The organism is Sinomonas cellulolyticus (assembly GCF_014656475.1).
GTDB classification, from domain to species: Bacteria; Actinomycetota; Actinomycetes; order Actinomycetales; family Micrococcaceae; genus Sinomonas; species Sinomonas cellulolyticus.
This window is the reverse complement of sequence record NZ_BNCM01000005.1, coordinates 1-55,658: the sequence shown is the minus strand read 5'-3', so window position 1 is coordinate 55,658 and position 55,658 is coordinate 1. Positions and strand designations below refer to the sequence as shown.

Annotated in this window: 57 protein-coding genes, 3 tRNA genes and 1 riboswitch; of the genes, 46 read left to right on the top strand and 14 right to left on the bottom strand. The window is 70.4% G+C overall.

Annotated elements, in window-relative coordinates; genetic code table 11:
• Positions 1-77: 77 nt before the first annotated feature.
• Positions 78-1,814: an HNH endonuclease signature motif containing protein gene (locus tag IE231_RS07735; protein WP_189693371.1), complete on the bottom strand. Its 1,737-nt coding sequence runs from the start codon at positions 1,812-1,814 to the stop codon at positions 78-80.
• Between the two features lie 193 nt (positions 1,815-2,007).
• On the opposite strand from IE231_RS07735, the gene ligA reads away from it, so the two are divergent.
• The 9 genes from ligA to IE231_RS07690 all read left to right on the top strand — a co-directional run bounded on the left by ligA (position 2,008) and on the right by IE231_RS07690 (position 10,942).
• On the top strand, positions 2,008-4,500 hold the full coding sequence (ligA, locus tag IE231_RS07730; protein ID WP_189693370.1) for an NAD-dependent DNA ligase LigA: 2,493 nt from the start codon (positions 2,008-2,010) through the stop codon (positions 4,498-4,500).
• Positions 4,497-5,387 (top strand): inositol monophosphatase family protein, encoded by an 891-nt coding sequence (locus IE231_RS07725; protein WP_189693369.1) that lies wholly within the window; start codon positions 4,497-4,499, stop codon positions 5,385-5,387. Before ligA ends, IE231_RS07725 begins: the two co-directional genes overlap by 4 nt.
• Positions 5,384-5,881, top strand: coding sequence for a GNAT family N-acetyltransferase (locus IE231_RS07720; RefSeq protein WP_189693368.1), 498 nt, complete (start codon positions 5,384-5,386; stop codon positions 5,879-5,881). Before IE231_RS07725 ends, IE231_RS07720 begins: the two co-directional genes overlap by 4 nt.
• A gap of 66 nt (positions 5,882-5,947) precedes the next feature.
• Positions 5,948-6,244 (top strand): Asp-tRNA(Asn)/Glu-tRNA(Gln) amidotransferase subunit GatC, encoded by a 297-nt coding sequence (gatC, locus tag IE231_RS07715; RefSeq protein ID WP_189693367.1) that lies wholly within the window; start codon positions 5,948-5,950, stop codon positions 6,242-6,244.
• Positions 6,245-6,247: 3 nt separating this feature from the next.
• A complete protein-coding gene (gene gatA, locus IE231_RS07710) occupies positions 6,248-7,822 on the top strand; it encodes an Asp-tRNA(Asn)/Glu-tRNA(Gln) amidotransferase subunit GatA (RefSeq protein ID WP_189693366.1) in 1,575 nt (524 codons plus the stop codon).
• A gap of 2 nt (positions 7,823-7,824) precedes the next feature.
• On the top strand, positions 7,825-9,333 hold the full coding sequence (gene gatB / locus IE231_RS07705; RefSeq protein WP_189693365.1) for an Asp-tRNA(Asn)/Glu-tRNA(Gln) amidotransferase subunit GatB: 1,509 nt from the start codon (positions 7,825-7,827) through the stop codon (positions 9,331-9,333).
• Between the two features lie 113 nt (positions 9,334-9,446).
• Positions 9,447-9,791, top strand: coding sequence for a VOC family protein (locus IE231_RS07700; protein ID WP_189693364.1), 345 nt, complete (start codon positions 9,447-9,449; stop codon positions 9,789-9,791).
• Between the two features lie 183 nt (positions 9,792-9,974).
• Positions 9,975-10,346: a VOC family protein gene (locus IE231_RS07695; RefSeq protein ID WP_189693363.1), complete on the top strand. Its 372-nt coding sequence runs from the start codon at positions 9,975-9,977 to the stop codon at positions 10,344-10,346.
• 77 nt (positions 10,347-10,423) lie between these two features.
• Entirely contained in the window at positions 10,424-10,942 is a 519-nt protein-coding gene (locus IE231_RS07690) for a hypothetical protein (protein WP_189693362.1), read from the top strand.
• Here the strand turns inward: IE231_RS07690 and IE231_RS07685 are convergent.
• Positions 10,881-11,864, bottom strand: a complete 984-nt coding sequence (locus IE231_RS07685) for a LysR family transcriptional regulator (RefSeq protein WP_189693361.1) — start codon at positions 11,862-11,864, stop codon at positions 10,881-10,883. The two genes, IE231_RS07690 and IE231_RS07685, sit on opposite strands and share 62 nt — an antisense overlap.
• Before the next feature lie 71 nt (positions 11,865-11,935).
• On the opposite strand from IE231_RS07685, the gene tdh reads away from it, so the two are divergent.
• The 6 genes from tdh to IE231_RS07655 all read left to right on the top strand — a co-directional run bounded on the left by tdh (position 11,936) and on the right by IE231_RS07655 (position 18,794).
• Positions 11,936-12,982, top strand: a complete 1,047-nt coding sequence (gene tdh / locus IE231_RS07680; protein WP_189693360.1) for an L-threonine 3-dehydrogenase — start codon at positions 11,936-11,938, stop codon at positions 12,980-12,982.
• A gap of 43 nt (positions 12,983-13,025) precedes the next feature.
• Positions 13,026-14,246: a glycine C-acetyltransferase gene (locus IE231_RS07675; protein ID WP_189693359.1), complete on the top strand. Its 1,221-nt coding sequence runs from the start codon at positions 13,026-13,028 to the stop codon at positions 14,244-14,246.
• 162 nt (positions 14,247-14,408) lie between these two features.
• On the top strand, positions 14,409-15,347 hold the full coding sequence (locus IE231_RS07670) for an MIP/aquaporin family protein (RefSeq protein WP_189693358.1): 939 nt from the start codon (positions 14,409-14,411) through the stop codon (positions 15,345-15,347).
• Between the two features lie 103 nt (positions 15,348-15,450).
• Complete coding sequence (locus IE231_RS07665) at positions 15,451-16,599, top strand: NAD(P)/FAD-dependent oxidoreductase (protein WP_189693357.1); 1,149 nt, start codon at positions 15,451-15,453, stop codon at positions 16,597-16,599.
• 11 nt (positions 16,600-16,610) lie between these two features.
• A complete protein-coding gene (locus tag IE231_RS07660) occupies positions 16,611-17,957 on the top strand; it encodes an amidohydrolase family protein (protein WP_189693356.1) in 1,347 nt (448 codons plus the stop codon).
• Positions 17,958-17,993: 36 nt separating this feature from the next.
• Positions 17,994-18,794, top strand: coding sequence for a CPBP family intramembrane glutamic endopeptidase (locus IE231_RS07655; RefSeq protein ID WP_189693355.1), 801 nt, complete (start codon positions 17,994-17,996; stop codon positions 18,792-18,794).
• Positions 18,795-18,996: 202 nt separating this feature from the next.
• Here IE231_RS07655 and IE231_RS07650 read toward each other — a convergent pair whose 3' ends face one another.
• From IE231_RS07650 to IE231_RS07630, 5 genes are all read right to left on the bottom strand, one after another.
• Positions 18,997-19,635 carry a VOC family protein gene (locus IE231_RS07650; protein WP_189693584.1) on the bottom strand — a complete coding sequence of 213 codons (639 nt, stop codon included), beginning with the start codon at positions 19,633-19,635 and terminating at the stop codon, positions 18,997-18,999.
• 86 nt (positions 19,636-19,721) lie between these two features.
• Positions 19,722-20,750: a sensor histidine kinase gene (locus IE231_RS07645; protein WP_189693354.1), complete on the bottom strand. Its 1,029-nt coding sequence runs from the start codon at positions 20,748-20,750 to the stop codon at positions 19,722-19,724.
• Positions 20,747-21,424 (bottom strand): response regulator transcription factor, encoded by a 678-nt coding sequence (locus tag IE231_RS07640; protein ID WP_189693353.1) that lies wholly within the window; start codon positions 21,422-21,424, stop codon positions 20,747-20,749. The genes IE231_RS07645 and IE231_RS07640 overlap by 4 nt, the downstream gene beginning before the upstream one ends.
• Positions 21,425-21,553: 129 nt before the next feature.
• Positions 21,554-22,213 carry a VTT domain-containing protein gene (locus tag IE231_RS07635; protein ID WP_189693352.1) on the bottom strand — a complete coding sequence of 220 codons (660 nt, stop codon included), beginning with the start codon at positions 22,211-22,213 and terminating at the stop codon, positions 21,554-21,556.
• 3 nt (positions 22,214-22,216) lie between these two features.
• Entirely contained in the window at positions 22,217-22,960 is a 744-nt protein-coding gene (locus IE231_RS07630; RefSeq protein WP_189693351.1) for a phosphatase PAP2 family protein, read from the bottom strand.
• Between the two features lie 205 nt (positions 22,961-23,165).
• Here IE231_RS07630 and IE231_RS18205 point away from each other — a divergent pair, with 205 nt between their 5' ends.
• The 9 genes from IE231_RS18205 (at position 23,166) to IE231_RS07585 (ending at position 30,799) form a co-directional block, all read left to right on the top strand.
• Positions 23,166-23,396 carry a helix-turn-helix transcriptional regulator gene (locus IE231_RS18205; protein WP_229866571.1) on the top strand — a complete coding sequence of 77 codons (231 nt, stop codon included), beginning with the start codon at positions 23,166-23,168 and terminating at the stop codon, positions 23,394-23,396.
• On the top strand, positions 23,393-24,634 hold the full coding sequence (locus IE231_RS07620; protein WP_189693349.1) for a type II toxin-antitoxin system HipA family toxin: 1,242 nt from the start codon (positions 23,393-23,395) through the stop codon (positions 24,632-24,634). The genes IE231_RS18205 and IE231_RS07620 overlap by 4 nt, the downstream gene beginning before the upstream one ends.
• 78 nt (positions 24,635-24,712) lie before the next feature.
• A riboswitch (SAM riboswitch) is annotated at positions 24,713-24,825 on the top strand.
• Between the two features lie 13 nt (positions 24,826-24,838).
• Positions 24,839-26,200: a bifunctional o-acetylhomoserine/o-acetylserine sulfhydrylase gene (locus IE231_RS07615; protein WP_189693348.1), complete on the top strand. Its 1,362-nt coding sequence runs from the start codon at positions 24,839-24,841 to the stop codon at positions 26,198-26,200.
• A 20-nt stretch (positions 26,201-26,220) separates the two neighbouring features.
• Positions 26,221-27,360 carry a homoserine O-acetyltransferase MetX gene (gene metX, locus IE231_RS07610; RefSeq protein ID WP_189693583.1) on the top strand — a complete coding sequence of 380 codons (1,140 nt, stop codon included), beginning with the start codon at positions 26,221-26,223 and terminating at the stop codon, positions 27,358-27,360.
• A 97-nt stretch (positions 27,361-27,457) separates the two neighbouring features.
• Positions 27,458-27,811, top strand: a complete 354-nt coding sequence (locus tag IE231_RS07605) for a hypothetical protein (protein ID WP_189693347.1) — start codon at positions 27,458-27,460, stop codon at positions 27,809-27,811.
• A gap of 39 nt (positions 27,812-27,850) precedes the next feature.
• Positions 27,851-28,405, top strand: a complete 555-nt coding sequence (locus tag IE231_RS07600; RefSeq protein ID WP_229866570.1) for a ferric reductase-like transmembrane domain-containing protein — start codon at positions 27,851-27,853, stop codon at positions 28,403-28,405.
• 5 nt (positions 28,406-28,410) lie between these two features.
• Positions 28,411-29,346 (top strand): FAD:protein FMN transferase, encoded by a 936-nt coding sequence (locus tag IE231_RS07595; RefSeq protein WP_201896873.1) that lies wholly within the window; start codon positions 28,411-28,413, stop codon positions 29,344-29,346.
• Entirely contained in the window at positions 29,334-30,575 is a 1,242-nt protein-coding gene (locus IE231_RS07590; protein WP_201896872.1) for an NADH-ubiquinone oxidoreductase-F iron-sulfur binding region domain-containing protein, read from the top strand. The genes IE231_RS07595 and IE231_RS07590 overlap by 13 nt, the downstream gene beginning before the upstream one ends.
• Positions 30,572-30,799: a ferredoxin gene (locus IE231_RS07585; protein ID WP_189693345.1), complete on the top strand. Its 228-nt coding sequence runs from the start codon at positions 30,572-30,574 to the stop codon at positions 30,797-30,799. Before IE231_RS07590 ends, IE231_RS07585 begins: the two co-directional genes overlap by 4 nt.
• Positions 30,800-30,871: 72 nt before the next feature.
• On the opposite strand, the gene IE231_RS07580 is transcribed toward IE231_RS07585, so the two are convergent.
• Both IE231_RS07580 and IE231_RS07575 read right to left on the bottom strand, forming a co-directional pair.
• A complete protein-coding gene (locus tag IE231_RS07580) occupies positions 30,872-31,432 on the bottom strand; it encodes a hypothetical protein (RefSeq protein WP_189693344.1) in 561 nt (186 codons plus the stop codon).
• A gap of 41 nt (positions 31,433-31,473) precedes the next feature.
• Entirely contained in the window at positions 31,474-32,337 is an 864-nt protein-coding gene (locus IE231_RS07575; protein ID WP_189693343.1) for an SGNH/GDSL hydrolase family protein, read from the bottom strand.
• Positions 32,338-32,444: 107 nt separating this feature from the next.
• On the opposite strand from IE231_RS07575, the gene IE231_RS07570 reads away from it, so the two are divergent.
• Positions 32,445-33,140 carry an alpha/beta hydrolase gene (locus IE231_RS07570; RefSeq protein ID WP_189693342.1) on the top strand — a complete coding sequence of 232 codons (696 nt, stop codon included), beginning with the start codon at positions 32,445-32,447 and terminating at the stop codon, positions 33,138-33,140.
• A 4-nt stretch (positions 33,141-33,144) separates the two neighbouring features.
• Here IE231_RS07570 and IE231_RS07565 read toward each other — a convergent pair whose 3' ends face one another.
• Positions 33,145-33,372: an RNA-binding S4 domain-containing protein gene (locus IE231_RS07565; protein ID WP_189693341.1), complete on the bottom strand. Its 228-nt coding sequence runs from the start codon at positions 33,370-33,372 to the stop codon at positions 33,145-33,147.
• 82 nt (positions 33,373-33,454) lie between these two features.
• Here IE231_RS07565 and IE231_RS07560 point away from each other — a divergent pair, with 82 nt between their 5' ends.
• Positions 33,455-34,837 carry a glycine--tRNA ligase gene (locus tag IE231_RS07560; protein ID WP_189693340.1) on the top strand — a complete coding sequence of 461 codons (1,383 nt, stop codon included), beginning with the start codon at positions 33,455-33,457 and terminating at the stop codon, positions 34,835-34,837.
• Positions 34,838-34,866: 29 nt separating this feature from the next.
• A complete protein-coding gene (locus IE231_RS07555) occupies positions 34,867-35,907 on the top strand; it encodes a GNAT family N-acetyltransferase (protein WP_189693339.1) in 1,041 nt (346 codons plus the stop codon).
• A gap of 12 nt (positions 35,908-35,919) precedes the next feature.
• On the opposite strand, the gene IE231_RS07550 is transcribed toward IE231_RS07555, so the two are convergent.
• Positions 35,920-36,726 (bottom strand): lysophospholipid acyltransferase family protein, encoded by an 807-nt coding sequence (locus tag IE231_RS07550; RefSeq protein WP_189693338.1) that lies wholly within the window; start codon positions 36,724-36,726, stop codon positions 35,920-35,922.
• A 291-nt stretch (positions 36,727-37,017) separates the two neighbouring features.
• On the opposite strand from IE231_RS07550, the gene IE231_RS07545 reads away from it, so the two are divergent.
• From IE231_RS07545 to IE231_RS07490, 12 genes are all read left to right on the top strand, one after another.
• Positions 37,018-37,926, top strand: coding sequence for a hypothetical protein (locus IE231_RS07545; RefSeq protein ID WP_189693337.1), 909 nt, complete (start codon positions 37,018-37,020; stop codon positions 37,924-37,926).
• 67 nt (positions 37,927-37,993) lie between these two features.
• Complete coding sequence (dusB, locus tag IE231_RS07540) at positions 37,994-39,196, top strand: tRNA dihydrouridine synthase DusB (protein WP_189693580.1); 1,203 nt, start codon at positions 37,994-37,996, stop codon at positions 39,194-39,196.
• Positions 39,180-40,472 (top strand): deoxyguanosinetriphosphate triphosphohydrolase, encoded by a 1,293-nt coding sequence (locus tag IE231_RS07535; RefSeq protein ID WP_189693336.1) that lies wholly within the window; start codon positions 39,180-39,182, stop codon positions 40,470-40,472. Before dusB ends, IE231_RS07535 begins: the two co-directional genes overlap by 17 nt.
• A gap of 42 nt (positions 40,473-40,514) precedes the next feature.
• A complete protein-coding gene (dnaG, locus tag IE231_RS07530; protein ID WP_189693335.1) occupies positions 40,515-42,431 on the top strand; it encodes a DNA primase in 1,917 nt (638 codons plus the stop codon).
• A gap of 49 nt (positions 42,432-42,480) precedes the next feature.
• Positions 42,481-42,556, top strand: a tRNA-Asn gene (locus tag IE231_RS07525).
• A gap of 10 nt (positions 42,557-42,566) precedes the next feature.
• Positions 42,567-42,639, top strand: a tRNA-Asn gene (locus IE231_RS07520).
• Positions 42,640-42,658: 19 nt separating this feature from the next.
• Positions 42,659-43,099, top strand: a complete 441-nt coding sequence (locus IE231_RS07515) for a hypothetical protein (RefSeq protein ID WP_189693334.1) — start codon at positions 42,659-42,661, stop codon at positions 43,097-43,099.
• A 207-nt stretch (positions 43,100-43,306) separates the two neighbouring features.
• On the top strand, positions 43,307-44,290 hold the full coding sequence (locus tag IE231_RS07510) for a phage holin family protein (RefSeq protein ID WP_201896871.1): 984 nt from the start codon (positions 43,307-43,309) through the stop codon (positions 44,288-44,290).
• Between the two features lie 89 nt (positions 44,291-44,379).
• Complete coding sequence (locus IE231_RS07505) at positions 44,380-45,021, top strand: CDP-alcohol phosphatidyltransferase family protein (protein WP_189693579.1); 642 nt, start codon at positions 44,380-44,382, stop codon at positions 45,019-45,021.
• On the top strand, positions 45,021-45,956 hold the full coding sequence (locus IE231_RS07500; RefSeq protein ID WP_189693333.1) for a DMT family transporter: 936 nt from the start codon (positions 45,021-45,023) through the stop codon (positions 45,954-45,956). Before IE231_RS07505 ends, IE231_RS07500 begins: the two co-directional genes overlap by 1 nt.
• A 65-nt stretch (positions 45,957-46,021) precedes the next feature.
• Complete coding sequence (locus tag IE231_RS07495) at positions 46,022-47,218, top strand: glycosyltransferase (RefSeq protein ID WP_229866568.1); 1,197 nt, start codon at positions 46,022-46,024, stop codon at positions 47,216-47,218.
• Between the two features lie 45 nt (positions 47,219-47,263).
• Positions 47,264-47,337 (top strand) — tRNA-Ile (locus IE231_RS07490).
• Between the two features lie 98 nt (positions 47,338-47,435).
• On the opposite strand, the gene IE231_RS07485 is transcribed toward IE231_RS07490, so the two are convergent.
• The gene (locus tag IE231_RS07485; RefSeq protein WP_189693332.1) at positions 47,436-47,792 is read right to left on the bottom strand and encodes a protease inhibitor I42 family protein; all 357 of its coding nucleotides are present in this window, start codon (positions 47,790-47,792) and stop codon (positions 47,436-47,438) included.
• Positions 47,793-47,852: 60 nt separating this feature from the next.
• Here IE231_RS07485 and IE231_RS07480 point away from each other — a divergent pair, with 60 nt between their 5' ends.
• Complete coding sequence (locus IE231_RS07480) at positions 47,853-49,043, top strand: acyl-CoA dehydrogenase family protein (RefSeq protein ID WP_189693331.1); 1,191 nt, start codon at positions 47,853-47,855, stop codon at positions 49,041-49,043.
• 22 nt (positions 49,044-49,065) lie between these two features.
• On the opposite strand, the gene IE231_RS07475 is transcribed toward IE231_RS07480, so the two are convergent.
• Positions 49,066-49,695, bottom strand: a complete 630-nt coding sequence (locus tag IE231_RS07475; RefSeq protein ID WP_229866567.1) for a M23 family metallopeptidase — start codon at positions 49,693-49,695, stop codon at positions 49,066-49,068.
• A 386-nt stretch (positions 49,696-50,081) separates the two neighbouring features.
• Between IE231_RS07475 and rpsB the strand changes: the two genes are divergently transcribed.
• The 6 genes from rpsB (at position 50,082) to IE231_RS07445 (ending at position 55,021) form a co-directional block, all read left to right on the top strand.
• Complete coding sequence (rpsB, locus tag IE231_RS07470) at positions 50,082-50,990, top strand: 30S ribosomal protein S2 (RefSeq protein ID WP_189693330.1); 909 nt, start codon at positions 50,082-50,084, stop codon at positions 50,988-50,990.
• 98 nt (positions 50,991-51,088) lie between these two features.
• Positions 51,089-51,925 carry a translation elongation factor Ts gene (gene tsf, locus IE231_RS07465; protein ID WP_189693329.1) on the top strand — a complete coding sequence of 279 codons (837 nt, stop codon included), beginning with the start codon at positions 51,089-51,091 and terminating at the stop codon, positions 51,923-51,925.
• Between the two features lie 144 nt (positions 51,926-52,069).
• Entirely contained in the window at positions 52,070-52,852 is a 783-nt protein-coding gene (gene pyrH, locus IE231_RS07460; RefSeq protein WP_229866566.1) for a UMP kinase, read from the top strand.
• Positions 52,853-52,915: 63 nt separating this feature from the next.
• Entirely contained in the window at positions 52,916-53,473 is a 558-nt protein-coding gene (frr, locus tag IE231_RS07455; protein ID WP_189693328.1) for a ribosome recycling factor, read from the top strand.
• Positions 53,473-54,393: a phosphatidate cytidylyltransferase gene (locus IE231_RS07450; protein WP_189693327.1), complete on the top strand. Its 921-nt coding sequence runs from the start codon at positions 53,473-53,475 to the stop codon at positions 54,391-54,393. Before frr ends, IE231_RS07450 begins: the two co-directional genes overlap by 1 nt.
• A 52-nt stretch (positions 54,394-54,445) precedes the next feature.
• The gene (locus IE231_RS07445) at positions 54,446-55,021 is read left to right on the top strand and encodes a DivIVA domain-containing protein (protein ID WP_189693326.1); all 576 of its coding nucleotides are present in this window, start codon (positions 54,446-54,448) and stop codon (positions 55,019-55,021) included.
• Here the strand turns inward: IE231_RS07445 and IE231_RS07440 are convergent.
• On the bottom strand, positions 55,002-55,658 hold a 657-nt coding region (locus IE231_RS07440; protein WP_445977849.1), incomplete at its 5' end, for a sodium:solute symporter family transporter. The genes IE231_RS07445 and IE231_RS07440 overlap by 20 nt on opposite strands.

Genomic DNA, 55,658 nt, shown 5'->3' with positions numbered 1-55,658 from the left:
CCCCGACATCCGGAGTCCCCGGTGCTCTGGCACGGGCTCTCAGCACCGCGGGCGCTGCGCATGGCACGTCTGCATCGTCAGAAGGGCGGCAGGGACTCCCGGTAGGGGCATGTGAGGTAGCTCCGCCCGGAGGGTGCGGTCCACTCGAGCGTGCCGGGTGGCTTGTCGGCATCACCCGTGCCGCCGGGGTCCGTGCCGGCCTGACTTATCGAGGGGAGGGCGCCGGGGACCACCGAGGCTGCCAAGGCAGGTTTCTCCTGGGGCATCCCGATCTGCCGGACTGTCCAATATCCGAGGGATTTGAGTCGGTGGTGCTCTCGGCACAGGAGCGCGAGGTTGTCCGTGTCCGTCGCGCCCTGCTCCTGCCATTCCTGGGTGTGGTCAGCCTCGTTGCTCGCGGCGGGCTTGTCGCAGCCGGGGAAGCGGCACGTGGCGTCGCGGGCGCCGAGGAAGCGCCGCATGGCGGCCGTCGGTGTGTAGCGTGCGCGTCCGATGGCCAAGGGCGCGCCGCTGGCGGGGTCGACGGCGAGCTGGGACCAGGTGGCGGCGCGGGCTGCCAGCCCTCTGGCAGTCACCGCGTCGAGGGGGCCGTAGCCGAGGAGTTCGGCCGGAGCGTCGCTGGTGCCGTTGGCGGTGCCAACCGGGAGCAGGAGGATCGTCTCGCACCGCACGCCTGAGGCAGGTCCGACGGCGGCCGTCCTGGCGCGAGCAGTGGATCGGCCGCGTGCGCCAGTGCTGGCGATGCCCCGGGGTGCCCCGCCGGGTTCGGCTATGGCGCTCGGTCCTGCACCGGCGCCGGCGTCTGAACCGGTGCTGCATCCCGTCCCGGTGCCGCACTCTGCCCTGAATGGGGCCGTATCGCAGAGCAGATCGGCGAAGGCGTCGGTCCGGAGCTGGGCCAGGCTGCGGTGCTCGTCGGCGCCCTGCAGCGAGCGTGCGATGGAGTCGAGGCGCGTGTCGATCGCTGCACCCGTCTCGAGGGGAAGGTACGCGGTGAGCCAGCACATCCCATCTCCGGCGGGATCGACGTCCACCCGCCGATCGGTGGCGGCCTTGGCGCGCCGGGCAGCAAGCGGTTCCTCGGTGAAGCTTTCGACAAGGCGCTGCAGGCGGCGTGCGAGGGCTGCGGGGCTGGGGGTTCGGTCGGGATCGTCGGGGGCGGCGATGTCTACAGCCGCAGCCAGGAACGCGGGAAGCTTCTCCGAGGGCACGGGGAGGGCAGCATCCAGTGCGGCTTTCGCGCGCCGCACGGACAGGCGCCGGCTGCGCAGTGCGTCCAGGACTGGGGCGGCGGCGGGATCGGTGAGCGAGAGGGCCTCGGCGACGAGGCCCCGGGCCGTGCGGGCCGAGACCTTCAGGCGTGCGGTGATCTCGGAAGCGGCGATGGCAGAGGCGTCGGCAGTCCGGAAGGGATCCCCGGTGGCGCCTGCCGAGGAGTCGACTAGCGCATTGATGACAGCTGCACGCTCTGCCAGACGGGCAGCTTCCTCTCCTTCGAGGTCGGCGAGCCGGTCAAGGAGCGCCTCGGCCGCACGTTCGCGCAGCTCAGCCAGCACGATCTCACGTGGCATCGGCTCGAGATCGTCGGGGGAGGCGTAAGGCCGTCCGTCCGGGGATGCCCACTCCTCGTGGAACACCCTCTCGAGGGCCGCATCCATCTCATCGTCGGCGAGGCCGAGCGCGGTGGCCTGATCGTCGAGCTGCCACTGGAGACGCAGCCACTCCGGAGGCTCGACGGGGGCGCCCACGTGGGACGCGTCCAGCAGCGGGCCGTCATCGGCCCACTGATCGTCGAACTCCGCTGCGCCCTCCATAAGACCCAATGTAGAACATACTTTCGAATTGAGAAAGGTGTATCGAACCTTTGTTTGAGCAAGCAGCGCCGGCGAGACGGAGAGCGGGGGCAAGTGTCCGGCGTCGTGCGCCTCCCCGCTATGCCGGAGGCCCACCGGGTGCGCTCCCTCATGGGCGCCAGGACTGTCGGAGGCATGCGGCAAGATAGACACCGTGAGCGCAGAAGCAGCCAAGACCCAGGCGGCCGGCACCCCCGAACCGAGCACCCCGCAGGCGAATGCGGAGGGGGCGAACCCCGACGCGGAGGGTGCCGAGGCGGTGGTTCCGTCCGAATCGCTCCGCGAGCAGTACGACGCCCTCGCGGACGAGGTGCGCACGCATCGAACGCTCTACTACAACGAGGACGCCCCGGTCATCTCGGACGCCGAGTACGATGCGCTCTTCCGCCGGCTCGAGGAATTCGAGGCGCTCCACCCCGAGCTCGTGTCGAACGACTCGCCCACGCAGGAGGTCGGCGGCGAAGCCACGGCGGCTTTCGCGCCCGTCCAGCACCTCGCGAGGATGTACAGCCTGGAGGACGTCTTCTCCATCGACGAGCTGGAGGCGTGGATCCGCCGCGCCGAGGCGAGCGTCGCCGCCCTGGGAATGCCGCGGGCGAAGTGGCTGACCGAACTCAAGATCGACGGCCTTGCCGTGAACCTCCTGTACCGCAACGGTGAGCTCGTCCGGGCCGCAACCCGTGGCGACGGCCGTACGGGTGAGGACGTCACGCACAACGTCCTCACCATCAAGGACATCCCCTCACGGCTCGCCGGCGAGGGCCACCCGGAAGAGGTCGAGATCCGTGGAGAGGTCTACATCCCCACCCAGGCCTTCAAGGAGTTCAACGACGCCCTCATTGCGGACGGGAAGGCGCCGCTCGCCAACCCCCGCAATGCCGCCGCCGGCTCACTGCGCCAGAAGGACCCGGCCGAGACGGCCAAGCGCCCGCTGAGCATGTTCGTGCACGGTATCGGCGCGCGGGAGGGACTCTCCGCGACGAGCCAGGCCGGGACGTACGACCTCCTCAAGGCGTGGGGATTGCCGGTGAGCCCCTACTACGAGGTCCTCGACACGTACGAGCAGGTGCTGGACTTCATCCGGACGTACGGCGAGAAGCGGCACAGCCTCATCCACGAGATCGACGGGATCGTGGTCAAGGTCGATGACTTCGCGACCCAGCGCGCACTGGGCCACACCTCCCGCGTGCCCCGTTGGGCGGTCGCCTTCAAGTACCCGCCCGAGGAGGTCCACACCAAGCTCCTGGACATCCAGGTGAATGTGGGGCGCACGGGCCGTGTCACGCCGTACGGGGTCATGGAGCCGGTCAAGGTCGCGGGCTCCACCGTGGAGATGGCCACGCTGCACAACCAGGACGTGGTCAAGGCCAAAGGCGTCAAGATCGGCGACATCGTCGTGCTGCGCAAGGCCGGAGACGTCATCCCCGAGATCGTGGGGCCGGTCCTCGCGCTCCGGGACCAGCAGGACCCGCCGGTGCGCGACTTCGTCATGCCCACGGTGTGCCCCTCCTGCGGGACTCCGCTCGCACCCAGCAAGGAGGGCGAGGTCGACATCCGGTGCCCCAACGCCCGCTCCTGCCCGTCACAGCTGCGGGAGCGCGTCTTCCACCTCGCTGGGCGCGGCGCATTCGACATCGAGGCGCTCGGCTGGGAGGCCGCGATCGCGCTGACCTCGGGCCCTGGCCCAGACCCCGCAACGATTGGGGGCCGCCCGCAGCCCTCCGGGCCGGGCGTATTGGACGGCGAGGCTCGTATATTCGAGCTTGCCGCCGATTGGCCCCACTCCGCGCTGCGTGACGCGCTCGCTGACGTCATGGTCTGGCGGGAGAAGCGGTCCAAGGGGGTCGGCACCGGCACGTGGGAGCTTGTGCCGTACTTCTGGACCAAGCCGACGGCCAAGAAGCCGTCGGTTCCGACCGCCTCGACTGAGAAGCTCTTCGCTGAGCTCGAGAAGGCCAAGACCCAGCCGCTGTGGCGGGTGCTCGTGGCCCTGTCCATCCGGCATGTCGGGCCGACGGCCTCGCGCGCACTCGCGACCCGTTACGGCTCCATGGCTGCCCTCCGCAAGGTGCTGGACGCCGAGGACGCACGCGAGCAGCTCGCCGAGGTGGACGGTGTGGGCCCCATCATTGCCGATGCGTTCATCGAGTGGTTCGCGGAGGACTGGCACCGCGACATCGTGGACCGCTGGGCGGCCGCGGGCGTGAAGATGGAGGACGAGCAGCACGCCTCGGTGGAGCGGACACTCGAGGGCCTGACGATCGTGGTGACCGGCAGCCTCGAGGGCTTCAGCCGCGACGAGGCCAAGGAAGCGATCATTCTCCGCGGCGGGAAGGCCTCGGGGAGCGTCTCGAAGAAGACGGACTACGTGGTGGCCGGCGAGAGCGCCGGTTCGAAGCTGGACAAGGCCGAGCAGCTCGGGGTCCCGGTCCTCGACGAGGACGGCTTCCGGAAGCTGTTGGAGGAGGGGCCGCCTCCGGCCGTTGAGCCAGGCGAAGCCGCCCCGACGGCCGTTGAGCCGGGCGAAGCTGCGTCGACGCACGACGCCGGTGCTGGCGCCCCCTCGCGCGGCGAGCTCGCCGCGGAGATCGGTGAGGCAGAGGCAGAGGCAGAGGCAGAGGCAGAAGCTGAAGGAGACGCCGAATGACCCCCACCGAGTACACGGCCGACTTCCTCGACAGCCTCCTCGAGTCGGCCCGCCGCGCCGCTGCCGCCGGTGCAGCGGTCCTGGGGAACCGCGACCCCGGCGTGCTGTCGCGGGCCGACGGCGGTGCAGAGACCAAGAGCTCGGGCAGCGATTGGGTGACCGAGTTCGATCTCGCCGCCGAGAAGGCCGTCCGCGCCGTCCTTGCCGCCAGACGCCCTCACGACACCGTGACGGGCGAGGAGCAGGGCACGGCGCGGGTCGCGGAGCCGAGCGGCTTCCGCTGGTCCATCGATCCTCTCGATGGGACGACCAACTTCATCCGCGACATCGTGTACTACGCGACGAGCGTGGCAGTGGCGGACGCCGACGGCGTGTGGCTGGCTGGCGCTGTCAACGCGCCGGCCCTAGGCCGCGAGTACTGGGCGGTGCGCGGGGGAGGGGCGTGGCGCCTCGACATGCCACGCGCGGCTGGCGGTGAGGGCGGCCTCGAGACCTGGCCGCGCCAACTCGAGGGTCCGACCCCCGGACGTGCGGCAGTGGGCTCGGCCCTCGTGGCCACGGGCTTCAGCTATGATCCAGCGGTGCGGGCCGAGCAGGCGGAGTTCCTGCCGGGCCTCATGGCCGGCTTCGGGGACATGCGCAGGCTCGGGTCTGCCGCCCTGGACCTGTGCCTCGTGGCCGACGGCACGCACGACGCCTACGGCGAGCGGGGCCTCAACGAGCATGACTTCGCCGCCGGTGCCCTCATCGCCGAGGAAGCCGGGTGCTGGGTGCGCCGCCCCCTCCTCACGAGTCCTCTCCTCGGCGGCCCCAGCGACGACGAGCGACTCGCGGCCTGGACCTGCGCCGGCGCGATCGAGTTCTCGGGAAGGTTCCCCGTCGAGTGACCGGCCTCAGTGTCCGCGAAGCGAGCCCGGCGGATTATCCCGAGATCGCCCGGATCGCGGAGGCGGCCTACCTCGGGCCCGGCTACTTCGAGAGTGCCGAACACCCCTACATGCAGCACATCGCGGACGTGGCCTACCGCGCCGCAAGGGGCACGGTCCTCGTCGCCGAGCGGGACGGGCGCGTCGTTGGATCTGTGACGGTCATGGCGCACGGCGACGGCTTCGACCAGATCGCGCGCGAAGGAGAGTTCGAGTTCCGCCTCCTCGTGGTGGACCCCGCCGTGCAGCGGTCCGGGGCGGGGACCGCGCTGGTGCGCGAGGTCGAGGCGAGGGCCCAGCGGGCGGGCGCGAGCGCCGTCGTGCTCACGACGGGGGAGGGCTGGGAGGCGCCCAACGCGCTCTACCCGCGGCTCGGATACGAGCGCGCTCCCGAGCGCGACTGGCCCGTGCCCGAGACCGACATCATGCTGCCGGTGTACGTCAAGCGGCTCTGAGCCGCCCGCTTCCGGCCCGCGACTAGACTTGAGTGCGAACCTCTTACCACCGCACAAGGGAGATCCATGGCTGAGATCACTCGCGACGACGTTGCGCACCTCGCGCAGCTCGCGCGGATCGAGATGAGCGAGGCGGAACTCGACAAGATGGCCGGCGAGCTGGCCCACATCGTCGATGCCGTCAAGAGCGTGAGCGAGGCCGCCGGGCCCGACATGCCCGCCACGAGCCACCCGATCCCGCTGCAGAACGTCTTCCGCGAGGACGTCGTGGGCCACGTGCTGACCCCGGCCGAGGCGCTCTCCGGTGCCCCCGATTCCGACCAGGACCGCTTCAAGGTCCCGGCCATCCTGGACGAGGAGTAATCCATGGGAACCAGCGAACTCATCACGTCCAGCGCGTCTGCCCTCGCCCAGAAGCTCGCCGCCAAGGAGGTCTCCTCCGAGGAGGTCACCAAGGCGCACCTCGACCGCATCGCCGAGGTTGACGGGGGCGAGCGGGGAGTCCACGCGTTCCTGCACGTCAACACCGAGGAGGCGCTCGGCGTCGCCCGCGAGGTGGACTCGGTCCGCGCCGCAGGCGGGGACGACGCCGCGGCGCTCCACCCGCTCGCGGGTGTCCCGATCGCGATCAAGGACCTGATCGTCACGGTGGGGCAGCCCACGACCGCCGGCTCCCGCATCCTCGAGGGGTGGATGAGTCCCTACGACGCGACCGTGATCAAGAAGATCCGGGCCGCGAAGCTCCCCATCCTCGGCAAGACCAACCTCGACGAGTTCGCGATGGGCTCCTCGACTGAGCATTCCGCCTTCGGCCCGACCCGCAACCCGTGGGACCTCGACCGGATCCCCGGCGGCTCGGGCGGCGGCTCCGCCGCGGCCGTGGCGGCCTTCGAGGCACCGCTTGCCCTCGGCACCGACACGGGCGGCTCGATCCGCCAGCCCGGTGCCGTCACCGGCACGGTCGGCGTCAAGCCCACGTACGGGGCGGTGTCCCGGTACGGCGCGATCGCGATGGCCTCGAGCCTGGACCAGATCGGCCCCGTCACCCGCTCGGTCCTCGACGCCGCACTCCTCCAGGAGCTCGTCGGAGGCCACGACCCGTTCGACTCGACGTCGCTCACCGACCCGTTCGACACGCTCGCCCAGGCGGCCCGCGCCGGCGCCGTCGAGGGCTCCCTCAAGGGTCTGCGGATCGGCGTCGTGAAGGAGCTCGGCGGCGAGGGCTATCAGGCCGGCGTCGAGGCCCGCTTCCGCGACTCGCTCGAGCTGCTCAAGGGCGCCGGAGCACAGGTCGTCGAGGTCTCGTGCCCCAACTTCAAGTACGCCCTCGGTGCCTACTACCTCATCATGCCGTCCGAGGTGTCCAGCAACCTCGCGAAGTTCGACGGCGTGCGGTACGGCCTGCGGGTCACGCCGAAGGACGGCCCGATGACGATCGAGCGCGTCATGGCCGCGACCCGTGCGGCCGGGTTCGGCGACGAGGCGAAGCGACGCATCATCCTCGGCACGTACGCGCTCTCGGCCGGCTACTACGACGCCTACTACGGCTCGGCCCAGAAGGTCCGCACGCTCATCCAGCGGGACTTCGACGCTGCGTTCGCACAGGCCGATGTGCTCATCTCCCCGACCGCGCCCACGACGGCGTTCCGGCTCGGCGAGAAGCTCGACGACCCGCTCGCGATGTACCTCAACGACGTTGCGACCATCCCGGCCAACCTCGCGGGCGTGCCGGGCCTGTCCCTCCCGGGCGGCCTCGCCGACGAGGACGGCCTGCCCGCAGGCATCCAGCTTCTCGCCCCGGCCCGCGAGGACGCCCGCCTGTACAAGGTCGGGGCGGCCCTCGAAGCCCTGCTCGAGGCGCAGTGGGGCGGCCCGCTGCTGTCGAAGGCGCCGGCACTCGGGGCCGGGCAGACCGTCGAGACCAGCACAGGAGTGAAGTAGAGATGGCAACGGACACGATCCTGTCCTTCGAGACGGCCATGGAGAAGTTCGATCCGGTCCTCGGCTTCGAGGTCCACGTCGAGCTCAACACGAAGAGCAAGATGTTCTCCTCCGCACCGAACGTGTTCGGCGACGACCCGAACACGGACGTCAACGAGGTGGACCTGGGCATGCCCGGCGTGCTTCCCGTGGTGAACAAGGCTGCGGTCGAGTCGAGCATCAAAATCGGGCTCGCCCTCAACTGCGAGATCGCCGAGTCCTGCCGGTTCGCCCGGAAGAACTACTTCTACCCGGACACCCCGAAGAACTTCCAGACGTCCCAGTATGACGAGCCCATCGCGCACGACGGCTGGCTGGACATCGAGCTCGAGGACGGCACCGTGTTCCGTGTCGAGATCGAGCGGGCCCACATGGAGGAGGACGCCGGCAAGCTCACGCACCTTGGCGGTGCCACAGGCCGCATCCAGGGCGCCGACTACTCCCTCGTGGACTACAACCGCGCCGGCGTTCCGCTCGTCGAGATCGTCACCAAGCCGATCGTCGGCGCCGGTTCCCGTGCCCCCGAGCTTGCGAAGGCGTACGTCGCCGCCGTCCGCGAGATCGTGAAGAACCTCGGCGTCTCGGACGCGCGCATGGAGCGCGGCAACGTGCGCTGCGACGCCAACGTCTCGCTCATGCCGAAGGGCGCAACCCAGTTCGGCATTCGCTCGGAGACGAAGAACGTCAACTCGCTCCGCTCGGTCGAGCACGCTGTGCGGTACGAGATCCAGCGCCACGCCGCTGTCCTCGAGGCGGGGGAGAAGGTCACGCAGGAGACCCGCCACTGGCACGAGGACACGCGCACCACGACGGCCGGGCGGCCCAAGAGCGACGCCGACGACTACCGCTACTTCCCCGAGCCGGACCTCGTCCCCGTGGTCCCGAGCCGCGAGTGGGTCGAGGAGCTGCGCTCTTCGCTGCCTGAGCCCCCCGCGGAGCGCCGCAGGCGGCTCAAGGAGTCGTGGCGGTTCGCGGACGCGGAGTTCCGCGACGTCGTCAACGCGGGCGTCATCGACGAGATCGAGGCCACCATCGCCGCGGGTGCAACCGCACAGGCAGCCCGCAAGTGGTGGATGGGCGAGATCGTGGGCCGCGCCAAGGCCGCCGAGGTCGACCCCGCCGATCTCGGCGTGAGCCCCGAGGCGATCGTCGAGCTCAACGGCCTCGTCGAGCACGGCAAGCTCAACAACAAGATGGCCGGCCAGGTCCTCGACGGCGTGATCGCCGGCGAGGGCACGCCGACGGAGGTCATGGAGGCCCGCGGCCTCGTTCTGGTCTCCGACGACGGGCCGCTCCTCGAGGCGATCGACGCCGCACTCGCCGCTCAGCCGGACGTCGCGGACAAGATCCGCGGCGGCAAGGTCCAGGCTGTCGGCGCGATCGTGGGCGGAGTCATGAAGGCCACGCGCGGGCAGGCCGACGCCGGCCGCGTCCGTGAGCTCATCCTTGAGAAGCTCGGCGTCCAAGGCTGACGATCGGTGAGCGGGCGGGTCCTCCCCAGAACGGGAGGGCCCGCCCTTTCGCGTTCCGGCGCGTGGTCTCATCATGGGAGGCGGTGCGGAGGGCCGCTCCCAAGGAGGATGAGATGACGGCGCAGGTGAACTATTTCGAGATCGGGACCCCGGACCCTGAGGGCTCGCGGGCCTTCTATGGTGGGCTGTTCGGCTGGGAGTTCGGGGAGCCGTCCCCGGTGGGCTACCGCATGGTCAACACGGACCAGGGCGGCCTCTGGGACACCACCGGGATCGGCCGGGACCACTGGGCGGTGTTCTACGTCCAAGTGGAGGATGTGGCCGCCGCCGTCGCCGAGGCCGAGCGTCTCGGGGCCACGGTCGCCCTCCCGCTCGTCAACAACGGCGCCATCGAGTTCGCCCATCTCGTCGACCCCGCCGGGAACCGGTTCGGGATCTGGCGGCCGCTGGCTGCATAGGCTTCACCCCACGTTCTGGACAGTACCGCCGTCTGTAGACCGAGGTGTTGTCCACAACCCGGGGTATCTTCGGGCGGGCTCGCTTCAGGCGTACGCACGACGCCGCCACTCGCCCCGCGCGTGCAGCGCACCCGGGCCTTCGGCACCTACTGGTGCGGCGCCGTCGTGCGTATTGTTGGGCCCATGGCGCCACTGATCCAGTACCACGCGACGGTCCTCGGCAGCCCTGATCCGCGGGCGGCCGCTCGCTTCTACTCCACGCTGCTGGGGTGGGAGCTCGGTGACGACGAGCAGGAGTGGACCACGGTCCGGGACCCCGCCGGGGGACGGCAGCTCTCCTTCCAGTTCGAGGAGAACTATGAGCGGCCGGTATGGCCCGAGCAGCCCGGGAAGCAACAGCAGATGATGCATCTTGACCTGCTCGTGGCGGACCTCGCGAAGGCGGCGGCGCATGCCGAGGACTGCGGGGCGACGAAGGCGCCGCATCAGCCCCAGGAGGACGTCATCGTCTTCTTCGATCCCGACGGGCACCCCTTCTGCCTCTTCGAGAACTGACGGCCGGCCTCGTCCCGAAGGGGAGCCGGGACCGAATTCTCAGAGTCTTCTGAGAACCGGGTTCCTACGCTCGGGGCATGACGTCTCAGCACACCCCCGGCGCCTCCACTGCGACCGCACGATGGATGCGCGCACTCGATCTCGACTTCCCCCGCGGCCGCAACCAGCCCGCGCCCGTGCGCTGGGTGGTCGCGAGCGCCGTCGCCGTCGTGGGCTCCGTGCTCGCCTGCGCCGCCCTCGCGGCGGCCGGTGTCGCGTGGTTCCCCGAGACCGCCGGCTACGAGCACTTCGGGTTCGTGGACTACACAAAGCTGACGGTGATCGGCGTCGGCCTCGCGTGCCTCGCATGGCCCGCCGTGACGTGGTTGTCGTCGCGGGCATGGAAGCCGTTCCTGTGGCTGGCCATCCTCGTGACCATCGTGGGCCTCGCCCCGGACGCTTGGATCCTCTACAAGGGCCAGCCCGCCAACGCCATCGGCGTCCTCGTGCTCATGCACTTCGCGGTGGCACTCATCACCTACCCGGCGCTCGTGCTCATCGCGCCGCAGCGGCGCGGTGCTCGGCCTCGGCGACGAGCTCGCCCATCAGCCCTCTGAGGGTCTCGGCCACCGTGCGCACCGACCGCCGCCGGGCGTTCTCCGGGCGGATGAGCAAGTCGATGCTGCGCCTCGTCCCGATCCCCGCAAGTGGTCGCAGCACGACGTCGGGCGGCAGCCCGATCCCCGCCGTGTACCGGGGAATCAGGCCGAGGACTCCGCCTCCTGCCACGACCGCCGCGACGGTCGAGTAGTCGTTGATCCGGTGGGAGACCTCGGGCGAGCGGCTCGCGACTGCCCCGATGGCCGCCAGGACGTCGGCGGGCGAGTACCCCGGCCGGCTCGAGACCCACGGCTCGCCGGCCACGTCCTCGGGGGCCAGTTCGGCCCGCGCGGCAAGCGGGTGCGCGGCCGGGAGCGCGACGTCGAACGGCTCCTGCACGAGCGGCACCACGACGAGCCTGTCCTCGGGCCATGCCTCGGTGTGGGCGAGGCGGTGCGCGAGCACGATGTCATACCTGCCAGTCAGCGCCGGGAAGCCGTGCTGCGGGACGTCCTCGTCGGTGAGCCGGAGCCTCGGCGAGGGGCGCGCGGACGCCGCCCCGCCGGCGTCGTGCGCTGCGGGCTGCGGCGGAGGCACCGCGAGCCGCGCCGCGAGCCTTCCGAAGAGTGCCTGTGCGGCCGAGTGGAACGCGCTCACGCTCACGATCCCCGCCGGGTCCTCGTGGTACGCACCGATCGCGGCGCGCGCGTCCGCCATGGCGCGCACGACGGCGCCGCCCGCCTCCGCGAGGACCCTCCCCGCATCCGTCAGGACAAGATTGCGGCCCTCCTTGCGGGTCAGCTGCGTGCCCGCGCTGCGGGCGAGCAGTGCCAGCTGCTGGGACACGGCGGACGGTGTGACCATGAGCTCCTCCGCCACGGCCTTGACGCTCCCGAGCTCACCCAGCTCGCGCAGGATCTGCAGCTGCCGGACATCCATAAGGGAAATCTAAACCGTCCCTTGAGAAACCCGCCGTTGTTCTAAGCGGTGCGGTGGAATTGAATGGCCTCATGAAGGCCCTGTACAAGCCCGGCCCGCAGGCCGGCTTCGAGTTCACCGATCGCCCCGAGCCGAAGACCGGGCCAGCGGACGTTAAGATCCGCGTGCACGCGACCGGCATCTGCGGCACCGACCTCCACCTCCAGTCGTGGGACGAGTCCGCTCAGGCGATGGCCACCGCCCCGTTCATCCCGGGCCACGAGTTCTATGGCGAGGTGGTCGAGACGGGCGAGGACGTCAAGGTGGTGAGGGTCGGGGACCGCGTCTCGGGTGAAGGCCACATCGTGTGCGGCATGTGCCGCAACTGCCGGGCCGGCCGCCGGCAGATGTGCATCAACGTGGTCAGCGTCGGGGTGCAGCGCGACGGCGCTTTTGCCGAGTACATCGTGATCCCCGAGGCCAATGTGTGGGTGCACCACGACTTGCTCATCACCCCCGAGCTCGGGGCGATCTTCGATCCGTTCGGCAACGCCGTGCACACCGCCCTGAGCTTCCCGCTCGTCGGGGAGGACGTCCTCATTACGGGAGCAGGGCCGATCGGGCTCATGGCCATTTCGGTGGCACGCCACGCCGGCGCCCGGAAGATCGCCATCACGGACGTCTCGGAGCGGCGCCTTGAGCTCGCCCGCCAGATGGGTGCCGACCTCGCCGTGGACGTCTCGACGATGTCCGTGCGGGAGGCCCAGGACGAGCTCGGCATGCTCGAGGGCTTCGACGTCGGCTTCGAGATGTCCGGCAGGCCGTCGGCGCTCGCGGGGATGATCGAGAACATGAACCACGGTGGCCGGATCGCGATGCTGGGGCTGCCCTCGGAGAAGGCAGAGCTGGACTGGACCAAGATCGTCACCCACATGCTCACGCTCAAGGGCATCTACGGCCGCGAGATGTTTGAGACCTGGTACGCGATGAGCGCGATGCTCTCCTCGAATCCGGTGCTGCGACGCAACGTCGCCTCCGTGGTGACCGACGTCCTGCCGGCTGCCCGCTGGGAGGAGGGGTTCGGCGTCGCCCGCTCTGGCAGCGGCGGCAAAGTGGTGCTGGACTGGACCGGCGTCTAGCCGGCACGACGACGGAGCCGGAAGGAAGACGGAGGGAAAGCGCATGTTCGCAGGGGTGAAGGAGCAGCTCGCCGCGGAGCTGGACGAGATCCGCGCGGCGGGGACATTCAAGGAAGAGCGGCACATCGACTCGCCGCAGTCCGCGCACATCGAGGCTGGCCCGCTCGGTGCGCCAGCGGGGGAGGTGCTCAACTTCTGCGCCAACAACTACCTGGGCCTCGCGGACCACCCGGACCTCATCGCGTCGGCGAAGCGCGCCCTCGACGAGCGCGGCTTCGGGATGGCCTCGGTCCGGTTCATCTGCGGTACCCAGGACGCGCATCTGGCGCTCGAGCGCCGCGTCTCGGAGTTCCTCGGCACCGAGGACACGATCCTCTTCTCGAGCTGCTTCGATGCGAACGGCGGGGTGTTCGAGGCGCTGCTCGGGCCGGAGGACGCCGTCATCTCGGATGCCCTCAACCACGCCTCGATCATCGACGGCATCCGCCTGTGCAAGGCCGCGCGCCTGCGGTACGCCAACCGAGACATGGCCGAGCTCGAGGCCCGGCTCCAGGAAGCGCGCCAGATGCACGACGGCGCCGGGGCGCGTCGCGTGCTCGTCGTCACCGACGGAGTCTTCTCGATGGACGGCTACCTCGCGCCGCTGCGGCAGATCTGCGACCTCGCCGAGAGGTACGGCGCCATGGTGATGGTGGACGACTCCCACGCCGTAGGCTTCATGGGCGCTAGGGGCGCCGGTACGCCCGAGCACGCGGGCGTCTCGGACCGGGTGGACATCTACACGGGCACGTTCGGAAAGGCCCTCGGCGGTGCGTCCGGCGGGTACGTCTCCGGGCGTGCCGAGATCGTCGCAATGCTGCGCCAGAAGGCGCGGCCCTACCTCTTCTCCAACTCCGTGGCGCCGGCGATCGTGGCAGCCACCATGACGGCGCTGGACCTTGTGGCCGGCTCCGCGGACCTGCGCGAGCGGCTGTTCGAGAACGCTGCGCTGTTCCGGAAGCGCATGGGGGAGGAGGGCTTCGAGGTCCTGCCCGGCGAGCACGCGATCGTCCCGGTCATGTTCGGCGACGCCGCGCTCGCGGCGCGGATCGCCACGGAGATGCTCGCGCACGGCGTGTACGTCACGGCCTTCTCGTATCCGGTGGTCCCCAGGGGCCAGGCGCGCATCCGTGTGCAGCTCTCCGCTGCCCATACCGCCGAGGACGTCGAGGCCGCGGTGAAGGCCTTCGCGGCAGCGAGAGAGGCCGTCTCGGCAGGCGCCTGACGTGACTCAGATCACTCCCGGGCTTCTGCGGCGCCCCTTCCGCCGGCAGTAGGGGCCTCCTTACCGTGGAAAGTGCGAGGCCCGGCGAGCGACGTCAACGGCCGCCCACCGCGCCGCGCGGTGGCCACATCCCTGGCCACCGGGCAAGCAGGAGGAAATGCCATGAGCGATGTGGCTCCCATCCGGCACAGTGTGCGCACGGGAGGCTCCGGACTCAAGAACATGGGCGGCCTGTGGGGCGAGCTCCTCGCAGAATTCCTCGGGACGTTCGTCCTGATCGCCTTCGGTGACGGTGTCGTGGCGATGGCCGTGGCAGCGCTGCCCGGCTCGGGCCGCGCCCAGACCAACACGACCATCTTCCTCGCGAGCGGCGACTGGCTGCTCATCACGTGGGGGTGGGCCCTGGCAGTGGCGATGGCCGTGTACGTTGCGGGAGGGGTCAGCGGCGCCCACATCAATCCCGCTGTGACGCTGGCCTTCGCCGTGCGGCGACGGTTCCCCTGGAACAAGGTCGGGCCGTACATGATCGCGCAGGTGGCGGGCGCCTTCGTCGGCGCAGCCCTCGTGCTTCTGAACTACTTCCCCGCGATCGATGCCTACAACAAGGCCGTAGGCACCGGCCGCGCGGACCCGAAGGGCAACGCCACCTACTCGATCTTTGCCACATTCCCCGCCCCGTTCTACAACGGGAACAACATCGGGCCGCTCATCGACCAGATCATCGGCACGATGTTCCTCGTGATGCTGGTCGTGGCCATCATCGACCTGCGCAACACCGCGGTGCAGGCCAACCTCGGCCCGCTCATGATAGGCCTCGCGGTCGCGGCGATCGGAATGTCCTTCGGAGCGAACGCCGGATACGCGATCAACCCGGCCCGCGACCTGGGGCCGCGGCTGCTCGCCTGGGCGGCAGGCTGGGGGCAGGTGGCGATGCCCGGCACAGTGGAGGGCTCGTTCAGCTGGTACTTCTGGGTACCCATCGTCGGGCCCCTCATCGGAGGCGTGATCGGGGTGCTGGTCTACGACTGGTTCATCGGGGACGTTCTCCACGCGCGGATGAGGCTCGCGGAGGGGCCGGAGCCGGGTCGCACCGCTGAGTAGGGGCCGGGAAAGGCGCCGGGGAACGCTGCGACGAGCGGGGAGGGACTCCGCAAGGGGCCCCCGACCCCTCCTCTCCATCGCCCGTCACGGGTAGGGTGTGGCCATGACGGCCACATCCAGCAGTGCCTACGGCAGCGCCGAAGACGTCGACGTCCTCATCGTGGGAGGAGGCATCGTCGGCCTCTCGCTCGCCTCAGCGCTCGGCGGCCGATGCCGGGTCGCCCTCGTCGAGGCCGAGCCCTCGCTCGCGTACCACACCTCCTCGCGCTCGGCGCAGCAGCTCATCCCCAGCTACGGGCCCGCGCCCGTCAAGGAGCTGACCCGCCGCACGCTCGCTGCGCTCGCTGACGCCGCGGACGTCGGTCCGGACGGGGCCCGGAGGCTCATCTGGCCCAGCCGCTTCATGCTGGTCGGCAGCCGCGCAGCGGTCGAGGCCGAGTCGCACGAGGGCATGCGTGCCCTCACCCGCGACGAGGCACGAGAGCTCCTCCCCGCCCTGAAGCCGGAGGCCTTCGAGGCCGCGGCCCTCGACACGGACTCCGTCCGGGTCGACGCCGACGCGCTGCTGGCCTACCACGAGCACCGGGCGCAGGCGGCGGGCGTGGGCATCCACGTCGGCGCCCCCGTGCACACCGCGCAGCGAGTGGGGGAGGGGTGGCTCGTCGGCGCGGGCGCAGAGGGCTTCCACGCGACCAACGTCGTCAACGCCGCCGGCGCGTGGGCGGACGACCTCGCGATCCTCTTCGGCGTCGAGCGCCTGGGCCTGCAGCCCTACCGGCGCACGGCGGCCCTCGTCTCGCTTGCCGAACCGCTGGCTCCCGATGCACCGATGGTGGCCGCGGCGGACGACACCTGGTACTTCCGCCCCGACCCGGCGGGAGCCCTCGTCTCGCCGTCGGAAGCGGAGCCGTCCCTTGCCGAGGACGCCGTCCCGCGGCCGGGCGACATCGAGGCCGCGCTGGAGCTGATCCGCACGGTCGCCGACCTCAAGGTCACGGGGATCGTGCGGGCCTGGACGGGCCTGCGCACCTCGCCCCAGGACGGGCTGCCCGTGATGGGCTTCGACCCCGAGGCTCCGGGGTTCTTCTGGCTGGCCGGGCAGGGCGGCTATGGCTTCCAGACGTCCTCCGCGCTCGCCGAGGACGCCGCCGCCCAGCTCCTCACGGGTCCCGAGGCCCTCCGTTCGGGGGCAGGTCCGGTATCGGAGACAGCCAGGGCGTTCGATCCCCATCGCCTGTCCGTCCGGAGCTAGAGCATAGGAGTATGGCCCTCCTCATCGACAGCATCGGCGAGCTTTCCACCCAGCACCTCACGGGTGAGGCGAGCCCTGGATCCGGCGAGGGCGCCGGCGTGCTGCGGGACGCCGCAGTCGTGCTCGACGGCGAGCGGATCGCCTGGGTGGGGCCCGCCCGCCACGCGCCCGCAGCAGACGAGCGCTTCGACGCCGGCGGCCGCGCCGTGCTGCCCGGCTGGGTCGATTCGCACTCCCATCTGGTCTTCGCGGGAGACCGCACCGCGGAGTTCGAGGCCCGCATGGCCGGCCAGGCTTACGCAGCCGGCGGGATCGGCGTCACCATGGCCGCCACGCGGGAGGCGTCCGACGCCGAGCTGCGCCGTCTGCTCTCGGCCCGCCTCGCCGAGGCGGTTGCGGGCGGCACCACCTACCTCGAGACCAAGACGGGCTACGGGCTCGATGTGCCCCACGAAGTCCGCAGCGCGGTGCTCGCCGGCGAGTTCGTGGACGAAGTCACCTACCTTGGGGCGCACCTCGTCCCGGCCGGCGCGGACGCCCAGGAGTACACCGACCTCGTCTGCGGCGAGATGCTGAAGGCCGTGCTGCCCCACGTTCGCTGGGCGGACGTGTTCTGCGAGCGGGGCGCCTTCAGCGAGGAGCAGTCCCGCCGAGTCCTCACGGCCTGTCGTGATGCCGGCCTCGGGCTGCGGGTGCACGGCAACCAGCTCGGACCCGGGCCGGGAGTGCGGCTCGCCGTCGAGTTCGGTGCCGCCAGCGTGGACCACGTGAACTTCCTCGACGAGGCCGACGTCGAGGCGCTCGCTGGCTCGTGGGTGCACTGGACCGGCCCCGGCGGCGCCCCCGGACAGGCCGGAGAGGCTCAAGACTCCTTGGCCAGCCAAGACTCTTGGGCCAGTCAAGACTCCTTGGCCAGCCAAGACGCTTGGGCCAGCCAAGACTCCTTGGCCACGGCGGGCACCGTGGCCACCGTCCTGCCCGCGTGCGACCTCTCGACCCGGGCGCCGCTCGCCCCGGCCCGGCGACTCCTCGATGCCGGGGTCCAGGTCGCGATCGCCTCCAACTGCAATCCCGGCACGAGCTACACGAGCTCAGTGGCCTACTGCGTCACCACTGCCGTGCTCCAGATGGGGCTGTCCGTCCAGGAAGCCGTGCGGGCTGCCACGTTCGGCGGGGCCCTCGCCCTCCGGCGGCATGCAGGTGTCGATGCCGACGGCCAGCGGGCGGTGGGCTCGATCGCCGTCGGCCATCGCGCCGACCTGCAGCTGCTAGACGCGCCGAGCGCCACCCACCTCGCCTACCGGCCCGGGATGCCGCTCACCAGCGCGGTCTGGCGGGCGGGGCGCAGGGTCCGCTAGAGGCTGGTGCCCAGCATCGTTCGGCAAGATGGAAGCATGCCCGAAGCACCCGCCGTCGTCCGTTCCGCCTCCCGCGTCCGGTGGCGCGCCCAGCTGCTGATCGTGCTCGGGCTCTCGCTCGGGCAGTCCGCCGTGTACTCGGTGGTCCAGCTGATCGACAAGGCGACCCGCGCGCCGCTTGCGCAGGGCACGTCCACGCTCAACCAGTCGCGCAGCACCCGCGAGTACTTCGACCTCACTTACCAGCTGCTCGACATCCTGTTCGCGCTCGTCCCGGTAGCCCTGGCCCTGTACTTCGTGTGGGATGCCGTGGCGCGACGCCGGCTGGGCCGGACACCGTGGACGGTGCCGTTCCGGCGGCTCGGGCTCGACCTCAGCCGGCCGGGGCGGGACCTCCTGTGGGGTGTGGGGCTGTTCCTCGCGATCGGCATCCCGTCCTTGGGCCTCTACTGGGCCGGGCGGGCGCTCGGGATCACGACGGCGATCATCCCCAGCGGGCTCGACCAGTACTGGTGGACGGTGCCGGTGCTCATCGTCTCCGCGGTGCGCCACGCGATCGTCGAGGAGGTCATCGTCGTGGCCTTCATGCTCGGCTGGCTGCGCCGGCTCGGGTGGGCGGCGCCTGTGGCGGTGGGAGCGAGCGCGCTCCTGAGGGGCAGCTACCACCTGTACCAAGGGATCGGGCCGTTCGTGGGCAACGCCGTGATGGGCCTTGTGTTCTGCTGGGTCTACCGGCGCTATGGGCGGACGATGCCCCTCGTGGTCGCGCACGCCCTGCTGGACATCACCGCGTTTGTCGGCTTCAGCCTCGTGGGCAAGGCCATCGGGCTGGGGTGACCACTCGAGCGAACGCCGGAGACCCTGCAAGGTGCTGGCAGGGACCCCGCAACGGAACGGCAGGGACCCCGCAACGTGCTGGCAGGGACCCCGCAAGGTGCTGGCAGGGACCCCGCAACGGACTGGCAGGGACCCCGCAACGGAACGCCAGGGACCCCACAGCCGAAGTTGTGGGGTCCCTGGCGGCGGTTTGGGTCCCTGCTCAGATCGTGACGACGCCCTTGGCGGTCTCGAACGTCACGCTCATGATCCCCGGGGTGCCCTTCGGGGAGACCCACTCGACCTCGACGTCCTCGAGCGGCTTCTCGACCGGCTCACCGAGCCACTCGGTGACGCGCTCGGCCGAGCCGGCGATGGTCAGCTTGCTCAGGCGCACGGTGCCCGGGTAGGCGTTGGACGGGTGCAGCTCCGGGTCGCCCTCCCACTTGAGCACGTACGGAACCTGGGGGTCGGCGATGAGGCCGAGGATGCCGATCTGCTTCCACACGAGCTCGCGCCCGTCCGGGAACTTGCGGTTGCCGGGAACGGCGTGGCGGCCGAGCCGCTCCTCGATGGGCGCAAGGTCGTCGACCTCGACGCACCAGCCCATCCACCCGCCGCCCGCGGCGCTGCGGGCGCGCACAGCCTGGCCGAACGGCGCCTTGTCCGACGCCGGGTGGTCCAGGACCTCGACGACCTCGAGGTAGTGGTGGTTCGTCAGGGGGATGATCATGTTGCGGGTGCCGAACCGCGGGTGGACCCCTCCCTTGACTGCCTCGACGCCGAGGGCGTTGGAAATCCGCTCAGTTGTGGCCAGCAGGCCGTCCTCTTCGCAGGCATAAGAAACATGGTCCATACGCATGGAAGTCATGGTGCCACTTTGTGATGGGCGCCTCAGCTTAGGATCCCCTTATCGAGGTGGGATGTCCTGATCGGAGTGGTCCCGAGCTACTCGGGAGCGGCGAGCGGGAGGGTCACCTCCATGGTCGTCCCGCCTTCCCCCGTCTCGGCGATGCGCACGGAGCCGCCGTTGCGCACGGCAATGTCCCGCACGAGCGCGAGGCCGAGCCCGTAGCTGCGGCGCCCTCCGAGGAGGTCGCTCCCCGCGCCGGCATGGCGCTCGAACACCCGCTCCGGTGCCGGCCCGGCGATCCCCGGACCCGTGTCCGCGACGGTGAGCAGCGCCGTCGTGCCTCCGCTGCCGGTGGCCACGCCCACGGTGACGGAACCGCCCGACGGCGTGTACTTGATCGCGTTGTCGGCGAGCGCGACGATGACGCGGCGCAGCGGGGCCGGTGCGACGGGGACCGGAACCGGGGACTCGGGTGCTTCCGCCGTGAGCCCGATCCCGGCCTCGCCGGCCACGAGTGCGAGGTCGGCCACCACGTCGCGGGCGAGGGCCGTGAGGTCCGTCGGCTCGTCGGGGGTGTCGGGGCCGCCGGACACGCTGTGCAGGAGGTCCTCGATGACGTCGGCGAGCTTTGCCGAGTCCGCCCGCAGCTCCGTCAGGACCCCGGCGGCCTCACTGTCGGGGCCGAGGCGCCGCTGGGCAAGCTGGATGCGCGCGCTCAGCACGGTCAGGGGGGTGCGGAGCTCGTGGCTGGCATCGGCCACGAAGCGGCGCTGCAGCGCGAGCGACTCCCCGAGCGGGTGCACTGCCTGCTTGGCGATGAGGACGCCGGTCACCCCCGCGAGCGCGATCCCGAGGACGCCGCCCACCACGAGCGCCCCGAGGACATCCACGGTGTCCAGGAGGATCTGCGGCGTGCTGTGGGCCTCGTGTGCGGCGATCTCCGCGGGCTGCGACTTCACCCAGAGGAACACCGCGGCCGCGGCGATCAGGAGTGCGACGACGACGGCGACCGCCCCGGCGATCTGCAGGCCCACCTTGAGCGCGGCCCGCCGCAGGGCAGCCTCGTCGGAGTCGGCGGCTCTGGCCCGTCCGGGCCCCGCGTGTCCCGGGGCGCGGCGGCTCATTCGAGGCCCCCCAGCTGATAGCCGACGCCGTGGACGGTTCTGATCACGGTCCTGTCCGTCTTCTTCCTCAGGTAGTGGACGTAGGTGTCGACGACCCCCGGCGTGTCGCCGGTGTCGAAGACGCTCTCGAGCAGTTCCGCTCGCGAGTGGACGCGCGTCGGATCCTCGGCAAGCCGGGCCAGGAGCGCGCACTCGGCGGCCGAGAGCTCCACGCGGTGCCCGTACGGGGACGTCAGGACGCGCGCCGCGGGGTCGAGGTCCCACGAGCCGATCGCCAGCAGAGCCGGTCTGCCGCCCGCCGGCTCCCCGTAGGCACGCGTGAGGGCCCGCAGCCGCGCGGCCAGCTCGTCCGAGTCGAACGGCTTGACGAGGTAGTCGTTGGCTCCCGCATCGAGCCCCTCGACCTTGTCCGGGACACTGCCGAGGGCGGTCAGGAGGAGGATCGGGGTCCTGAGGCCGGCGGCGCGGACGGACTTCACGAGCGCCACGCCGTCGAGCTCCGGCAGCCCGCGGTCCACCACGAGCGCGCCCCAGTCGCGGCCGAGCGCGAGCTCGAGCCCGTTCCTGCCGTCGGCGGCGAGGGTGACATCGAACTCATCGCCGAGGAGCTCGGCCACGAGGGGGCCGAGCTGGCGGTCGTCCTCGACGAGCAGGACGCGCGGTCTGGCATTCATGGGTCACATTCTGCCAAGCGGGCCCTCGGGGTGGGCCGGACGGCGCCGGCCCCCGCCGAGGCGGCCCGGGCCTCGGGAGGCACGTGCCTCGCGGGGACGCCTGTGGCCTCGCGGAGGCGGAGGACTCCTCTAGGCCTCCGGGTCGCGCCCGTCGTCAACGCGCCCGTCGTCAACGCGCACGGGGGCCGGCTCTGGCTCGGCTCCCTTGAACCGCCGGCGCAGGATCTCGATGGCGATCGGCAGGACGGAGGCCGCCACGATGAGCACGGAGAGGATGTCGATGTTCTTCGCAATGAACTCGACGTGTCCGAGCCACACGCCGAGCAGCGTGATGGACAGGGACCACGCGACGCCGCCGAGCGCGTTCCAGCCGAGGAACTTGCGGTACGGGTAGTGCGCCATCCCTGCCACGAGCGGCGTGTAGGTGCGCACGATCGGCACGAACCGCGCCAGGACCAGCGCGCGGCCGCCGTAGCGGCCGAAGAACTGCTCGGCGTTGTCGAGGTAGGAGAGCTTGAGCACGCGGGCATCCTCCCGGAACCATTTCTTCCCCACGAAGCGGCCCAGGAGGTAGCCCGCCTGGTCGCCCGCCACCGCGGCCACCGCGACCACGAGGATCAGCACCGGCAGGCTCAGGCCCAGCTGGGCGTGCAGGAGCCCCACGGTGAACAGCAGCGAGTCGCCGGGCAGGAACGGGAAGAGGAGGCCCGATTCGATGAAGACGATGATCGCGACGACGGCGAGGACCCAGGGTCCGGCGCCGGTCAACAGGGCAGTGGGGTCGAGCATGGCTCAGCGGCTTTCGAGACGGGTGATGAAGGGGACCTTCGCGAGGATGGGCGGCGCGATGCGGTTCCAGAGGCCGGAGAACAGCAGGATCCCGGCGATGGAGGCGGGGAAGGATGCGATGACGTCCATCGGGTAGTGGACCCCCACGTAGATGCGCGTGTAGGCGGCGAACGCTGAGAAGGCCAGACCGCCGACCAGGACCCACAGGGCCCAGCGCCGGTGCCGGAACAGGAAGTACAGCGCGATCGTCAGGGAGACCGCGAAGCACACGTGGCCGCTGGGGAAGCTGTTGGGGTCCATGTCCGGCGAGATCGGGTTGGCCAGCAGGTGCGCGTCCGGGCGGTGGCGGTGCACCGCGTACTTGAACAGCAGGCTGTACACCCAGCCGAATCCGGTGATGCCCACGACGGCGATCGCGTCCACGGGCGTCCGGCGCACGGCCCACAGGACCACGAGGAGGAGGACAAGGATGACGATCGCCCCCCGCGGCCCGAGAATCTGCTCGATGGCGAGGGAGACCGTGTTGAACCAGCCCACGTGATTCGTGCTGAGCCACTGGTCGATGGCGAGCTCGGACCGGGTGTAGGAGGTGGTCGTCGCCCCGAAGCCGAGGGCGAGCACCACGACGCTCATGACCACGGGCACCAGGACCCAGTGCTTGAGCGTGGGCAGGCGGGTCAGGCTGCTGCGGGCGGGCCGCCCGGCGAGAGAGCCGTGTTCCGCTGCGGCATAGTCGGAGGTCATCATGGGACCAGCGTGGACCCCCCTGTCTAAGACGGTTCTAAGAAGCGGGACTGGAAGAGCCCACGCCCTCGGCTGCCCGCTCCCAATCGGAACGATCGTGCCGGTCTTCGGGATACGCCGTGGCTTGACTCACACCCCGCGCACCTCCAAGCTAGGAAGCGGAACGAACGTTCCGGAAGGCCCGGACTGCGGGTGGAGGTGTGCACGGGTGGACCGGCTGAGCCGCGCGGTCGCGGACGAGGTGAGGGGCCGGCGTCGTGCGCTCGGGCTCACGCAGCAGGACCTGGCCGAGCTCGCGGGCGTCAGCGAGCGGTTCATCCGCTTCGTCGAGCAGGCCAAACCCAGCGTCCAGCTCGACACTCTCGAGGCAGTCCTCGCCGCCCTCGGCCTTGAGCTGCGCGTCGTTCCGAGCGGCAGTTCCGGGGACGGCGCACGGTGACCCGGCATCGGATCGCCGACGTCTACAAGGCGGGTGTCCTCGCGGCGCGGCTCGAGCGGGCCGAGGGTGGTACGCGCTTCTCGTATTTGCCGTCCTATCTCGCCCAGGGCGCCGAGCCGGTGGCCAGTACGCTGCCGCTCACGCCGAGGCCGGTGATCACGGGCGCGGGATCCGTCCCTCCGTTCTTCACGGGCCTCCTGCCTGAGGGACGCCGCCTCGCCTCCCTGCGCCGGGCGGTCAAGACGAGCGCCGACGACGAGCTCGGCCTCCTCATGGCAGCCGGCTCGGACCCCGTCGGCGACGTGCAGATCGTCCCCCACGGCGAGCCCCCTCCCGGTGACCTCGCGGGCCCGGGCGACCAGCACGCCGTCGTGCTCGATCCCCGCCGCGCCCCCGACTTCGCGGCGCTCCTCGACGACCCCGGGCTCGTCGACCCGAAGGCGCTCGCCGGCGTGCAGGACAAGGTCAGCGCCGGGATGATCTCCGTGCCCGCAGCACAGGCCGGCCGGCGGTACATCCTCAAGCTCAACGCGCCGGAATTCCCGCACGTCGTCGAGAACGAGCACCTCATGTACCGGTACGCCGCCCGGCTCAGGATCCCGGTGAGTGGGGTCAAGCTCGTGCATGACGTCGCGGGCCGTGCCGGGCTGCTCGTCGAGCGGTTCGACCGGCCGCCCGCCGCAGATGCGGCGGCCGGGAGCGCGGACGGCACGCGGCGCCTCGCCGTCGAGGACGGTTCCCAGCTCCTGGGGCTGTACCCGGCAGACAAGTACAACGTCAGCTACGAGGAGCTGTGCCGCGCAGTGGCCGGACACTGCTCCGCGCCGCTGCCGGCGCTGCGCAACCTCGCACTCCAGGGGGCCTTCGCGTGGCTGACCGGGAACGGGGACCTGCACGCGAAGAATGTCTCCGTGGTGCAGGGCCTCGCAGTGCCGGGGGAGTGGGGCGTCGCTCCGGTCTATGACATCCCCTCCACCGTCCCCTACGGCGACAAGTCCCTCGCGCTGCCGCTGGGCGGCAAGCGGACCGGCGTCTCCCGCCGCCATTTCCTGGTCTGGGCCGAGGGCATCGGGCTCCCGCGCCGGGCCGCGGAGGGAGTGGTCGCGGCCGCGCTCCGGGCCGCGGGTCCCCTCGTGGAAGACCTCGCGGACGACGCCGGGCCCTCGCCGTTCGCGCCGCCTGCCACCCGGGCGTGGGCCAAGGAGCTGCGCCACCGCCGCCGCCTCATGGAGGGGTGAGCGCGCCGTCGCAAGCCGCCGGTTCACAGACGGTCACACATTGCCTACTGCATGGGGGCCGCCCCTACACTCGATCCAGGTCATGAGCGCCAGCGCCAAACCCCGGTTCGCTGGCCGGCAACCCTCCTGATGCGGTGGGGTGCCCCGGGTGAAGACCTGGGCCGGCGAGAGCCGCCGGTCAAGCGCAGCGCAAAGGAGCTTGCTATGTCCAGCAACCCCCAGTGGTCCTTCGAGACCCGCCAGATCCACGTCGGCCAGACCCCCGATTCCGAGACGGGCGCGCGGGCCCTGCCGATCTACCAGACCACCTCGTTCGTCTTCCCGAGCGCCGAGAGTGCCGCGGCCCGGTTCGCCCTCGCCGAGCTGGCCCCGATCTACACGCGTATCGGCAATCCGACGCAGGACGCGGTCGAGCAGCGCATCGCAAGCCTCGAGGGCGGTGTGGCGGCGCTCCTGCTGGCCTCCGGCCAGGCCGCCACGACGTATTCCCTGCTCAACGTCGCCGAGTCCGGCGACCACGTCGTCGCCTCTGCGGCGCTCTACGGCGGCACCTACAACCTACTCAAGCACACGTTCAAGAAGTTCGGGATCGATGTGACATTCGTCGAGGACCCGGACAGCATCGAGGAGTGGAAGGCGGCCGTGCGGCCCGCCACAAAGGCCTTCTTCGCGGAGTCGATCTCGAACCCGCGCCAGAATGTGCTCGACATCGAGGCCGTCGCCGCAGTCGCCCATGAGGCCGGTGTGCCGCTCATCATCGACAACACGGTGGCGACCCCCTACCTCGTCACCCCGCTCGCGCACGGTGCCGATGTCGTCGTGCACTCCGCCACGAAGTACCTCGGCGGCCACGGCTCGGCGATCGCCGGCGTGATCGTGGACGGCGGCAGCTTCGACTACGCGCAGGACCCGGAACGCTTCCCCGGCTTCAACACCCCGGACGAGAGCTACAACGGCCTCGTCTTCGCCCGCGACCTCGGCGTCAACGGCGCTCTCGGGGCGAACCTCGCGTACATCCTCAAGGCCCGGGTCCAGCTGCTGCGGGACCTCGGCTCCGCAGTCTCGCCGTTCAACGCGTTCCTCATTGCGCAGGGCATCGAGACCCTCTCGCTGCGCGTGGAACGCCACGTCGAGAACGCCCAGAAGGTCGCGGCATGGCTTGAGGCGCGGCCCGACGTCGAGGCGGTTGCCTACGCAGGCCTGCCCTCGAGCCCGTGGTACGAACTCGGCCGGAAGTACGCCCCGAAGGGCACGGGCGCGATCGTCTCGTTCGAGCTGGGCTCGGTCGAGGCGGGCAAGGCGTTCGTGGATGCGCTCACGCTCCACTCCCACGTCGCGAACATCGGCGATGTCCGCTCCCTCGTGATCCACCCGGCGTCGACCACACACTCGCAGCTCACCGAGGCCCAGCAGCGCGCCGCCGGCGTTACCCCCGGCCTCGTGCGGCTCGCGGTGGGGCTCGAGAACATCGACGACATCCTCGCAGACCTCGAGGCGGGCTTCGCCGCGGCCGCGGGAACGGACTCCGCCGCGTCGGCTCAGGCCGCCGCGGTGCCCGTCGCGTGACGCTCGCGGAGCGCCCGGCGATCGAGGACAGCACCACCCGCGAAGACGGCGGGCGCACGACGGCGGCGCGGCAGGACGGCGTCCTGCGCACCGTCGCGATCGGCGCGCTCCAGCTCGAGGCCGGCGGGGCACTTCCCGAAGTGGAGCTGGCCTACGAGACCTGGGGGACCCTGAACGCGGATGCCTCGAACGCGGTGCTCGTCCAGCACGCGCTCACGGGAGACACCCATGTTGCCCAGGGCGATGGAGACGAGCCGGGCTGGTGGGACGCCCTCGTCGGTTCGGGCAAGCCCGTGGACACGGACAAGTACTTCGTGGTCGCCCCGAACATGCTCGGCGGCTGCTACGGCTCGACCGGCCCGAGCAGCCTGGACCCGGAGGGCACCCCGTGGGGCTCCCGGTTCCCGTTCGTCACGATCCGTGATTCTGTGCGGGCCGAGGCCCGCCTCGCGGACCGCCTCGGCATCCGGCGCTGGCATGCGGTGCTGGGCGGCTCGATGGGCGGTGCCCGCGCGCTCGAGTGGGCTGCGACCTACCCGGACCGGGTGAGGCACTGCGTGGTCGTCGCGATCGGCGGGTACTCCACCGCCGAGCAGATTGCTCTCGCCCAGGCCCAGGTGCTGGCCATCCGCCAGGACCCCGCGTACCGCGGCGGCGACTACTACGGAGGTCCTGCCCCCGTAGCGGGACTGGGGCTGGCCAGGCGGATTGCCCACATCTCCTACCGTTCTGAGCCCGAGCTGAACTTCCGGTTCGGCAGGCGCGGCCAAGGAGCCGAGAATCCCGTCGAGGCGCCGGGCGCCGCAGCTGAGCGAGGCCGCTACCAGGTCGAGAGCTACCTCGACCACCAGGCCGAGAAGCTCGTGAGCCGCTTCGACGCCAACAGCTACGTCACGATCACCGAAGCACTCATGAGCCACGACGTGGGCCGGGGACGCGGCGGGATGCAGCGAGCGCTCGCTGGCGCCAAGGCCGAGTTCTTCCTCGCCTCGGTCAACTCGGACCGCCTCTACTTCCCGGAGCAGAGCGACGAACTCGCGCGCGCCCTGCCCGGCGAGGTGCCCGTGCACTCGATCGACGCCAAGATCGGCCACGACGGCTTCCTCACCGAGATCGGCCAGCTCGGCGGCGAGCTCCGCCGGAGGGTCTTCACCGGCTAGGCAGCACAGGAATCGCACAGGGTGCTCTCGGCAAAGCCACACTCGGCCACACCATGATGGAACCAGTGGAAATGTCGGTGGGCTGCAGGAGGACCTGATGGGCGAGAGCATACGAGAGACCGGTCGGCGCCGGGCACGGCTCGCCGCCACTGCTGTCGGCGCGAGCGGACTGATGGCGGCAGCGGCCGTTGCCGCCGCCGTCTACACGCCCGCCGCCGCCCAGAACGTGTCCACGACGGACAGCACGCAGAATTCAGGAACCGACGGCTCCGACAACTCGCAGCTCGGTCCGAGCTCCGGCTACGAGAGCGGCCACCGCTCACGGGGCAACCAATACCAGGGCAACCAATACCAGGGCAACCAGTACCAGGGAAGCCAGCAGCAGGGAAGCCAGCAGGGCGTCGGGCCGTCGCTGGGCGGCGGTCCGATGGGCCACTCGTCCGGGTCGTGACATGAGTGCGCAGATCGGACGTGCCGGGGCGCGTGCGTCATGAACGAGATCATGTGGGCCATCGGCCGGGCCGGCGGGATCGTGTCCCTAGGCCTGTTCACCGTGGTCCTGGTCCTGGGGATCGTGAGCCGTTCCGGCCGGACGTTCGTGGGACTTCCGAGGTTCTCGGTGGCACTCGTGCACCGCAGCACGTCCCTCACCGCGCTAGTCTTCCTCGTGCTGCACGTGGGCACGCTCATGCTGGACCCGCACGCGAAGCTCGCGCTCCAGGATGCCGTGGTGCCATTCATCGCGGGCTGGAACCCCTTCTGGGTGGGCCTCGGCACCGTCGCGTTCGACCTCGTCCTGGCCCTGACCGTGACTGGGCTGCTGCGCCAGCGCCTCGGCCAGCGTGCCTTCCGCCTGATCCACTGGTCCGCCTATGCCATGTGGCCGATCGGATTCGCGCATGCCCTCGGGTCCGGGACCAACGCGGGCGACCTCCTCTTCCAGGCCTACGCCTGGGCATGTGCGGGGGCGGCAGTGTCTGCCGTGCTCTGGCGCCTGAGCGCCGGATTCGCGGAGACCTCTGCCGCCCGGCTGGGCCGGGTATGAGGGGGGTGCTCGAGGTGGGTGGAGCACAGTCCGCCGCCGCTCCGTCTCCGGGACCCGCCGCGGTCGACTTCTCCGCCTTCACGTGCGAGTGCAGGCTGGTGGTCACGGATCCGCGCGTGCTCGGCCCCGCACGTGCCCGCCTCACAAGCTTCCTCGAGAGAGTCGACGAGGCAGCGAGCCGCTTCCGGCCCGACTCGGAGATCACAAGGCTCCAACGGACAGGCGGCGGGGAGGTCTCCCCGCTCCTCGCCCGCCTGCTCGGTGCGTCCCTCGATGTTGCAGAGCGAAGCGGTGGCACCGTGGTCCCCACACTGGGCGCCGACCTTGCGCGCCTCGGTTTCGGGCCCGGTCAGGCGCCGGCCGCGAGCGGGTCGACGCCTGTTCCAGCCGCGAGCTGGCGCCGGATCCATCTCGAGGGCAGCACAGTGAGGCTCCCACCCGGCGTCGTCCTCGATCTCGGTGCGAGCGCGAAGGCCGCCGCGGCGGACATGGCAGCGAAAGACCTGCACGAGGCGTTCGGTACCTCCGTCCTCGTCTCGCTGGGCGGCGACATCGCCACCGCCGGGGCGGACCCGTGGGAAGTGCGCGTCCAGGACCTCCCGGGCGACCCCGCCACCCAAGTGAGCCTCACCGGCGGCTGGGCGCTCGCGACGTCGAGCACGCAGAAGCGCCGGAGCGGCCTCGGATCCGCGGGGGCCCACCACATCCTCGATCCGTGGACCTCGCTCCCCGCGCCGGCCCACTTGCGCACGGTCTCCGTCGCGGCCCCGGACTGCCTGAGCGCCAACATGGCGAGCACGGCCGCGGTCGTGCTCGGCGGCGGCGCCACCGCCTGGCTGCGGAAGCTCGGATTCCCCGCCCGGCTCGTGCGAGCCGATGGTGATGTCCTCGAGCTCAACGGCTGGCCGACCGAGCGGGAGGATCTGAGATGGACGCGATGACAGGACTCCGCACGAGGATCTCCGTGCTCGGCACGGGACGACTCTTCGCCGCCGCCGGCCAGCGGCTCGCGGACCACGAGGCTGCGTACGGTCCCCGCAAGCAGGGGTGGGGCCGGAAAGCCCTGCTCGCCGAGCTCGAGGCGTCAGGACTCGTGGGCAGGGGAGGCGCAGGCTTCCCCGCCTGGCGCAAGCTCTCCGCGGTCACCGCGCGAGGCGCTCTCGCGCGCGGCCCCGTCGTCGTCGCGAATGGTTCTGAGGGGGAGCCCCTCAGCCGCAAGGACGCCGCGCTCCTGCAGAACGCCCCTCACCTCGTCATCGACGGGCTGCTGACCGCGGGGGAGGCCGTGGGAGCCTCGGCGCTGTTCCTCTACGCTCCGAGGGAGTCGCTGTCCGCGGTCCGCCGGGCCGCGGCCGAGCGGAAGGACGCCCGCCGCATCAAATTCGTCGAGGCGCCCCACGCCTTCGTCGCCGGCGAGGCGTCCGCCGTCATCAACGCGCTCGAGACGGGTGTCGCGCTCCCGCGCGACACCATCGCCCGGCTCGGTGAGCACGGCTACCGCGGACTGCCGACGCTCCTGCACAACGTCGAGACCCTCGCCCACCTTGCGCTGATCGGACGCTACGGCGCCGACTGGTTCCGCGAGGCCGGCACGCGCGAGGATCCGGGAACCCGGCTCGTCACCCTCTCGGGGGACGAGGTGCCGGAGGACGCCGTCATAGAGGTTGCCGGCGGCGCGACCCTGCGGGAGATCCTCAGGGCCGACGGCGTCGACCCGGCGGGTCTCGCGGCGGTCCTCGTGGGCGGATTCCACGGCGCATGGGTGCCCCGCGACGCGTTCGACAGGCCCATGACCGCTGCGGGCCTCGCGCGCTTCGGTGCCCGCCCCGGAGCCGGCATCATCATGACGCTGGCACGCGGCAGCTGCGCCCTCGCTGCTGCCGCGCCGATCGCCAGGTACCTCGCGGACAGCTCTGCGCAGCAGTGCGGGCCCTGCATGTTCGGCCTGCCCGCGATGGCCTCGGCAGTGGAGCGGATCGTGGCGGGGGAGCGGACGCCGTGGCTCGCCTCGGAGGCGGAGCGGCTTGCCGGGCTCGTGGCCGGGCGGGGGGCCTGCCGCCATCCGGACGGTGCCGCGGGCTTCGTGCGCAGCACCCTCGCGGTGTTCCGCCAGGACGTGCTCGCCCATCTGGACGGCTGGTGCGCGGCCGCGCCGGGGAGTGCCTCATGAGCCGTACCCAGCTCGAGCTGCACATCGACTTCACGCGCTGCGATGGGCGCGGCCTCTGCACTGAGCTGCTTCCGGAACTCCTGGCCCGAGACGACTGGGGCTACCCCGTGGGACGCGGCGGCCGGGATGTGCCCGTCCCAAGCGGAATCGCCGGTGCGGCGGATGACGCCGTGGCCATGTGCCCCGTCCAGGCTCTCCTGCTGCGCAGGGTGACAAGGAGCTGACCGGGACGGAGGGTCTGGCCGCTCGGCGGGCGCCGCGGAGGGTCTCTGGCCTGGGGGAGGGTCTGGCCGTCGTCAGCCCCGCATGACCTCGTTGCGGGCCTTCATGTACTCCTCGAGGGAGATTGCCTGGTCGGAGAACTGCCGATCGAGCTCCGCGAGCCTCCGCGCGCGGTAGCCCTGCGCCGCGTCGTCGGGGGCTCCGGGCGTGGCCGACGACGACCCCGCGGCCCTTGTGTCCGGATTGGCTGCCGTCTGGGTCTGCTCCTGGGGAGCTGGCTGGCCGGGGAACCCGGGCGGGAGCGGCTGCTGCCACCACGGGGCCTGCGCATTCGAGGTTCCCTGTGCATCAGGGATCTGGCCTTGGGCGGTCGGGGGCGCCGGTTGGTCCTGCGGCGGCGGGGGGTATTGGCCGGGATACTGCTGGCCGCCGGGGTACTGCTGGCCGCCGGGGTACTGCTGGCCGCCGGGGTACTGCGGGCCGCCGGGATATTGGCCGGGGTACCGCTGGCCGTACTGGTCGCGCCGTCCCTGGTCGTACGGCGGCCGACCGCCGCGCGGCCCCGGTTGCCCCACTCTGCGCAGCACGAACGGGACCACCCACGAGAGGACGAACACCCACCAGATCCAGCTCATGCACCCAGCCTACGCGTCGTGGGCAGGGGAAATGCTGGGTGTCAGCTGGGCTCTCCTGAGCCGAGCGGGGCGCCGGCGCCGAATACCGGCTCGGCCGTGGGCCGCTTGGCCGAGACGCCGTCTCCGCTCGACTTGTGCCGCAGCCGTCGGATCACCCACGGGACGAAGAACTCCCGGGCCCAGACCAGGTCCTCGGCGCGCGCGGCGCGCCAGGTGCGCGTCCGCAGGGGGCTCGGCTGCAGTGGCTCGAGGGTGTGCGGGACGTTGAGTGCATCCAATGCCATGATGGCCACGGTGTGGTGGCCGAGCGGCGAGAAGTGCAGCCGGTCGGTGTCCCACATCTGGGGGTCGGAGAGCTGGCGGAGGCCCCACATGTCAGCTACGACAGCGTCGTGCCGGGCAGCGACCACCCGCAGGTTCTCGTTGTAGATCGCGACCTTCCCGCGGATGGCGGAGAGCACCGGAGTCGAGCCGATGTCGGGGCCGTTGAACAGCAGGACGGTCGCGCCGGCGTCCGTGAGGCGGCCGACGGCGCCGTCGAGCCTGAGCGCGAGGGCATCCGGATCGCTTCCCGGGCGCAGAAGATCGTTCCCGCCCGCGGAGAGTGTGACGAGGTCGGGGCGCAGCTCAAGGGCTGGCTCGAGCTGTTCGTCGAGGATGCGGCCCAGGAGACGTCCCCGGATGGCGAGATTGGCGTAGGCGAAGTCGTCGGTGCCGTGCGCGAGCTCCTCGGCGAGGCGGTCGGCCCAGCCGCGGTGGCGTCCGGGATGAACGGGGTCGGGGTCGCCGATTCCCTCTGTGAAGGAGTCACCGATCGCCACGTAGCGGTGCCACGGGTGGCGGTGGCCCTCGTGGAGGTCGGTTTCCGCGTGGTGTGCCTCTGTTGTGTCGGTCACGCCCTCCATTATGCTCCGCGGTGCATGAGTTCCACTACTCACGGGTAACTTCACACCTTCCCTGCCCTATTTCGCTGTCGATAGTTGAAGCATCAACTATGTGTCACAATGGAGGCATGACTGAAGCCGCCGCCCAGCGAGCAAACTACCCCGCCCACTACCCGCAGCACGTGGCCCTCTGGAGCCGGCCCGAGCAGGAGCGGGCCGGCACGCCCCTCATCGTCCTCTTCCACGGCTATGGCTCCAACGAAGCTGACCTGATGGGGCTCGCGGGCTACTTCCCGGAGAAGTTCACGGTCGCCTCCCTGAGAGCGCCGCAGGTCCTCGCCCCGGGCGCCTACCAGTGGTTCCCGCTCATGGCTGCACAGGACTTCACGATGGATTCCGTCGAGGCCGCGACCGAGTACGTCCTGGCCTGGATCGACTCGGTCCGGGCGCAGCACACATCCGTCACCGTCCTCGGCTTCTCCATGGGCATGGCGATGGCGACCTCTCTCGTGCGGCGCCGTCCCCAGGACTTCGCGGCGCTCGTGGGCCTCTCCGGATTCGCCGTCGACCCCGCCGCGGCCAACTCCGGATCCGACTACGCCTACTTCCGGGACGCGGAGCTCGACGGAACCCTCCCCATGTTCTGGGGCCGCGACCAGGCCGACCCGGTCATCACCCCCGACAAGGTCGAGTACACGATGGGCTGGGTCCGCGGCCACGTGGACCTCACGAAGGTCACCTACCCCGGGATCGGGCACAGCATCAGCGGTCCCGAGATCGCCCACGTCAAGGAATTCCTCGAGATGTCAGTCCTCAAGGGCTGACGCATCATCCGCGGGGGGCGAGGCGCACCCGCTGGCCGTTCACCTCGACGACGTCGCCCACCGTGAGCTGGCGGCCGCGCCGTTCCTCGATGTCCCCGTTGACCTTGACGAGGCCGTTGCGGATCAGCTCGGCCGCCTCGACCCCGTCTTCGACGAGCGAGGCGAGCTTGAGGATCTGGCCGAGGCGGATGGTGCCCTCGCGGATCTCGACCGTTTCCTCATGCGCATTCATGCTGCCACTCTACGGTCGGTAGTCTTAGAAGCGCATACGCGACGGACCGCACCCAGCGGCCTGACCCTACGGAGGACTCCCCTTGGCACCGAAGACCGCACTGGACTCGATCGTCTCCCTGGCCAAGCGCCGCGGATTCGTCTACCAGGCGGGTGAGATCTACGGAGGCTCCCGCTCTGCCTGGGACTACGGCCCCCTGGGCGTCGAGCTCAAGGAGAACATCAAGGAACAGTGGTGGCAGACCTTCGTCCGCGGCCGCGAGGACATGGTGGGCCTCGACTCCTCAGTCATCCTGCCCAAGCAGGTCTGGGAGGCTTCCGGGCACGTCGCCACCTTCACCGATCCCCTCGTGGAGTGCCTGCAGTGCCACAAGCGCCACCGCCAGGACCACCTCATCGAGGCCTACGCCGCGAAGAAGGGCCGCCAGCCGGAGAACGGCATGGAGGACATCACCTGCCCGGACTGCGGGACCACGGGCAAGTGGACCGAGCCGCAGATGTTCTCGGGACTCATGAAGACCTTCCTCGGCCCCGTGGACAACGCTGAGGGGCTGCACTACATGCGGCCCGAGACGGCCCAGGGCATCTTCGTGAACTTCAACAACGTCGTCACCACGAGCCGGAAGAAGCCGCCGTTCGGCATCGGCCAGATCGGCAAGGCGTTCCGCAACGAGATCACCCCGGGAAACTTCATCTTCCGCACCCGAGAGTTCGAGCAGATGGAGATCGAGTTCTTCACCGCCCCCGGCGAGGCCGATGCGTGGTTCAAGCACTGGGTCGACGCCTGCTGGAACTGGTTCATCGATCTCGGCATCGACCCCGGGAACATGCGCAAGTTCGATGTCCCCGAGGACGAGCGGGCGCACTACTCCGCCGGGACCATCGACATCGAGTACAAGTTCGGCTTCCAGGGCAACCCGTGGGGTGAGCTCATGGGCATCGCCAACCGGACCGACTTCGACCTCAGCAGCCACTCGAAGGCCTCCGGGCACGAGCTCGCCTACTTCAACCAGGCCACGAACGAGCGGTATATCCCGTACGTGATCGAGCCCTCCTTCGGCCTGACCCGTTCGATGATGGCGTTCCTCGTGGACGCGTACACCGAGGACGAGGCCCCGAACACGAAGGGCGGCGTGGACAAGCGCACCGTCCTGAAGCTCGATCCGCGCCTCGCGCCCGTCAAGGCCGCGGTGCTGCCCCTGAGCCGCAACGAGGACCTCTCGCCGAAGGCGCGGGACCTCGGCGCCGAGCTGCGCAAGCACTGGAACATCGAGTTCGACGACGCCGGGGCCATCGGCCGGCGCTACCGCCGCCAGGACGAGATCGGTACCCCGTTCTGCATCACCGTGGACTTCGACACGCTCGAGGACCACGCGGTGACCATCCGCGAGCGCGACACGATGTCCCAGGAGCGCGTGGCCCTCGACAAGGTCTCCGCCTACCTGTTCGAGCGGCTCGGCAAGTAGCGGCGTGGGCGGGCGCGAGGGAGAGCACCGTGGCTGAGCTGACCTACCGTCCCTGGCGCGAGGGGGACGACCGTCTCCTCCTCCAGCTGTGGGGAGACGCCGAGGGCGCTGCGGCGGCACAGTTCCGCGCCGCGCTCGGGCCGGACGCCGGCGCCGATGCCGGGCAGGCGCACGACGGCGCGGCCTCGCCCGGGGCCGGAGCGTCACCCGGCGATGCGGCGTCGGGGTGGAGCAGGTGCGTCGTCGCCGAGGACCAGGGCATCCCGGTCGCCGCGGGCGTGGTCTACGAGGCGACGGTCCATCCGCAGCGGCTGTGGGCGTATGTCGAGGTCGCACGGGACCACCGCCGGGCCGGCGTGGGCACCGAGCTCCTCCGCAGGCTCCGCGAGGCTGCCGCGTCCGCGCCCGGCATGGCCGGGAGAGCCAGGCTGCGGTCCAAGGTCGCTGACGGGACGCCCGGCGCAGCGTTCGCGAGGGCCCGCGGCTTCACCGTCCGGCAGCGCTCGCGCGAAGTGCTCGTACGGCCGGGCGCACTCAAGCTGCCCGTGTTCGGAGATGGGACGGACGCCGGCGACTCCTCGCCTCTGGTCGAGGACCTGGCGACCGGCTCGGTCGAGCTGAGCGACGCCGTCGCACGCTACTACACCGAGGTGCACGCCTGGGATCCGCCCGCGCCCATCAGTGTGGGGCGAGCCCAGCAGCTGTTCCTCTCCGACGCGGCAGGTGCCCATGGCGCCGTCGTGCTCCGCGCCCCGGCGACGAGCGCGTTCGGCGCGGGCGTTTCCCCCGCGAAGAAGGGGAGGCTGCGCGCCTTCGCGGTCAGCTACGCCGGCCCGGCCACTGCCGCGGCGGACGCGCCGAGCGAGGTGCTGCTCGGCCACGAAACCCGGCTCCCGCCCGAGGATGCGGCCGACGCGGTGCGGGGACTCCTGGCCCTCATCGCGTACCAGCATCCCGTCCGCCTCGAGGTCGAGGACTCGATGACTGCGCTCCGTGCCGCCGTCGAGCCGCTCCTGGCGGCCGGGCTTGCGGACCAAATGGGGCCGGACCAGCTGACCGTCGGGGACTAGGCACCCCTCGCGTCACATCTTGTCGCGGTCCGGGCGCAGCCCGTTCGCGGCGTCGCGCGCGTCCCAGATGTCACGCTCCGCCTCGGTCGGGGCTCCGCCGCCCAGCTTGGCCGGGACCCACCACGCCCCGGCGGGATGCCCGAGCGGGAAATCGAGGGCCGCGACGTCGACGGCCTCCTGCATCGCGGCCTGGAGCAGGCGGGCGGCGTCGTCGAGGTCCGTGGCGGCCGAGAGGTCCACCGGGGCCCCGAAGTGGATCCGTACCGGCGCTTCCCACAGGTCGGCGAGGGAGCCGTTGCCTCGCTTGGTCGTGACGCCGTGGCCGCGCGTCGTGATGCGGTGGCCACCCCACACGCCGACCGGGACGAGCGGCACCCCGGTCTGGTAGGCCATGCGGACGGCGCCGGTATGGCATCGGCGCACCGTGAAGCTCCGGCTCACTCCTGCCTCGGGGAACAGTGCGATGCTCCAGCCGCCGTCGAGCGCAGTGAGCGAGGCGTTCAGGCTCGCGTGATTCGGCCTGCCCACCACGGCGAGGCCGCCGCACGCCGTGATCGCAGCGCCGAGGAGACGGCTGCGGTACGGCCGGGGACCCACGAGGAAGCGCAGCCTGTCGTGCCGGCGAGCCCACCAGAGGAGGGCAACGGGCACGAAGTCGAGGTATCCGAAGTGGGTGATGGCCAGCACCACCTGGCCCGGCGGTACCGCCTCGAGCCCGCTCGGGATGACTTCGACCCGGAACAGGCGCTGGAGCCAGCCGAACGCGCGCCGCGCAGTGTCGTAGAGCCAAGGGCTCCCCGGGCGCGGCGACGTCGACATGGTGCCCACAGTACCTGCGGCCAGGTGTGGCAGGGCTCAGCCGCTGAAGGGTTGGTTGTCCACATAGCGCGTCGGGCGGGTGCCGTGCCGCCCGCGTCCTCCGTAGCGTCGGGATCGGACAGCACCGGCACGAGAACGGGGAACGGAATGGGCAAGGCACAACGGAATCGACTCGCAGGACTCCGTGCACGGGGAGACGAGGGGTCAGGGGAGAGCGAGGCTTCGTCTCCTGCCGGCCCCGCGGCGGACGCCGCTGCCGAGGCTCCGGACCCTCACCTGCCGGGGTTCACTGTGCGCCAGGCAGACAGCCTCCGAGGCTACGTCGCGGCTGCGGTGCAGGGTCTGGGGTTCCGCGCGCGCGACCGGGGCACGCACGTCGTGGTGAGGGGCGGGCCCTTCACGGGGGCAGGCGCGCAGATCGGCTTCGCGACCATCGCCCGAGAGGCGCTCCGGATCCCCGAGGCGGCCTGGGAGCCGATGACCGAGGCGATCGTAGGGCAGCTGCTCGGCGCCGCGATGCAGGGCGCCGGACGTCCGGGCAGCCTCGGCTATGCCGGACCGGCACTGCGTGAGCGGCTCTTCCCACGCTTCATCGCACCGGACCGCATGCCCGCGGACCAGCTCGCAGAGGACTACACCTATGCCCGGGATGTGGGCGGACTGCCGCTGATCATGGCAATCCGCCGCGAGGAGACGTCCATCTACCTCTCGGACACACACCTTGCCAAGGCCGGCGGCCTCGAGTCTGCCTGGTCGGCCGCGGAATCCAACCTATTCGAGGGAGGAATCGGCACGGGGGGAGAGGCGTTCGTGAGGAACGGCCACGCCATCCTTCTGCTCGAGTCCGAACATCCGCGCCAAGCATCGTGGCTCGCCTATCCGGAGCGGCTCATGGAGCGACTCGAGATCGAGCCGGGCCCCCTGGGAATGTTCTTCTCTGTGCCAGCCCTGCGGATGATCACCCTCAGCATGAGCGAGGAGACGATGAGCGTGGCGGGAATCAGGTCGATGCTCGAGATCACCTCGATCCTGGCCAAGGACGAGGTAGCGCCCCTGAGCCCCCACGTGTACTGGTGGCGTCCGGGCGAACCGGTACAGGCGGCAACCTCATATCAGGACGGCAAGGTGGCCCTGACCCTCCCGCGGAGCGTCATGGAGGCCGTCGCGGGGCCGGAGAGCGCGGCGCAGGAGGTTGCGTGAAGGCGTGTTCCCGGAGTGGGCAGAGCCCCGATTTGCGCTCCTTTGACACAATGGACGGGTGACTGCTGTGCCTACCACCGTCCCTGCCGGACAGACCCCGGCGCACGCCGAGGCACCTGTCCGGCTCGAACTGCCTCCGCTGAAGCTGGGTCGCCTCACCATCGACACGCCGGTGGTGCTCGCCCCCATGGCGGGCATCACCAACACGGCCTTCCGACGGCTGTGCCGTGAGTTCGGGGGTGGCCTGTACGTGGCCGAGATGGTGACCACCCGTGCCCTCGTCGAGCGCCACCCCGGTTCGCTTCGGATCATCAAGCACGATGACGACGAGGCGGTGCGTTCTGTCCAGCTCTACGGGGTCGACCCTGTCACGGTGGGCCAGGCGGTGCGGATGCTCGTCGAGGAGGATCTGGCTGACCACATCGACCTTAACTTCGGGTGCCCGGTTCCCAAGGTCACCAAGCGCGGCGGCGGCTCCGCCCTGCCGTGGAAGACGGACCTCTTCACCCAGATCGTCCAGACGGCCGTCCGCGAGGCGGACCGCGGCGCGGTTCCCTTGACCATCAAGATGCGCAAGGGGATCGACGAGGACCACCTCACGTATCTCGAGGCCGGCCGAATTGCCCGGGATGCCGGCGTCGCCGCCGTCGCACTCCACGGGCGCACCGCGGCGCAGTTCTACTCGGGCACCGCCGACTGGAGCGCGATTGCCCGCCTCCGCGAGGCGCTCCCGGACATCCCGGTCCTCGGCAATGGCGACATCTGGAGTGCCGAGGACGCCGTCCGGATGGTGCGCGAGACAGGCGTGGACGGCGTCGTCGTCGGCCGCGGCTGCCAGGGGCGTCCGTGGCTCTTCGGCGACCTTCAGGCCGCATTCGAGGGCCGCCCGGACCGCATCCGTCCAGATCTGAAGGAAGTCGGCGAGGCCTTCTACCGCCACGCGCAGCTGCTCGTCGAGTACTTCGAGGAAGAGCCCAAGGCCCTCCGGGACATCCGCAAGCATGTGGCGTGGTACTTCAAGGGGTACGCCGTGGGGGGAGAACTGCGCGCAAGCCTGGCGCAGGTGGACACGCTCGACCAGCTGCGCGGGCTCCTCGACACGCTGGATCCGGACGCGCCATACCCCGGGGCTGGCGCCGAGGGTCCGCGGGGACGGGCCGGGTCGCCCAAACGGCCGGCGCTGCCTCACCGCTGGCTCGAGAGCCGCACGATGGACCGCACGCAGGCCGAGGATATCGCCGGCGCCGAGCTGGATGTGTCAGGTGGCTGAGGCGGTCGCCGAGGGCACGCGCGGGTACACACCCGAGGACTCGAGCCGATGGGTCGAAGAACCGGCGAAGAAGTCCTACAGGAGCGACTTCGAACGCGACCGGGCGCGCGTGCTGCACTCGTCCGCGCTGCGGCGGCTGGGAGCCAAGACCCAAGTGGTCGCGCCGGACACCGACGACTTCGTGCGCACGCGCCTGACCCATTCGCTCGAAGTGGCCCAGGTGGGCCGGGAACTCGGCCGTGTCCTGGGCTGCGACCCGGACCTCGTCGATGCCGCCTGCCTGAGCCACGACCTCGGCCACCCGCCCTTCGGGCACAACGGCGAGAGCGCCCTCAACGACATCACGCACGCCATCGGCGGCTTCGAGGGCAACGCCCAGACGCTCCGGCTGCTGACCCGTCTCGAGCCGAAGGTCCTCGACGCCGAGGGGCGCCCCGCAGGCCTCAACCTCACGCGGGCGAGCCTGGACGCGGCCTGCAAGTACCCTTGGACCGCCGTCGACGCGCCACTCATCCACGGGCACCGCACCAGCAAGTTCGGAGCCTACGAGGACGACCTCGCCATCTTCTCCTGGATCCGCCAAGGCGCACCTGCCGGCCGGTCCTGCATCGAGGCCCAGGTCATGGACCTCTCCGACGACATCGCCTATTCCGTCCACGACGTGGAGGACGCGATCGTCGCGGGCAAGTTCCAGCTGCGCTGGATGGAGAACCCCGACCACCGCGCGCGAGTCGTGGGCTACACCCAGCAGTGGTACCTCCCGCACAGCGATCCCGCGGAGATCGACGCCGCCTTGGCCCGCCTCGAGGCGACCCCGGTCTGGGTGCGCGAGGCCGACGGGTCCCGCCCGGCGATGGCGGCGCTGAAGAACATGACGAGCCAGCTCATCGGCCGGTTCTGCGACAGCGCGCTCGCCCTCACCCGCGCTGCCTACGGCTCTGCGCCATTGACACGCTACGCGGGAGAGGTGATGGTGCCCGAGGAGACCGTCATGGAGATCGCCGTGATGAAGGGCCTCGCCACGACGTTCGTCATGACCACCGACCATCGGCAGCCCATCTATGAGCGCCAGCGCGAGGTGCTCCACGCCCTGGTCACCGCGCTCAGCGCGTCCGGAGACCGGCACCTCGAACCGATGTTCGCCGCCGACTGGCGGGCCGCGGAGGACGACGCCGGCCGGCTCCGTGTGGTGGTGGACCAGGTCGCCTCGCTCACCGACGCCTCGGCCCTCGCATGGTACGAGCGGCTTGTGGGCAGCCTGCCCAGCCTCTGGTGAACCCGATGCCGCCCCAGGCTCCGGCCGGACTATGGTGATGACGTGGCCGGCCTGATCAAACCTGAGGACATCGCGGAAGTCCGCGCCCGCACGGACATCCGGGAGGTCGTCGAGGGCTACGTGACCCTCAAGAGCGCGGGGATCGGCTCCTGGAAGGGACTGTGCCCGTTCCACGACGAGCGCTCGCCCTCGTTCCACGTCCGCCCGCAGGTCGGCACGTACCACTGTTTCGGCTGCGGGGAGAGCGGCGACGTCATCAGCTTCGTCATGAAGATGGACCACACGGCGTTCGCCGAGACGGTCGAGAAGCTCGCAGCGCGTATCGGCTACGAGCTCCGCTACGAGGACGGCGCGGGGCCTCGGCGCGAAGAAGTCGGACGGCGCCAACGACTCCTCGATGCCCACAAGATCGCCGCCGAGTACTTCCAGTCCCAGCTCCTCACCCCTGCTGCCGCGGCGGCCCGGCAGTTCCTCTTCGACCGCGGCTTCGAGCGCAGCGTCGCGGAGCAGTTCGGCGTCGGATTCGCCCCCCCGGGCTGGGATTCCCTTCTCAAGCACCTGCGGGGCAAGTCGTTCCGCGACGAGGAGCTCAAGCTCACCGGCATGTTCTCCGAGGGGAACCGAGGCCTCTATGACCGCTTCCGGGGCCGGCTCATCTGGCCGATCCGGGACATCACGGGGGACGTGATCGGCTTCGGGGCGCGCCGCCTCTTCGAGGACGACCAGGGACCCAAGTACCTCAACACGCCCGAGACGGCGCTCTACAAGAAGTCCCAAGTCCTCTACGGGATCGACATGGCCAAGCGCAACATCGCCAAGAAGCGGCAGCTGGTCGTGGTCGAGGGCTACACCGACGTGATGGCCTGCCACCTCGCCGGCGTGGATACCGCCGTCGCCTCGTGCGGCACGGCGTTCGGTGCCGAGCACATCAAGATCGCCCGGCGCCTCCTCTCCGACGACGGTACCGGGGGAGAGGTCGTGTTCACCTTCGACGGCGACGCCGCGGGCCAGAAGGCTGCCCTGAGGGCCTTCGAGGAGGACCAGCGCTTCGTCGCCCAGACCTACGTCGCCGTGGAGCCCAACGGCATGGACCCGTGCGAACTGCGCCAGCACCGTGGCGACGAGGCCGTGCGCTCGCTCATCGGAACGAGGCGGCCGCTCTTCGAATTCGCCATCCAGGCCACGCTGCGCAAGCACAACCTCGAGTCGATCGAGGGGCGCGTCGCCGCGCTGCGCGAGGCGGCGCCGGTGGTGGCCCAGATCCGGGACCACGCCATCCGGCCTGCCTACACCCGCGAGCTCGCGAAGTGGCTCGGCGTCCCGCTCGAGGACGTCTCACGTGCGGTCGCCTCGGCGGGAAGGAGGCCGGCGCCGTCGTCCGGCCCGGAGAGGGCGTCCCACCCGCAGGCTCCGCAGCGGCAGGGAGCGGCCGCGCGCGACGGCGGCGCTCCACCCCCCGCGGCTGTTGCACCCCCTGCGTGGCATCCGGATCCGCGGGACCCGGTGGCCGTCATGGAGCGTCAGGCGCTCGAGGTGGCCCTGCAGCAGCCGCAGATGCTGGTGGGCGCGGCATGGGCCGAGTTCGCCTCGGCGCGCTTCGCAGCACCTGCGCACGCGGCGCTCCATGCAGCACTCGTCGCCGCGGGTCGGCCGGCGGAGGAGGAGAGCGTCGCCGCCTGGATCGAGCGCATCCGGCACGAGCTTGCCGAGCCACTCCGGCCGATGCTGGCCGAGCTCGCCGTGACCCCCCTGCCGGCGACCACGGAGGAGTCCCTCGAGAGGTACTGCCGGGACATCCTCGCGGGCCTTGCCGAGCTGCAGATCACGGCGCAGAAGGCGGAGATGATGGGCCAGCTGCAGCGCCTCGATCCCTCGGACGCGCCCGAGGAGTTCCAGCGTCTCAACCGCGGCCTCATGGAGCTCGAACTGCGCCGGCGCGCCCTCCGCTCAGGTGAATGAGGCGATTTCTCCTCAAGCCCGGGCCCTGCTAGGGTAGAACCCGCTGCAATCCCCCGTAGCTCAATTGGCAGAGCATTCGACTGTTAATCGAAGGGTTACTGGTTCGAGTCCAGTCGGGGGAGCCACTGCAGCCGGTCCCCCGTAGCTCAATTGGCAGAGCATTCGACTGTTAATCGAAGGGTTACTGGTTCGAGTCCAGTCGGGGGAGCTCGTCATATCATGAACCTATGCCCGAGGCATCGGCCGCATCTGAAGGCCTCCCCGCCGGGTGGACGCGCTACGAGGGTCCGCTCCTGACCATCTGGCGTGCCCGCTACGAAGAGGTGTACGGGGAGGGTTCGGCGAACACCTTCAACGACGGCATGCTGGTCCGCGATCACCGGCGGCCGATCGCCCAGTGGGTGAACTTCTCCCTCCGCTCCGCCCTGCTTGTGGCGCCAGAGACCCCTGGCGGCTGGCCGGTGCAGCGCTTCGCCATCTACTACGCGCCGCCACGCCACGGCTTCCAGTCGGTCCGCACCGAGCGACACGAGTGGCTGCCCCGGGGACCCCGTGGATCAACGACGGACGCGGATGCCTTCACGGCAGCGGTCGGCGCCGCCGAGGAATTCCTCCAGGTCGAAGCCACCTTCGGCGCGCTCGACACGGGGCGCCACACGACGTCCTGACGGGTTCCCCGCCACGTCCTGTCGAAGGCACTCCATGGCCTCCGGCAGGTTGCCGCCGCCGCCCGCCGCCGCCGCCCGCCGCACCGTCCACTGGCAACCCGCCGCGACAGGCCTGCGCGGCACCGGGCCCCCCGGCGGGGCTGGGTGGTAGTTTGGTCACGGATTGCGCCTGGCGCGTTCCGGACCGACAGGAAAGGACACGACGACATGAGTGGACGCCACAGCATGCCGACGGAGCGCCGGCCCAAGCTGGCCGCTCTGCCGGACCTCGTAGGCCAGGCCGCCCGGCTCGCGCCGCGGCAGCTGAACGACGAGCTCGCACTGGCCAAGATCGAACTCAAGAACCGGGGGGTCAAGGCCGGCATCGGTGCCGGCCTGTTCGCTGTCGCCCTCGTCTTCCTCGGCCTCTTGGTGATCGCTCTCGTGGTCGCTGCGATCCTCGGCCTCGCGACCGTCATGCCCGGGTGGCTTGCTGCGCTGATCGTCGGTGCGGCCTTCCTCGTGATCCTCGCCATTGCTGCCCTGGTCGGCCTGAGCTGGGTCAAGAAGGCGATGCCCCTCATCCCGGCCGACGCCATCCGCGGCGTCCGGTACGACATCGGGGTGATCACCCAGGGCCGGGACTTCGATCCGCGCCTCCTCGACCCGTCCACCATCCAGTACAAGCGCGCTCAGGCGACCAAGGAAGCAGAGAAGGCGAGGGCGCGGCTCGAGAAGGAAGCCCAGGACCGGGCCCACGGCAAGGTCTCGCTCCCGCCGCCGAGCGAGGCGGAACTCCGCGAGCGCCTTGACAAGCGCCGTGAGCATCTCCTCGACGTCCGCGAGGACCTCGTCGCAGAGATGGACGTCAAGCGGCAGGCGGGCTACCTGGCCGACGACGTCAAGGCCAGCCTCACCAGCACGAAGGGCCGCCTCCCGTTCGGCAGGACCAGCGGCACCGGCACGGCCTCGGGCGCCGTCGTTCCGGCGGGTGAGGTCGTTCCGGCCGGCACAGTTGTGCCGGCCCGCCCCGCGGCATCCGGGGGCACCGTCGTGTCCGGAAGCATCGTCTCGACCGGCAGCACTGGCGCGACGCGGAGCAGCGGCGTCGACCCGACGGAACTGCTCAAGGAGCGCTGGGCCCCGCTGGCAGTCTTCTCAGTCTCGGCTACGGCATTCGTCGTGTTCCTGCGCAAACTGGTCAAGAGCTGAGCTTCCCGGAGCCCAAGCGTGCATAGGGGAGCGGCGGCCGTCGGGGGACAGGCGGCGCGTCCGCGCCGCAGCGCAGGGCCGTGCCGACCATGAGGTTCTTCAACGCGGGTGCGAGGGCGGGACAGGAATACGCCGAGACGAGTGCCGTGGTCACCCTGCCGAACGCGATCACCGTCCTGAGGTTCCTCGGCGTCCCCCTGTTCATGTGGCTCGTGCTGGCACAGCGTGAGTACGGCTGGGGCGTGGTGGTCCTGGTGGTGCTCGGCGGTACCGACTGGGTGGACGGCTACGTGGCGCGGCGCCTCGGCCAGGTCTCCGCGCTCGGGAAAGTCCTCGACCCCGCAGCCGACAGGCTCGCGCTTCTCGCGGTGGCCCTCACGCTCGTGCTGGCCGGGGTCGTGCAGTGGTGGTACCTCGCGGCGCTCCTCGTCCCGGACCTCGTGCTCGGCACCGCGTCGCTGTTCTACTTCCGGAACCATCCGGACCTGCCGGTTTCAAAGATCGGGAAGGTCCGGACGGCCCTGCTGCTGGTGGGAACACCGCTTCTGGTCGTCTCCAAGCTCGCGATCCCAGCGGCACCGGTCTACGCGGCGATCGCCTGGGCCTTCCTCATACTCGGGCTGATCGGCCACTGGATCGCAGCGGCCAACTACTTCCGCGCCATCGTGGCGAAGGGCAGGCCCGTCCGTGAGAGCAGGCGCGAGGACATCGGCAGGGGAGGCGGCCGCTGATGGTGTGGTTCGCCGTCGTCCTCGCCGTGCTCGGCGCGTTCTTCCTGGCGATCGGGGCGCAGCGCCAGGGCAGCGCCGTCAAGGCGGACATGGGCGGTCTCGCGCTGAGCTCCCGCAGCTTCCTGCGTCTGCTCCGGAATCCCCGCTGGATCCTCGGGCTGACGCTGCTGGCCACGGGCATGCTGTGCAACATGATCGCGCTGGTCTCGGCACCGCTGACGGTGATCCAGCCGATCGGAGCGATCGCCCTCGTGATCACCACCGTGGTGAATTCCAGGGACCAGGGAATCACCATCAACCGCCCCACCGTCGTGGCCATCAGCGCATGCGTCACCGGGTCGGCGCTGTTCGTGCTCCTCGCCGTCAACGCGACCGTCGAGAACCATCACGTCGGGCCGGTCGAGGAGCTCACCATCGTGCTGCTCCTCGCCCTGGCCGTAGGCGTGCTCGGTGGACTCGCCGTCGCCTTCCGGCACCGGCTCAGCGCCTTCGTCTACATCGTGGGCGCCGGCGTCCTCTTCGGCTTCGTCGCCGTCCTGACGCGCATTATCGGCCGAGACCTCCTCACTCCCAACGGACAATTCCTTCTCAATGTGCAGTGGTATTCCGTCGTGGCGATCGTTGCCGCCGGCGGCCTGGGATCGTGGTTCGTGCAGAACGCCTACTCCTCCGGACCGCCCGACCTTGTGATCGCGGGCCTGACAGTGATCGACCCGATCGTCGGGATTGCGATCGGCATCACCATCCTCGGTGAGCTGCGTCCCGACGTGCCCGCCGTGCTCGCCGTTGCCATGGGTGTGGCCGCCATCGTTGCTATCGTGGGGGTCATTGCCCTGTCCCGGCACCACCCGGAGGTCACGAAGCGGAAGAAGGACGCCGCACGCGAGCTCCGCGGCGGATCCGGGCCCGATGAACGTTCCCACACCGGCGGCTGACCAGCGCGGCAGGCCCGCCGGAACCGCGGACCGGAACCGCCGGACCGCCCGACCAGGAGAGCCTCGTGACGACGCCTGAATTCGAGACGGACCTGACCAGCAAACCGCTGACGATTCTGATCGGCGCAGACACCTACCCGCCCCACGTCAACGGCGCCGCCCAGTTCGGCTACCGGCTGGCGAAGGGGATGACGGCCCGTGGACACCACGTGCACGTCGTCGCCAGCCGGTCGGAGAAGGGCAAGAGCTACACCGAGACCCGGCCCGAGGCGATCGTGCACCGGCTCCGCTCGCACTCGGTGCCCACCCACGAGTACTTCCGGATCGTCTTCCCGTGGGAGGTCAAGAAGGAGATCGCGCTGCTGTTCGACCACGTCCAGCCGGACGTGGTCCACATCCAGAGCCACTACATGATCGGTGAGCACGTCCTGTACGAGGCAGTGAAGCGTGGCATCCGTGTGGTGGCCACAAACCACTTCATGCCGGAGAACCTCAACCCCTTCCTCCCGTTCCCGCAGTGGTTCCTGAACATCGTCGGGCGGCAGTCGTGGAAGGACATGGGCAAGGTGATGGGCCAGGCCGACGTGGTCACCACACCCACTCCGCTCGCGGCCAAGGCCATGCGTGACCACGCGTTCCTCACCGAGGTCCTGCCCCTCTCCAACGGGATCGACGTGGCCGCCTACGAGCCGCGGCCCGACGAGGTCGTGGCCAAGAATCCGTACCCCACGGTGCTCTTCGCCGGCCGCCTCGCCGAGGAGAAGCACGTCGACGTGCTCATCCAGGCCATCTCGAAGACCCCGCGGGACCTCGACGTCCACCTCGAGATCGTGGGCGGCGGGGAGGTCCGGCCGGCCCTCGAGCAGCTCGTCGACCGCCTCGGCCTCCGCGACCGCGTTGCGTTCCTCGGCCTCGCGTCCGACGACGAGCTCCGCCAGGCCTATCTGCGCGCCGACCTCTTCTGCATGCCCGGGACCGCCGAGCTCCAGTCCCTCGTGACGCTCGAGGCCATGAGCGCGTCGACCCCCGTAGTGCTCGCCGACGCCATGGCGCTCCCGCACCTCGTCGTCGACGGCGAGAACGGCTACCTGTTCCGCCCCAACGACAGCGACGACCTCGCGGCCAAGATCACCGCGGTCCTGGGCAAGCCCGAGGCGGAGATCGCCCGCATGGGGGCCGAAAGCCACCGCATGGTGCAGAAGCACGGGATCAAGGCGACCCTCGATACTTTCGAGGCCCTCTACCGCGGGGCAGACCACTAGGCCCTCCCAGTACGATGGGAGACGTCCCGCCTCCGGCGGGGCTTCGGGGCGTTAGCTCAGCCGGTTAGAGCAGGGGACTCATAATCCCTTGGTCGTGGGTTCAAGTCCCACACGCCCTACCGTGAGGCCCGGAACCGTCGGTTCCGGGCCTCACGCGTCTCCCGCCGGGCGCCCATCAGCAAGCCTCGGCGCCCGTGAGGATCCTCCACGAGGGTCCTTATGCTTTCGGCGCGCCCGTGATCCTCACGCGTTCGGTGTGCCGCGCGGCAGGTTCGGATTCCCACGGGCGCCGGAGCACGAAGCGCACATCCACCGCGCGGCCCGCGCTCCCCGTGGCCCGCAGTTCGAAGGCCTGGTGGGCCTCCGCGCCCGGGACCGGGCTCGAAGGCACCCGCGGCACAGAACGCACGACGGCGATCGCGTCCGGCAGGTCCGAGCATTCCCACCGGTAGCCGGTGCCACCCGCCAAGGGCAGGGTGACGGTGAACTCCTGCCCGACGGGGACCTCCCTCGACCCCTCCGTGTCCATGGTCCCGAGCATCTCACGGGCGGCGGGAGTTGTGTCCTCGGGCACCGAGGGCTTATGTTACTCATCAGTAACTACTGGTCGGTAGCACAAGCCCTTGGAGACACCATGCCGCAGTCCCGTCACGACGCCGCCTCCCTCCCCTACGCCGACGGCGACTTCTACGCCTTCGAAGCCCTCCTGTCCGAGAAGGAGCGGGACCGCCTCCACGAGGTGCGCGAGTGGCTGGGCCGCGAGGTGACTCCCATCGCCGTCGACCACTGGAACCGCGCCGAATTCCCGCACCACCTCATCCCAAAGCTTGCGGAGCTCGACGTCATGAGCCCGGTGCGCCGGCAGGGGCACAGCAATCTCCTGGCCGGCCTCCTCCACGCCGAGTTCACCCGCGCCGACGCCTCGATCGCGACGTTCATGGGAGTCCACGACGGCCTGTTCACGGGTTCGATCGAGCTTCTTGCCTCCGAGGACCAGAAGGCCGCATGGCTGCCCAGCGCCTACTCCCTGGACGAGATCGGCGCGTTCGGCCTCACCGAGCCCCTCGGCGGATCCGATGTGGCCGGTGGTACGCGGACGACGGCGCGGCGCGAGGGTGACTCCTGGGTCCTCAACGGCGCCAAGCGCTGGATCGGCAACGCGACATTCTCCGACTGGGTGGTCGTCTTTGCCCGGGACGAGGCGGACAACCAGGTCAAGGGCTTCCTCGTCGACACGTCCCTCCCCGGATACGCGGCCTCGAAGATCGAGAACAAGATCGCCCTGCGCACCGTCCAGAACGCGGACATCACGCTGACGGACGTCCGGGTTCCCCACGAGTTCAAGCTCGCGCATGCCAACAGCTTCAGGGACACGAACAAGGTCCTCAAGGTCACGAGGCTCGCCGTCGCCTGGCAGGCTGTGGGCGCCCAGCTTGCCGCCTTCGACATCGCCCGCAGCTATGCGGTCGAGCGCGAGCAGTTCGGGCGCCCGATCGCGTCCTTCCAGCTCGTCCAGGACCAGCTCGTGACCATGCTCGGCAATGCCGTGAGCTCGATGGGCATGATGGTCCGCCTCGCCCAGCTCGAGGACGCGGGGGAGGCGCGTGACGAGCAGTCCGCCCTGGCGAAGGCAGTCACGACGGCCCGCATGCGCGAGACGGTCGCGATCGGCCGGAGCCTGCTCGGCGGCAACGGGATTGTGAGCGACTACGGCATGGCCAAGGTCTTCTCCGACGCGGAGGCCATCTACTCCTACGAGGGCACCCACGAGATCAACACGCTCGTCACGGGCCGTGCAATCACGGGGATCTCCGCCATCGTGTGACCTCACGGCCTTCGCGCCCACCTCACCCTCCGTTCCACGGCAGGAGGACCGAGGGGCGGCGGTCCTCGATGAACGCAATCGGGTCACGGTAGTCGTCGCTGCCCGCGCCGCCTTCCCGCACGCCCCAGTGCAGGCACGTGGAAGGCGCACAGTGTCCCGCTTCTGACACCGTGACCGTGCCGAGCCCGGCCCCGCGGTCCACGCGGGTGCCCACGGGCACCGAGCCCGACACGGGCTCGAAGCTGCTCCGGCGCCCCTCGCCGTGGTCCACCGTGACCACCGGCCTGTCCACGACCCACCCGCTGAACACGACGGTCCCGGCCGCGGGGGAGCGGACTTCTGCGCCGTTCGGCGCAGCCAGATCCACTCCTCGGTGCCCGGACAGCCAGGGCCGGCTCGGCGGGTCGAACGGGCGCACGACGGCGGGCCGAGGCTCGAGCGGCCAGACCCACCCGCGCGGCGCGGGCTGGACAGCCTCGCGCGCGAGCACGCCAAGCGGCGGAAGCGCCTGTGCCCCGGCCCGCTGAGGGGACAGTGCGACGAGGGAAGCGGACGCCATGAGGATGGCGGCCGCCAGGGCCGCGGACCCCCGCGCCGACTCTCTCCCGCGGGCTGCGGCAGCGCGGAGTGGTGCCTTCGGTGCTCTCGTCATGGCACCACTGTTTCCCTGTGGCGAGCACCTCTGGAAGGGCGTCGGAGCGCTATGTGGACAGCCGGCGTCGTGCGCCGAGGCCGCCCGGCGGCGCTCCCGCGCTGTAGTACACTGGGAACCGCGGCTTTTCGAGCCTCTTTTGCCGTGCCAGATTCTGCAGATCCGCGGATTCCGGCGCGCTGGAGCGGGGAGGGAAGCCGACTCCGCGCATCCAGCGTCCTGCGGGACACTGCCCGCCCGTCGGTCCGCATCAGCGGTCGGGAGGGGAGGGGATGCCAGGGACGCACGGCCATCCGGCCGGACGTCGTCAACCGTCAACTATGGCAGGGGCAAGGGCCGCGCACGCGCGCCCTCGTAACTTGAGACCTGCCGGAAGGAGCGTCGGCATGCCCGTCGTTACCATGCGCCAGCTGCTCGACAGCGGTGTCCACTTCGGCCACCAGACCCGCCGTTGGAACCCGAAGATGAAGCGCTTCATCCTCACCGAGCGCAACGGCATCTACATCATCGACCTCCAGCAGTCGCTGTCCTACATCGACCGCGCCTTCGAGTTCGTCAAGGCCACGGTCGCCCACGGCGGCACCGTGCTCTTCGTCGGCACGAAGAAGCAGGCCCAGGAGGCCATCGCCGAGCAGGCCACCCGCGTTGGCCAGCCCTACGTCAACCAGCGCTGGCTGGGCGGCATGCTCACCAACTTCTCCACCGTCGCCAAGCGCATCCAGCGCCTGAAGGAGCTCGAGGAGATCGACTTCGAGGACGTGGCCGGCTCGGGCCGCACCAAGAAGGAGCTCCTCATCCTCCAGCGCGAGAAGGACAAGCTCGAGAAGACCCTCGGCGGCATCCGCAACCTCTCCCGCACTCCGTCCGCCCTGTGGGTCGTGGACACCAAGAAGGAGCACCTCGCGGTCGACGAGGCGAAGAAGCTCGGCATCCCGGTCGTGGCGATCCTCGACACGAACTGCGATCCCGACGAGGTCGACTTCCCGATCCCGGGCAACGACGACGCCATCCGCTCCGTGAACCTCCTCACGCGCGTCGTGGCCGACGCCGTGGCCGAGGGCCTCATCGCCCGCCAGAACCGTGGCTCGGGCTCCGAGGGCACCGCGGCCGAGCCGCTCGCCGAGTGGGAGCGCGAGCTCCTCGAGGGCCAGAACGCCGAGGCTCCGGCCGAGGCGCCCGCAGAGGCCCCGGCCTCCGAGGCTCCCGCCGCTGAGGCGACCGCAGAGGCCCCCGCTGCCGAGGCTCCCGCCGCAGAGGCCCCGGCCTCCGAGGCTCAGGCCGAGGACACGAAGTAAGACCCGGTCCCAGACCGCTTGAGGATGGCGTCCCTGCACCGGCACGGGACGCCATCCTTGTGAACGAGTACTGCAGAACTACGACGTAAGGGGTTCCTATGGCGAACTACACTGCCGCTGACATCAAGGCCCTTCGGGAGCGCACGGGCGCCGGCATGATGGACGTCAAGAAGGCTCTCGACGAGGCCAACGGCGACGCCGAGAAGGCCATCGAGATCATCCGCATCAAGGGCCTCAAGGGTGCCACGAAGCGCGAGGGCCGCTCGACCGCCGAGGGCCTCGTGGCCGCCAAGGTCGTCGACGGCGCCGGCGTCATGGTCGAGGTCAACTGCGAGACCGACTTCGTGGCGAAGTCGGCCAAGTTCATCGAGCTCGCCGACAAGGTGCTCGCCACGGCTGTCTCCTCCGGTGCCTCGGACCTGGAGGCGCTCCTGGCTGCCGATGTCGACGGCAAGCCGCTGAGCGAGTTCGTCGTCGAGGAGGGCGCTGTCCTGGGCGAGAAGGTCGTCGTCCGCCGGCTCGCCCGCATCGAGGGCAAGACCGTCGACGCCTACCTGCACAAGACGTCCAAGGACCTCCCGGCGCAGGTCGGCGTGCTCTTCGCTGTCGACGGCGAGGGTGAGACGGCCCAGACCGCGGCCCACGACGTCGCCGTGCACGTGGCCGCGATGGCTCCGAACTACCTCCGCCGCGAGGACGTCCCGGCCGACCTCGTCGAGTCCGAGCGCCGCATCGCCGAGGAGACCGCGAAGGCCGAGGGCAAGCCCGAGGCTGCCATGACGAAGATCGTCGAAGGCCGCGTGACCGGCTTCTACAAGGGCGAGGTGCTCCTCGACCAGGCGTTCGCCAAGGACGCCAAGAAGTCCGTCGGGCAGGTCCTGACCGAGGCTGGAGTGAACGCCACGGCGTTCGCCCGCTTCCGCGTCGGCGCCTAGTACCGCGCCAACCGCCCAGGGGCGGCCACTCAGTTCACTGCGTGGCCGCCCCTTCGCTGTGTCCTGCGCGCCCTTGCGCGCAGCCGCTGCCGGTACGCTAGACGCAGACTCCCACCAGAACGCATGACCCGAGGGGACACCTCCATGGAATCCGTACAGACCGCCGAACCCACTGCCCCCTCCACCCTCCCGGAGCCCGTTCCCTCGGCCGACGGCGCCCCGCACCAACGGCGCAGGGTGCTCCTGAAGCTCTCGGGCGAGGTCTTCGGCGGCGGCAAGCTCGGGGTCGATCCGGCGACGGTGCGCGGGATCGCGGACCAGATCGCCGCGGCGGTGGGAGAGGTCGAGATAGCGGTCGTGGTCGGCGGCGGCAACTTCTTCCGCGGGGCCGAGCTCTCCCTCTCCGGCATGGACCGCTCCCGGGCTGACTACATGGGGATGCTCGGAACGGTCATGAACAGCCTCGCCCTGCAGGACTTCCTCGAGCAGGCCGGCGTCGAGACGCGGGTCCAGTCCGCGATCTCGATGGCGCAGGTCGCCGAGACGTACATCCCGCGCAGGGCCATCAGGCACATGGAGAAGGACCGCGTCGTGATCTTCGGCGCCGGCGCAGGCCTTCCGTACTTCTCGACCGACACCGTCGCGGCTCAGCGCGCGCTCGAGGTGCGCGCCGACGTCGTGCTCATGGCCAAGAGCGGCGTGGACGGCGTCTACACCGCGGACCCGAAGAAGGATCCGACCGCTGCCAAGCTCGAGCACCTGACCTATGACGAGGCGCTCCGCCGGGACATCCGGGTCATGGACCAGACCGCCATGACCATGTGCAAGGACAACCGCCTCGAGATGGTCGTGTTCGGGATGGAGGGCGAAGGCAACGTCACCAAGGCCATCCGCGGGGAGCACCTCGGCACGCGCGTCACCGTCTGAGGATCGCCCGTGCGGCTAGGATGTTCCTAGCCCAGATGCAACGAAGTCCACAAGGAGTGCGACGTGATCGAAGAGACCCTGTTCGAAGCCACCGACAAGATGGAGAAGGCCGTCGAGGTGGCCAAGGAGGACTTCGCATCGATCCGGACCGGGCGCGCCAACCCGGCTCTCTACGCCAAGGTGATGGTGGACTACTACGGAACACCGACCCCCCTCCAGCAGCTTGCGTCGTTCCAGGTCTCGGACGCCCGCACGATCCTCATCACGCCCTATGACAAGAGCGCGCTGCGCGAGGTCGAGAAGGCCCTGAGCGACTCCGAGGTCGGCGCGAACCCGTCGAACGACGGCAACGTCATCCGGGTCGTCCTGCCCGAGCTGACGCAGGAGCGCCGCAAGGAGTACGTCAAGATCGTCAAGGGCAAGGGCGAGGACGCGAAGGTCTCGATCCGCAGCATCCGCCGCAAGGCCAAGGAGTCCCTCGACAAGCTGGTCAAGGACGGGGAAGTCGGTGAGGACGAGGGCGCTCGCGGCGAGAAGGAACTCGATTCCCTCACGAAGAAGCACACCGACGCCGTGGACGACCTCGTCAAGCGCAAGGAAGCCGAGCTGCTCGAAGTCTGATGACCACGCCCCAGCCCGAGGTGCCGGCGGCGGCATCGGACACTCGCCGGGCGCGGAAGTCCTCGCCCTCGCGGGCAGGACGGAACCTACCGGCAGCAATCGGCGTGGGCCTGTCGCTGCTGGTGCTCCTGCTCGCGGGTCTCTTCCTGTGGCCGGTGGGGTTCGCGCTGATCGCGGTCGCGGCGGCGGTGCTCGGCGTCTGGGAGGTGTACCGGGCGCTCGACTCGCACGGGACGCGGGTGCCGATCGTCCCGGTCCTCGCCGCGGCCGTGGCCATTCCAGCGACGGCCTACTTCGGGGGCCAGGAGGCCCAGCTGTTCGCCCTTGTGGCCAGCTGCGCGGCGGTCCTGATCTGGCAGAGCCTCGAGCACCACGAGGGTGCGGCGAGGAGTGCCTTCGCCGGCGTGTTCCTCGTCCTGTGGATCCCGTTCCTCATCGGCTACGCGGTTCTGCCGCTGCACAGTGCAACGCCTCCGCCCGGGTTGGGCCTCTGGCCGGACGGCTCCCTGCCCAGACCCATGCTCGAGCTCGTGCTGACGCTGCTGCTCGTCGTCGCCAACGACACCTTCGGCTACATCGTGGGCGCGAGCCTCGGCCGCCACCCGATGGCACCGAAGATCAGCCCCAAGAAGTCCTGGGAGGGCTTCGCCGGCTCGGTCGCGGGAGCCATGGTCGTGGGCATCCTCGGCACTGTCTTCATGCTCGGGCGCCCCTGGTGGGTGGGCGTGGTGCTCGCCGTCATCATGGTGGGTGCGGCAACCACGGGGGACCTCGCCGAGTCCATGGTCAAGCGCGAGCTCGGGATCAAGGACATGAGCAGCATCCTCCCCGGCCATGGGGGCATGATGGACAGGCTCGACTCGATCCTGTTCGCGACCCCCGCGGCCTACCTCGTCTTCAGCCTCCTGCCGGCCTCCTAGCCGCCGGGAAACATACCGACAGACCATCACATGACTGAGAGGACTCGCACACGTGGCGCACAGTGAGGACAGCGCGGCGGCAGGATTCGACCGGGTGGGACGGGGGGACCTCGGCTACAGCCCCAAACAGGTGGAGAAGTTCCTCGGCGCTGCACGGGCCTATCTGGAGGATTACTCCGCGCCAGTGGTGACCAGCCACGAGGTGCGCACGGTCGCGTTCGACGCGGTCCGCGGCGGCTACGACGCGAACGAGGTCGACGCCGCCCTCGACCGCCTCGAGGACGCGTTCGCGCGACGCGAGCGAGACGATCTGATCCAGCGCTCAGGCGAGGACGCGTGGCTGCGGCAGATCGGCCAGCTCGCCGGGGTCCTCCGTGGGCGTCTCGTGCGTCCCGACGGCGAGCGGTTCCGCCGCCCGACGAGCCAGAAGGCGCCGAGCTACCACACGCAGGACGTCGACGACCTCTGCGTGCGCCTCCTGGACTACCTCGAGCAGGGCTCGCCGATGAGTGCCGACGAGGTCCGCGTGGCCGTCTTCCGCACGGTGACAGGCCCGGAGGGGTACGAAGAGACCCAGGTCGACGCGTTCCTCGACCGCGTGGTCGAGCTCATGGCTGCCATCGACTGAGCTCGGCGGCCTCGCCGCGCGGCTCGGGGGAGTGCAGCCGGACGAGGAACCTGTCCGCGCCCCTCGGGATGCTGCGGCTGCTTGCGCGCGAGACGAGCACCATGACCGCGAACGCGAGGGGGACGGTCCACGCGGCCGGCTGCGCGCAGGCCGTCGCGACCACCGAGTCCCGGGCATCACCGCCGAAGGCGCCCGCGGCGATCATCGCGGAGGTGGTCAATGCGCCGCCGCAGGCCAGGGCTCCTGCTGCCATGCCGGCGACCGCGCCCGCCGGGGTGAGCCGGCGCCACCAGATCCCCAAGACGAGCAGGGGGCAGATGGTCGACGCCGTGAACGCGAAGACGAGCCCCACGGTTCCGGCGAGGGCCTGGGGGCTGACCCAGAACGCGGTCGCGAGGGGAACCAGCGAGGCCGTCGCGGCGGCGGCGCGGAAGCCCCGCACACTGCCGCCGAACAGCTCCTGGCTGATGACGCCGGAGACGGACACGAGCAGGCCGGACGTCGTCGAGAGGAATGCGGCCATCGCGCCGGCGAGCACGAGGGCGGAGAGTGCCGTGCCGAGCGGGCCTCCGACCTGAGTTTGGTCACTTTGCGGTCGGTTTCGAGAGGACTGCCTGCTGACCTGCGGTAACGCTGT

Coding starts and splice junctions, on each gene's coding strand:
- IE231_RS07735 (WP_189693371.1), bottom strand. CDS start 1,814: ATGGAGGGCGCAGCGGAGTTCGACGATCAGTGGGCCGATGACGGCCCG.
- IE231_RS07725 (WP_189693369.1), top strand. CDS start 4,497: ATGACCCCCACCGAGTACACGGCCGACTTCCTCGACAGCCTCCTCGAG.
- gatC (WP_189693367.1), top strand. CDS start 5,948: ATGGCTGAGATCACTCGCGACGACGTTGCGCACCTCGCGCAGCTCGCG.
- gatA (WP_189693366.1), top strand. CDS start 6,248: ATGGGAACCAGCGAACTCATCACGTCCAGCGCGTCTGCCCTCGCCCAG.
- gatB (WP_189693365.1), top strand. CDS start 7,825: ATGGCAACGGACACGATCCTGTCCTTCGAGACGGCCATGGAGAAGTTC.
- IE231_RS07700 (WP_189693364.1), top strand. CDS start 9,447: ATGACGGCGCAGGTGAACTATTTCGAGATCGGGACCCCGGACCCTGAG.
- IE231_RS07695 (WP_189693363.1), top strand. CDS start 9,975: ATGGCGCCACTGATCCAGTACCACGCGACGGTCCTCGGCAGCCCTGAT.
- IE231_RS07690 (WP_189693362.1), top strand. CDS start 10,424: ATGACGTCTCAGCACACCCCCGGCGCCTCCACTGCGACCGCACGATGG.
- IE231_RS07685 (WP_189693361.1), bottom strand. CDS start 11,864: ATGGATGTCCGGCAGCTGCAGATCCTGCGCGAGCTGGGTGAGCTCGGG.
- tdh (WP_189693360.1), top strand. CDS start 11,936: ATGAAGGCCCTGTACAAGCCCGGCCCGCAGGCCGGCTTCGAGTTCACC.
- IE231_RS07675 (WP_189693359.1), top strand. CDS start 13,026: ATGTTCGCAGGGGTGAAGGAGCAGCTCGCCGCGGAGCTGGACGAGATC.
- IE231_RS07670 (WP_189693358.1), top strand. CDS start 14,409: ATGAGCGATGTGGCTCCCATCCGGCACAGTGTGCGCACGGGAGGCTCC.
- IE231_RS07665 (WP_189693357.1), top strand. CDS start 15,451: ATGACGGCCACATCCAGCAGTGCCTACGGCAGCGCCGAAGACGTCGAC.
- IE231_RS07660 (WP_189693356.1), top strand. CDS start 16,611: ATGGCCCTCCTCATCGACAGCATCGGCGAGCTTTCCACCCAGCACCTC.
- IE231_RS07655 (WP_189693355.1), top strand. CDS start 17,994: ATGCCCGAAGCACCCGCCGTCGTCCGTTCCGCCTCCCGCGTCCGGTGG.
- IE231_RS07650 (WP_189693584.1), bottom strand. CDS start 19,635: ATGCGTATGGACCATGTTTCTTATGCCTGCGAAGAGGACGGCCTGCTG.
- IE231_RS07645 (WP_189693354.1), bottom strand. CDS start 20,750: ATGAGCCGCCGCGCCCCGGGACACGCGGGGCCCGGACGGGCCAGAGCC.
- IE231_RS07640 (WP_189693353.1), bottom strand. CDS start 21,424: ATGAATGCCAGACCGCGCGTCCTGCTCGTCGAGGACGACCGCCAGCTC.
- IE231_RS07635 (WP_189693352.1), bottom strand. CDS start 22,213: ATGCTCGACCCCACTGCCCTGTTGACCGGCGCCGGACCCTGGGTCCTC.
- IE231_RS07630 (WP_189693351.1), bottom strand. CDS start 22,960: ATGATGACCTCCGACTATGCCGCAGCGGAACACGGCTCTCTCGCCGGG.
- IE231_RS07615 (WP_189693348.1), top strand. CDS start 24,839: ATGTCCAGCAACCCCCAGTGGTCCTTCGAGACCCGCCAGATCCACGTC.
- IE231_RS07605 (WP_189693347.1), top strand. CDS start 27,458: ATGGGCGAGAGCATACGAGAGACCGGTCGGCGCCGGGCACGGCTCGCC.
- IE231_RS07600 (WP_229866570.1), top strand. CDS start 27,851: ATGAACGAGATCATGTGGGCCATCGGCCGGGCCGGCGGGATCGTGTCC.
- IE231_RS07590 (WP_201896872.1), top strand. CDS start 29,334: ATGGACGCGATGACAGGACTCCGCACGAGGATCTCCGTGCTCGGCACG.
- IE231_RS07585 (WP_189693345.1), top strand. CDS start 30,572: ATGAGCCGTACCCAGCTCGAGCTGCACATCGACTTCACGCGCTGCGAT.
- IE231_RS07580 (WP_189693344.1), bottom strand. CDS start 31,432: ATGAGCTGGATCTGGTGGGTGTTCGTCCTCTCGTGGGTGGTCCCGTTC.
- IE231_RS07575 (WP_189693343.1), bottom strand. CDS start 32,337: ATGGAGGGCGTGACCGACACAACAGAGGCACACCACGCGGAAACCGAC.
- IE231_RS07570 (WP_189693342.1), top strand. CDS start 32,445: ATGACTGAAGCCGCCGCCCAGCGAGCAAACTACCCCGCCCACTACCCG.
- IE231_RS07565 (WP_189693341.1), bottom strand. CDS start 33,372: ATGAATGCGCATGAGGAAACGGTCGAGATCCGCGAGGGCACCATCCGC.
- IE231_RS07550 (WP_189693338.1), bottom strand. CDS start 36,726: ATGTCGACGTCGCCGCGCCCGGGGAGCCCTTGGCTCTACGACACTGCG.
- IE231_RS07535 (WP_189693336.1), top strand. CDS start 39,180: ATGTGTCAGGTGGCTGAGGCGGTCGCCGAGGGCACGCGCGGGTACACA.
- IE231_RS07515 (WP_189693334.1), top strand. CDS start 42,659: ATGCCCGAGGCATCGGCCGCATCTGAAGGCCTCCCCGCCGGGTGGACG.
- IE231_RS07510 (WP_201896871.1), top strand. CDS start 43,307: ATGAGTGGACGCCACAGCATGCCGACGGAGCGCCGGCCCAAGCTGGCC.
- IE231_RS07505 (WP_189693579.1), top strand. CDS start 44,380: ATGAGGTTCTTCAACGCGGGTGCGAGGGCGGGACAGGAATACGCCGAG.
- IE231_RS07500 (WP_189693333.1), top strand. CDS start 45,021: ATGGTGTGGTTCGCCGTCGTCCTCGCCGTGCTCGGCGCGTTCTTCCTG.
- IE231_RS07480 (WP_189693331.1), top strand. CDS start 47,853: ATGCCGCAGTCCCGTCACGACGCCGCCTCCCTCCCCTACGCCGACGGC.
- IE231_RS07475 (WP_229866567.1), bottom strand. CDS start 49,695: ATGACGAGAGCACCGAAGGCACCACTCCGCGCTGCCGCAGCCCGCGGG.
- rpsB (WP_189693330.1), top strand. CDS start 50,082: ATGCCCGTCGTTACCATGCGCCAGCTGCTCGACAGCGGTGTCCACTTC.
- tsf (WP_189693329.1), top strand. CDS start 51,089: ATGGCGAACTACACTGCCGCTGACATCAAGGCCCTTCGGGAGCGCACG.
- pyrH (WP_229866566.1), top strand. CDS start 52,070: ATGGAATCCGTACAGACCGCCGAACCCACTGCCCCCTCCACCCTCCCG.
- IE231_RS07450 (WP_189693327.1), top strand. CDS start 53,473: ATGACCACGCCCCAGCCCGAGGTGCCGGCGGCGGCATCGGACACTCGC.